This is a genomic window from Acidovorax sp. FG42, from assembly GCF_057809195.1.
Genome location: NZ_JBMDJM010000023.1, coordinates 56,779 through 98,521, shown reverse-complemented (window position 1 = coordinate 98,521; position 41,743 = coordinate 56,779). Strand labels below are relative to the sequence as shown.

Sequence of the window (41,743 nt, the reverse complement as noted above, 5' to 3'; positions counted from 1 at the left end):
CTGACGAAGCCGATGCTTCGCAGTTCGCCACCAAGTTCGAAACCAACCGCACCCGTGCTGAAGTGGCTGCTGAAGCCGCTACCGTGGCACAAACCCGCAGCCAAGAGCCTGCTGGTTCGCGTGTGGTGACCTACAAGTCCACCGCTGACCGCGCTGCTGTGCGTGCCCAGGCTGCTGAAGCCCTGCGCACCGGCCAGATTTCTTCGGGCGAAATCGGCAACGCGATGTAATTGCCACAGGCCCCGTGCGTACGGCATGGGGGCTTTGTGAAAAAGCTGTGCAAATGCAAAAGGCCGGGGCCCTGTGAAGGGCCCCGGCCTTTTTTGTGGCGCCACTACGATAGTGGCCCAACGCTCAGGGGATCAGCGTGACGCCGGTCTTGGCCTGGAGGGCCTCAAAGGTCACGCCCGGAGCCAGCTCCACCACCTTCAGGCCCTGAGGCGTCACGTCCAGGACAGCCAGGTCGGTGATGATGCGGTCGACCACGCCCACGCCCGTGAGGGGCAAGGTGCACTGGGGCAGGATCTTCAGGTCCTCGGTGCCATCCTTCTTCTTGGCCACGTGCTCCATGAGCACGATCACGCGCTTGACGCCCGCCACCAGGTCCATGGCGCCGCCCATGCCCTTGACCATCTTGCCGGGAATCATCCAGTTGGCCAGGTCACCCTTTTCGCTGACCTGCATGGCACCCAGGATGGACAGGTTGATCTTGCCGCCACGGATCATGGCAAACGACTGGTCGCTGCCGAAGATGGACGAGCCCTTGATGGTCGTCACCGTCTGCTTGCCGGCATTGATCAGGTCCGGGTTCACCTGGTCTTCGGTCGGGAAGGGACCGATGCCCAGCATGCCGTTCTCGGACTGCAGCCACACTTCCTTGTCACCGGTGAAGTTGGCCACCAGCGTGGGGATGCCGATGCCCAGGTTCACATAAAAGCCGTCTTCGAGTTCTTGGGCCGCACGGGCGGCCATCTGGTCTTGGGTCCACGGCATGGTCAGGCTCCTGCTTTCTCGGTGATCGTTCGTTTTTCGATGCGCTTTTCGGGGTTGGCATTGAGCACGATGCGGTGCACGTAAATGCCAGGCAGGTGGATGTCGTCGGGGGCCAGTTCGCCCACTTCCACGATCTTTTCCACTTCGACGATGCAGACCTTGCCTGCGGTAGCAGCAGCCGGGTTGAAGTTGCGCGCGGTGAGGTTGAAGCGCAGGTTGCCCGACTTGTCGGCCACGTCGGCCTTGACCAGCGAAACCTCGGGCACCAGGGAGCGCTCCATCACATAGGTTTCGCCATCGAACTCGCGCAGCTCCTTGCCGTCGGCCACGATGGTGCCCACGCCGGTCTTGGTGAAGAAGGCGGGGATGCCCGCGCCGCCAGCGCGCAGCTTCTCGGCCAGCGTGCCCTGGGGGGTGAATTCCAGCTCCAGTTCGCCCGCCAGGTACTGGCGCTCGAACTCCTTGTTCTCGCCCACGTACGACGAGATCATCTTCTTGATCTGACGGGTTTCGAGCAGCTTGCCCAGACCAAAGCCGTCCACGCCCGCGTTGTTGGAGATCACGGTGAGGTTCTTGACGGCCGAATCACGCAGCGCGTCGATCAAGGCTTCAGGAATGCCACACAGCCCGAAACCGCCTACAGCCATGAGTTGGCCGTCTGCAACCACGCCCTTCAGGGCTTCGGCTGCGGAGGGGAATATCTTGTTCACCACGATCTCCTTATGAATGGGATGCGCTACGATACTACGTACTTAAATAAGTAGTTTTCCGTAAAGATTAGCACTATGGAAGTGGATTACCGGCTCGCTTTTGACATGGCTCCCGTGGGGCTGGTGCTGTCGCGCAACCGCACCATGGTCGACTGCAACCGCCATGTGTGCGAGATGTTCGGTGCCTCACGCGAGGTGCTGATCGGCCAGTCGTTCCAGATACTTTATCCGAGCGCTGACGAGTACGAGCGCCTGGGCGCACACATGGAGCCCATCCTGAACGCCAAGGGCCACTATGCGGACAACCGCATCATGAAGCGCGCCAATGGCGAGGTCTTCTGGTGCCACGTGTCGGGCCGCGCACTCAACCGCAATGCCCCGCATGAATCAGGTATCTGGAGCTTTGAGGACCTCAGCTCGCAGCGCACCGTGAAGGCCGAGCTGACGGGCCGTGAGCGGGAGGTGGCCGCACGCCTGCTGGAAGGCCTGACCTCCAAGGAGATCGGCCGGGCGCTCGAGATCAGCCACCGCACCGTAGAGATCTACCGCGCGCGCCTCATGCGCAAGTACAACGCGTCCACCGCAGCCGACCTGGTGCAAAAACTGCTCGCAGGCGGCTGAAGCGGGGCGACCTGTGCGTCGCCCCCACCAGTCGCGGGCCTGCTACTTGGCAGGTCCCACAGGTCCGTCAATGACTTCCGCAGCGGTGCGAAACGCCTCTACCGCCGTCGGCAGGCCGCAATAGACGCTGGCGTGCAGCAGCACCTCCTGCAGTTCCTCGGCCGTGGCGCCATTGTTCAGCGCTCCACGCACATGGCCTTTGAGCTCATGCTGCTTGCCCAACGCGATCAGCATGGAAACCGTGATGAGACTGCGGGTCTTGCGGTCCAGCCCGGGGCGCTGCCAGACATCGCCCCACGCATTGCGCGTGATGTATTCCTGGATGGGCTGCGTGAAAGAAGTGGCGTTGCCCAGCGCACGGTCCACAAAATCATCACCCATGACCTCTCGGCGGGTGGCCAGGCCTTTTTCGTAGTCTTTGGACGGGGTTGCTGTCACGCGCACTCTCCTTGAAAGGTTGAAACATCAAGGCCCGATGGTAGCGAGCAAGCGCAACGCCCCCGTCATGAAAACCACAGAACAAAAAGCCCAGCGCGTGCACTGCACACACCGGGCTCGATCAAGGCATGCTCAGCCCACCCCATGCCATCCTTCAACGGCATGGAGCAGAGGCCCTGGGATTCAGGCGCTGGCGCCGCCTGCGGCCAGATCAAACCGGTCGAGGTTCATCACCTTGGTCCAAGCCTTGACGAAGTCCTGCACAAACACCGCCTGCGCATCACTGCTGGCATAGACCTCGGCCAGCGCACGCAGCACGGAGTTGGAGCCAAACACCAGGTCGGCCACCGTGCCGGTCCATTTTTTGGCACCGGTGCTGCGGTCCACACCGTCCAGCACACCTGCTGCGCCCGCCGACTTCTGCCATTGGGTGCGCATGTCGAGCAGGTTCACAAAGAAATCATTGCTCAAGGTGCCGACGCGCTGCGTGAAGACACCATGGGCCGCCTGGTCCACATTGGCACCCAGCACGCGCAGGCCCCCCACCAGCACCGTCATCTCGGGTGCCGTCAGCGTGAGCTGGTTGGCGCGGTCCACCAGCGCCTCGGCCACGGCGCCTTCCAGGCCAGGGCGCACGTAGTTGCGAAAGCCATCGGCCACAGGCTCCATGACCTCGAAAGAAGGCACATCGGTCTGCTCCTGCGAGGCGTCGGTGCGGCCGGGGGTGAAGGGAACGGTCACGTCCTGCCCTGCCTGCTTTGCGGCTGCCTCCACGGCAGCGCCACCGGCCAGCACGATCAGGTCCGCCAGCGAGATCTTCTTGCCACCCGTCTGCGCCGCATTGAAGTCGCGCTGGATGGCTTCGAGCTGGCCCAGCACCTTGGCCAGTTGCACAGGCTGGTTCACTTCCCAATCCTTCTGAGGAGCCAGACGGATGCGCGCGCCGTTGGCGCCGCCCCGCTTGTCGCCGCCCCGGAACGTGGAGGCAGAGGCCCAGGCCGTGGATACCAGTTCCGAAATCGACAAGCCCGATGCCAACACCTTGGCCTTGAGCGCAGCGATGTCCTGCGCGTTCACCAGCGCATGGTCCACGGCAGGCACAGGGTCTTGCCAGACCAGCACTTCGGCGGGCACCTCCGGCCCCAGATAGCGGGCACGCGGCCCCATGTCGCGGTGCGTGAGCTTGAACCAGGCGCGCGCAAACGCGTCGGCGAACTGGTCAGGGTGCTCCAAGAAGCGGCGCGAGATCTTTTCGTAGGTCGGGTCAAAGCGCAGCGACAGGTCGGTGGTGAGCATGGTGGGCACCAGCTTTTTCGACGGGTCGTGGGCGTGCGGGATCGTCGCTGCCGCCCCCTTGGCCGTCCACTGGTGGGCGCCTGCAGGGCTCTTGGTCAGTTCCCATTCGTAGCCAAACAGGTTCTCAAAATAGTTGTTGCTCCACTGCGTGGGCGTGGTGGTCCAGGTCACTTCCAGGCCACTAGTGATTGTGTCGCCGCCCTTGCCAGAGCCATGGCTGCTCTTCCAGCCCAGACCCTGTTCTTCGATGCCTGCGCCTTCGGGCTCCTTGCCCACCAGCGCGGCATCGCCAGCACCGTGGGTCTTGCCAAAGGTGTGGCCGCCAGCGATGAGCGCCACGGTTTCCTCATCGTCCATGGCCATGCGCGCAAAGGTGTCGCGGATGTCGCGCGCGGCAGCGAGGGGGTCGGGGTTGCCGTTCGGGCCTTCGGGGTTCACATAGATCAGGCCCATCTGCACGGCGGCCAGCGGGTTGGCCAGATCGCGCTCGCCGCTGTAGCGCTTGTCGCTGCCCAGCCAGGTCGATTCAGCGCCCCAGTACACGTTCTCATCGGGTTCCCACACGTCGGGGCGGCCGCCCGCAAAACCAAAGGTCTTGAAGCCCATGGATTCGAGCGCCACGTTACCCGCCAGAATCATCAAATCGGCCCACGAAATCTTGCGGCCATATTTCTGCTTGACCGGCCAGAGCAGGCGGCGCGCCTTGTCCAGATTGGCGTTGTCGGGCCAGCTGTTGAGCGGCGCAAAGCGCTGCTGCCCTGCCCCGGCGCCACCCCGGCCGTCGGCCAGGCGGTAGGTGCCCGCGCTGTGCCACGCCATGCGCACAAACAGCGGCCCATAGTGGCCAAAGTCTGCAGGCCACCAGTCCTGTGAGTCGGTCATCAGCGCCCTCAGGTCGGCCTTCACGGCCGCCAGGTCCAGGCTCTTGAATTCCTCGGCGTAGTTGAAGCCGTCACCCATCGGGTCGGTGAGCGGCGAGTTCTGGTTCAGGGGGCGGAGATTGAGCTGGTTGGGCCACCAGTCGGCATTGCGGGGGCCCGTGGGCGCGGCCTTGGTGTGGTCAAAGGGGCACTTGGCTTCTGTCGTCATGGGTCATCTCCTGTGAAAGCGCGTCGGCAAAACGTATCGACAGGACAGATGGTAGGAAGCAAACCATGACAGGTAAATTGAATCGATTGAATCTCATCAATAGCCAATTTCAATAAAACACCTGCGCTCCATTGATTTCACTGCACCCCATGGATTCATCAATCAAACAGGAGATCGCTCTAACGCAAGCGAGCCAACGGCAGTCCAGGTGCCCCCATGTCAGCGCGCAGGATGCGACCATGGGTGGAGTCCGTGACATACACGGTAGTGCGCCCTGCCCCGCCAAACGCCAGATTGGTGGTGGAGCTGCCCGGCGCACCGCGCAGCACCTGCACCGGCTCGGCCCGGTGGTTCAGCACCCACACATAGCCCAGGCCGGGGTTGGCCACCAGCAGGTGGCCTTCGGCATCCACGGCCAGGCCGTCGGGGCCGCTGGGGCCGTACGAGGTGAAGAACTGGCTGACCTTGGCCACGCTGCCATCGGGCAGCAGCGGCACGCGCCACACGCAGTTGCCGCGCGTCACCGCCAGGTACAGCACGCGGCCATCGGGCGACAGGGCCACACCGTTGGGGCTGGGCACGTTGTGCAGCAGCAAGTCGAGCTGGCCGTTGGGTCGCAGGCGGTACAGGCGGCCACTCGGGTCGTGCAGACCACTCTGGCCTTGGTCGGTGAAGTAGAGGTTGCCTTCGGCGTCAAAGATCAGGTCGTTCACACCCTTAAAGCGCTCGCTGTTGCGGCGCTGCAGGTACGGTGTGACCGCACCCGTGGCCACGTCCAGCTGCATCAGGCCGTTTTTGTAGTCGGTGATGAGCAGCGTGCCGGGCTTCAAAAACTTCAGTCCGTTGGGCTCGCCGTCGTACTCGGCCACCAGCGCCCATTCGCCTTGCGGGTTGATGCGAAAGACCCGGCCCCAGGGGATGTCGCTGACGTAAAGGTTGCCCGCATCATCAAACACCGGGCCTTCCAGAAACGAATCGGTGATGGTGCCGCCCCGGTTGGCATCGGCCCAGTCGCTGCGCTCGCGGCGGCGAAAGTGCTCGGGCATGGTGGTGAACAGGTCGAGATCGCGGACCTCAGGGGCTTGCAGCAAAAACATGGCGGGTCTTTCCAATTCGTTCAGATGACTCGTTCAAGCGGGGGCGGCGGTATCGAAACCATACAGCCGCGCCGGGTTGTCGACCAGGATGCGGTCCATGGCGGCATCGCTGGCGGTCCAGGCCTGCAGCAAATCCACCAGATCGGCATCGTTCACGGTGCCAGGCGTCTCGGTGGTGTGCGGCCAGTCGCTGCCCCACACCAGGCGCTCGGGCGCAGCCTGCACCAGGGCCCGGCCCAGCGGCAGCGTGTCGGCGTAGCTGGGGCCATGCACGGTCGAGCGCATGTAGGCACCCGAGAGCTTGACCCAGGTGTTACCGCCATCGAGCAGGCCGCGCACCACGCCATAGGCCTGCGCAGCAGGGCCTTGGGCCGGGTCGATGCGGCCCAGGTGGTCGATGACCAAAGGCACAGGCAAGGTGTGCAACTGCGGCGCGAGTTCGATGAGTTGCTCAGGGTGCACAAAAATCTGGATATGCCAGTCCGCGCAGTCCGGATGATCAGCCACCTTGCGCGCCAGCGTGGCCAGCATGTCGGGTGTGGTGGTGCCCCACGATTGGGGCGAGACAAAGTTGACCCGCAGCCCGCGCACACGGCGTGCGGCCAGGTGGGCCAGTTCATCCGCGCTGACCTCTTCGCCCACCACGGCGACACCGCGCGCAGCGTCGCCCAGTTGGTCCAGCGCATCCAGCGTGCACGCGTTGTCGGTGCCGTAGGTGGATGGCGTGACCACCACCGCGCGCGCGGTGCCCAGCCGCTCTTGAAGCTGCCGATACGCCGCCACGGGCGCCACCGGCGGCGTGCGCGGCCAGTGGCTTGACGGCGCAAAGCGCGGATCAAAGATGTGCATGTGGCTGTCGCAAGCGCCGGGCGGCAACGGGCGCTGTGGGCGGTTCAGGCCCACGGAGTGCGGCACGGGCGTGGTCAGCGCTGGCAGGGGCATAGGTCAGTCCAGCTTGATATTGCCCTTCTTCACCACCTCGCCCCACTTTGCGTCTTCCTTCTTCAGGAAGGCGGCAAATTCTGCAGGCGTGGAGCCCACGGGCTGTGCGCCCAGTTCGGCCAGGCGCTGCTTCACTTCGTCTTCCTTCAGCACGTCTTGCAGGGCCTGCTGCAGCTTGGTGGCGATGGGGGCGGGCACGCCTGCGGGCAGGAACACGCCGTTCCACTCATAGGCCTCGTAGCCGGGGATGGCAGCTTCGGCCACGGTGGGCACATCAGGCAAGCGCTTGGATCGTTCAGGCGCCGACACAGCCAGTGCGCGCAGTTTGCCGCCTGCCACATGCGGGTAGGTGGCGGCCACGGTGCCGAACATGAAGTCCACCTGGCCTGCCATCACATCGGTGATGGCGGGGCCGCCGCTCTTGTAGGGCACATGCACCATATCGAGGCCCAGCTTCTGCGCCATCAGCTCTGCCGCGAGGCGCTGCACCGTGCCGCTGCCGCCCGAGGCAAAGTTGATCTTGCCCGGCTGTGCCTTGGCCTTGGCAATCAGCTCGCCCACGTTCTTGTAGGGCGCATCGGCCTTCACGATGAGCACGTTGGGCGCCAGCAGCACCAGCGACAGCGGCTGCAGTGCGTTGGCGGCGTACGGCATCTTGGGGAACAGGTGCGGGTTGATGGAGTACGGCGTGGCGTCGTACAGCATGGTGTAGCCATCTGCCGGGGCCTTGGCCACAAAGCTGGCGCCAATGGTGCCGCTGGCACCGGCCTTGTTGTCCACGATCACACTGCCGCCCAGCTTGGCCCCCAGGCGGGTAGCCACCACACGGGCCACGGCATCGGCCGCACCGCCGGGGGCGTAGGGCACGACGATGGTGATGGGCCGGTCAGGAAAGGCGTGGGCCACGCCAGCAGCCAGGGCGCAGGCGGCGATCAGGGGTTTGAGGAAGCGAAGCATCGGTGTCTCCAATCAGTTCTGGGTTCTACAACAGGGCCGCTCAATCTGCTTTGAGGTCGAGCGCTTTTGCAATCTGGCTATAGGTGGTCACTTCGCGGGCCACGCGGGTGGCAAAGGCGTTGCCGCAGACCGATTCAGCCTCCATGCCCATACCGCGCAGCTTCTCGGCAGCCGACGGACTCTTGGCAAAGTCGGCCGCCGTGCGCTCCAGCGCCTGAGCGATGGACTCGGGCAGTCCCGCCGGGGCCAGCACGCCGTACCACACGTCAGCCGCGTAGTTGCCACCGCCCGCCTCGGCAAACGTGGGCACATCGGGCACCAGGGCCGAGCGCTGGGGCGCGCCCACGGCCAAGGCGCGCAGCTTGCCACTCTGGATCTGCGGCAGCACCGAGCCCACGGTGGCGAACGAGCTGTCGAGCTGGCCGCCCATCAGGTCCGTCACCACCGGCGCGGCGCCCTTGTAGGGCACGTGGTTGAGCTGCAGGCCCTGAGCGCGTGCAAACACCTCGGTGGCGAAGTGGCCTGAGCTGCCCACCCCCGCCGTGCCTGCCGTCACGCGTCCGGGCTCTGCACGGGCCTTGGCCTGGTAGTCGGCCAGCGTCTTCACCGGCAGGCCGGGCGCCACCACTAGCACCGTGGGGCTGCCCGCCACAGTGCACAGCGGGCGGAAGGACTTCACTGCATCAAACTTGACGCGGCCCTGGTACAGCGCCGGAATCATGGTGTGGTTGGTGGCACCAAACAGCAGCGTGTAGCCATCGGCCGGGGCGCTGGCCACGGCCTGCGCGGCAATGACGGTGCCCGCACCGGGCTTGTTGTCGATGATGAAGGGCTGGCCCAGCGCCTTGCTCGCGTGGTCGGCAAATGCGCGCGCCACCACATCGGTGGGGCCGCCTGCGGCAAAGCCCACCACCAGCTTCACGGGCTTGGTGGGGTAGGCTGCTGCGCCCGTTTGCGCGCCGGCGGAGCCAGACGCTACCCAAACGATAGCTGCCAGCGCATGATTGACTAGCGCAAGAGGCCTATTTTTCTTGAAATTGCGTGCCATGGTCTGTTGTCTCCTGTGGGGCCGGGCACCCTGCCCGGCCATGTTTTGGGGGCAAGCCTGCGCTCAGGCGACGGCTACTGCGTGCGGCGCACGGGCCAGCACAGCCAGCAGGTTCTTGGCTGCGCCCACACCCATGTTCACGTAGGCGTCGCTCGTCACGCCGCCGATGTGGGGGCTGAGGATGAAGTTCTTCTCGCCCTGGAAGGGATGGCCTGCCGTCATGGGCTCTACCGCAAAGCTGTCGAGCCCCGCCGCCATGACCTGGCCCGAGCGCACCGCGGCCAGTAACGCGGCCTCGTCGATCAGGCCGCCGCGTGCGGTGTTCACCACAATCACGCCGCGCTTGCATTGCGCCAGCGTGGTGGCGTTGAGCATGCCCCGGTTGTCGTCGGTCAGCGGGCAGTGCAGCGAGATCGCATCCGATTCGCGCCAGATCGTTTCCAGGTCCACCGCTTGCACGTACGCGGGCAGGTTTTTGGCATACGGGTCAAACCCAATCACCCGCATGCCCAGTGCGTCGGCCATCTTGGCAAAACGCAGGCCAATGGCGCCCAGGCCCACCAGGCCTACGGTGCGGCCACCCAGTTCCAGGCTCTTGTGGGTGGCCTTGTCCCAGTGACCGGCGTGCATGCGCGCATCGAGTTGCACCACCGATTTGGCACAGGCCATCAGCAGCGCCAGTGCCTGCTCGGCCACGGCGGCGGCGTTGGCGCCCACGGCGGCCACCACTTCAATGCCACGGGCTTTGGCGGCGACCTTGTCGATGGTGTCAGTGCCACTGCCGTGCTTGGAGATGACCTTGAGCACGGGGGCTGCGTCCATCACGGCCGCGCCCACCTTGCCGTAGCGCACGATCATGGCTACGGGGTTGTGCGTGCGGCACAAGGCCACCAGGTCTTCTTCCGTGGGTGTCTTGCCTGCGTAGACGATTGCGTAGTCCGTGAGCAGGTCGAGGGCTTGTTGCGCCAAGTCGGCGCCAGTCACGATGATGGTGGGCTGGCTCACAGGGTTTCTCCTTCTTTCAGCACGCCCGCGGCGCGCAGGGCGGCGGGCAGCCACTTCGAGGCGGTATCGCCCCGGGCAATGGCTTCGATGCGGGCGGCTTCATCGGCCACCTTCTTGTCGGCCAGGGCCAGCATGGCGGGGGCTTTTTCGCGCTCGATGACGACCACACCATCGGCATCGCCCACCACCAGATCACCGGGGTTCACGGTGGCACCACCGGCGCTGATGGGATGGTTGATGCGGCCGGGCACAAATTTGGTGGGGCCTGCGGGGTTGACGCCCGCGCTGAACACGGGGAAGTCCAGCTCCAGAATTTCCAGCTTGTCGCGGATGGCAGCGTCCACAATCACGCCCGCCAGGCCACGCTTCTTGCAGGCGCTAAGCATCAGCGTGCCCATCAGCGCGGCGGTCTGGTCGCCCTTGCCGTCAATCACCAACACATCACCTGGCTGGGCGAGCGCGATGGCGGCGTGGATCATGAGGTTGTCGCCGGGGCGCACCTCCACAGTGAAGGCGGGGCCCGCCACCTTCATGTTCTGGTGCACAGGTGCCACGCGTCCATGCATGGTGCCGCGGCGGCCTGCCACATCGGCCAGGATGGCGGCTTGGAAGGTGGCGGCTTTGGCCACGACGCCGGCGCCCACACGCTCGATGGTGCGGATGATTTCAGGGAGTTGGTTCATGGGAATAGTCCGGTTGAGGGAATGAAAACGAGGAAGCAGCGGTATGTTTTTGACAGGTGGTGGATCGCAGGTATCAGTCGGCCTTGATGCCGCCGTCTTTGATCACCTTGGCCCACTTGGCAGAGTCGGCCTTTTGCAGGTCGCCCAGCTGCTGGGGCGTGCCGCCCACCAGCGTCACGCCCAACTTGTCGGCCAGGGCAATGAGGGCGGGGTCTTTCAGCGTGGCGGCAATCTCGCGGTTCAGGCGCTGCACGATGGCGGTGGGCGTCTTGGCGGGGGCGAACACGGCCTGCCACTGTTCCACCACAAAGTCCTTGATGCCCGCCTCCCCCATGGTGGGCACGGCAGGCAGGGCCTTGAGGCGCTGGGCCGACGTGACGGCCAGGGCGCGCAACTTACCCGACTGCACATGTGGCAGAGCGGCAGCTGCGGGGGCGAACATGAACTGCACCTGCTCGGCCAGCGTGTCCTGCAGCGCCGGGGTGTCGCCCTTGTAGGGCACATGGATGAAGCGCGCGCCGGTCTGCTGCTGCAGCAGCTCGCCCTGCATTTGCAGGATGGTGCCGTTGCCGCCCGAGGCAAAGGCCAGCTTGCCGGGCTCGGCCTTGGCAGCGGCCAGCAGGTCGGCCACCGTCTTGAACGGCTGGTTCGCCCCCACCACCAGGATGTGCGGGATGGTGCCCACGGTGATGACGGGCTCAAACGCCGTGATGTGGTCGTAGGGCAGCTTGGCCATGAGGTGCGGCGCAATCGCCTGCGGGCCGATGGACGTACCCAGCAGCGTGAGCCCGTCGGGCGCCGCCTTGGCCACATAGGCTGCACCGATGGTGCCCGTCGCCCCGGCCTTGTTGTCCACGATGACGTTGGTGGACAGCGCCGCGCCCAGCTTGAGAGCAATGTTGCGGCCCAGCACATCGGTGCTGCCCCCAGCGGGGTACGGCACCACCCAGGTGATGAGCTTGCCCGCAGGCCAGTCGCCCTGCGCCCAGGCGGGCAACCCGGCCCCCACACCGGCGCCCGCAAGGGCCAGGGTGGTCAACAGTTGGCGGCGCTGCACGCCGCGCGGGGAAAGGGGAAACAAAGAGGTCATGGTGCAAGGCCCTCAGACAGGGGTGGGGGATGAAGAAATCGATACCGGCGCAAAGCCGTAAAGCGCGGCGGGGTTGGTGACCAGCACGCGGTGCAGCGCATCGGCACCGGCCTGATCGCACCAGCGCGCCAGGGTGTCGATTTGCAGTGCGTCGTCCGGCACTGAGTGCAGGCCGGCACTTGCTGTGGCATGGGGCCAGTCGCTGCCCCACAGCACGCGCTCAGGCGCCGCACGCAGGTAGCTGGCGGCCAGCGCATCGAGTGCCGGGTCGTCCACCGCGTGGGTGGCGCTGACGATGTAGCCGCCCGAGAGCTTGACCCAGGCCCTGCCCTCGCCCATCAGCTGCAGCAGCAGCGCGTGGGCCGGGTGCTTTCCAGCTTGCTCGGGTGCGATGCGGCCCAGGTGGTCAAACACCAAGGGCACGGGCACACTGCGCAGCACATCGCCCAAGCTAGCCAGCACATCGAGCGCCATCAACAGCTGCAGGTGCCAGCCCCAGGGCGCAATGCGCCGGGCCAGCGGCAGGATGGAGTCCACCGAGCCGGTGACGCCCAGCGACAGATTCAGCCGCACGCCGCGCACCCCGGCGTCGTGCAGGGCCTGCAGTTGCGCATCGCTCTCGCTGCCATCGATCACGGCCACGCCCCGGGCCTGCGCGCCCAACGCGGCCAGGCCCTGCAGCATGCAGCGGTTGTCTGCCCCGTAGGTGGATGGCGTGACCAGCACCGTGCGCTCGGTCCCCAGGCGCTGCTGCAGCGCACGGTAGTCGCTGGCCGACGCATCGGGCGGCAGCAGCTTGGCACCGGGCGCCGTGGGAAAGCGCTGGTCGTACACATGCACATGGCAGTCGCAGGCCCCCGCAGGTAGTGTGGTGCGGGGCGCCGCCGTTCCCAAGGAAAACAGTACGGGCGTGGCAAGGCAATCGCGGGTCATGGCGATAGGCTGTCAGCGGGGATGAGCGTGGCGCGGCGCTATCAGTCCAGGCTGGCGCCCGAGTCCTTCACGATCTTGGACCAGCGGGGCACTTCGGTGCGCAGCAGGGCCGAAAACTGCTCGGACGTGCCACCCAGGATTTCGCCGCCTTCAGAGCGCAGCTTGTCGGCCACGTCCGGCTGCTTGAGGGCCTGGTTGATGGCCTTGTTGAGCTGCGCCACGATGGCTGCGGGCGTGCCCGCCGGGGCCAGCACACCGAACCAGGTCACAGCCTCAAAGCCCTTGAACCCGGACTCGGCCAGCGTGGGCACATCGGGCAGTTGCGCGGAGCGCTGGGCCGAGGTGATGGCAATGACCTTGAGCTTGCCATTGCGCACATGGCCCAGCAGTGTGGGCACGGATGACATGTACAGATCGATCTGCCCGCCCATCAGGTCCGTCATGGCCTGGGCTGCGCCCTTGTACGGGATGTGGCGCAGCTGGATGCCAGCAGCGTTCTCGGCCAGTTCACCGGCCAGATGGGCGACGGTACCGTTGCCCGAGTAGCCCAGCGTCAGCGCCTCGGGCTTGCCCTTGGAGGCAGCCACCACATCGGCAAAGGTCTTGAAGCGCGAGTTGACGGGCACGGCCATCACGATGGGCGAGGACGACACCAACGCCACCGGTGCCAGGTCCTTGAGCGGGTCGTAGGGCAGCTTCTTGTACAGCGTGGGGTTGATGGCGAGGTTGCTGGTCTGCCCCATGACCAGCGTGTAGCCGTCCGGGTCGGCCTTGGCCACAGCGTCCACCCCCAGGTTGCCACCGGCGCCGGGGCGGTTGTCCACGATCACGCTCCACTTGTTCTGGTCGGCCATCTTCTGCGCCACGGCGCGGGCGATCATGTCGGTGCCACCGCCGGGGGGGAACGGAACAATCAGGCGGATGGCCTTGGCGGGGTAAGCCGTCTGAGCCTGCGCAGCGCCGTGGGGCACGGCCACGGCCGCAAGGCCCAGGAAAGCGGCGCACAGGCGCGCACTCAAAGAACGTGAAAGCGATGAAAAAGCGGTCATGGATTTGTCTCCGTTATGGTGGTTTGTCACACCGGACTGCTAAGGCCGGTTCGGGCCGGGCGCCGTGGTGTGCGAATGTACGCACGCGTTTCAGCCCATACAATGCAGTTGCATACAATGAAACGAATTGCACCATGAGCAACCAGCCCTCTTCACCCGCGCGCCCTGCCCCGCGCACGGCCGTCAAGCCGAATACCACCATGGCTGTGACCGAGGACAGCGCAGACGCGCCGACAGATGCCGCGCCCAAGGACACCGGTGGCGTGATCGCCGTGACGCGTGCCCTGCAGGTGCTGGAGGCCTTTGCACTGGGCGAATCCAGCCTGTCCCTGGCAGAGCTGAGCCGCCGCTGCAGCCTTCACAAGACCACCGTACTGCGCCTGGCGCGCACGCTGGCGCAGTCAGGGTTCATGGTGCAGCGCGAAGACGGCGACTGGCGCCTGGGCCCGGCCGCGGGCTGGCTGGGCGCGCGCTACCAAGCCGGCTTTGACGTGCAGAACGTGCTGGAGCCCGCGCTGCGTGAACTGACCGTTGCCACGGGCGAAAGCGCTGCGTTTTACGTGCGTGAAGGCAATGTGCGCACCTGCCTCGTGCGCGTGGAAGGCCCGCAAGCGCTGCGCCACCACGCCCGCATGGGCGAAGGATTGCCGCTGGACAAGGGCTCACCGGGCCGCGTGATCCTGGCGTTTTCGGGCGAGCCGGGCAAAGCCTATGAAGAGATCCGCAAGAAGGGCTACCACTGGTCGATTGGTGAACGGGAACAGGGCGTGGCCACCGTGTCGGCGCCGGTGTTTGGCATGCACTGGCGGCTCATGGGCTCGGTGTGCATCTCAGGTCCGGCCTCGCGTTTGCCCGCCGAAAAGCTCGAAGCGCTGGCGCACACTGTGGTTGCTGCGGCGACGCAGTTGTCCTACGCACTGGCAGGGAGTTCGGCAGCCCAGTCCCATGCCCCCGTGCGAGCGACCCAGTGGCATCCGTGATACTTGCGTTCGTTATCCACCACACACGAAAACCCAGGAGACCGCCGTGAGCCGCTACCCCTTCCCCGACCTGAACACCCTGCCCGAAGACATCCGCGCCCGCATTCTCGAAGTGCAGGAGAAGGCAGGCTTCATCCCCAACGTGTTCCTGGCGTTTGCGCGCCGCCCGGCCGAGTGGCGCGCGTTTTTTGCTTACCACGATGCGCTCATGCTCAAGGAAGAAGGCAGCCTGACCAAGGGCGAGCGCGAGATGATCGTCACCACCACCAGCGCCGCCAATCAGTGCCTGTATTGCGTGGTGGCGCATGGAGCGATCCTGCGCATCTACGAGAAAAAGCCGCTCATCGCCGACCAGGTGGCCGTGAACTACCGCAAGGCGGACATCAGCCCCCGGGAGCGGGCCATGCTCGACTTCGCCATGAAGGTGTGCCAGAACGCCCACAAGATCGACGACGCCGATTTCGAGGCCCTGCACCCGCATGGTTTCGATGACGAGGACATCTGGGACATCGCCGCGATCACGGCGTTCTTTGGCCTGTCCAACCGCATGGCCAGCTTTGCCGGCATGCAGCCCAACCCTGAGTTCTATCTGATGGGGCGTGTGCCCAAGGCCAAGCCTGCGGCCTGATCCCCCCCATGCGCGCCGCAGCAACGATCTCGCTCTGTGTGCTGGCCGCCCCCGCAGTGCAGGCTGCAGGGTTTGGGCCGCCGGAGGGCACGCTGCCCATTCACCCCTTGCCGGTGGCTGTGCCTGCGGGCGCACTGTCGCCGCTGCGGTCCTCCGCCCTCTTCCACGAAGAGTCCAGCACCGGGGCGGCGCCCACGTACTACCTGGGTGCCGGTGTGGCCGGCTCGCGCCTGCAAATCCCTGACTCGCCCGGCGCCACGGCGTGGCAGGTGGTGCCCACAGCGGCTTGCGCGCGCCTGGAGCCCGTGCCCCCTGCGCTGCTGCGAACACCCTCCGTGCAGGCCGTCTTGGTGCAGCAAAACCCTCTGCCCATGGAATGCGCTGCAGCCTTTGAAGGGAGCTGCACCAGCCGCGACGGAAAGCTGCGCATCACCACGGCCTTCGAGGGCCGTCGCCGCGCCGCGCGCGTGGGTGGCGGTTTTTTCGGCACCGAGGGCACTATCGACACCACCTTATACACCGGCGTGCGCACGCTCAGCATCGAACACCTGCCCAGCCGTCTGGCGCTGCGCATGCAGGAGCGCCTGAACAACAGCAACGGCTACAGTGCCCCGCAGACAGCCATCCGCTATCTGCCGGAGCTGCGGCGCCTGCTCTTGCTGGGTGCCTCCGAGGCACAGGGCATGCCCATGGCGCACTGCGTAGCCCTGCCGCCCGGTTGATGGTATCCATGGCCTTCTGGTCGCCACGGGGTGGCGCCCCCCCAACTACCCGTCCTCTAAGCCTCAGGCAGGCAAGCCAACGTCTTCCTGAAGCACCCAGGGCTGCTGCGCCCGCCACTGGTCCAACCAACCCGGCACCTGCTGCGCAGGCATGGGCCGCGCAATACCATACCCCTGGCCCAGCACGCAGCCCATGGCCAGCAGCTTGCGGCCGTGGGCCACGGTCTCTACGCCCTCGGCAATCACCTTGCGATTGAAGGCCTTGGACAGGCCGACCACGCCCTGAACGATCGCCAAATCATCCCGGTCATCGAGCATGTCACGCACAAAACTCTGGTCGATCTTGAGCAGCTCTGCGGGCAGCTTTTTCAGGTAGGTCAGCGACGAGTAGCCCGTCCCGAAATCGTCCAGCGCAAAACGCACGCCCAGCTTGGCACATGCGTGCATCAGGCCTGACACCTGGGCCATGTCTTGCAGCGCGCTGGTCTCCACGATCTCCAGCTCCAGCGCCGACGAAGGCACCGTGGGGTGAGCGGCCAGTGCCTGGCGCAGCTTGTGCACAAAGTCATCCTGCTGCAACTGCCGGGAGAACACATTGACGCTGACCGGCAGGTGCAGCCCCGCCGCCAGCCACTGCGCCATCTGCGACAAGGCCAGGTCCAGCACCCGCTCGCCAATCGCAATGGCCAGGTCATGGTCTTCAATCACCGGCAGGAACTGGCCCGGCGCCAGCAGGCCCCGTTCGGGATGCAGCCAGCGGACCAGCGCCTCCATGCCCACCACCTCGCCCGTCTGCATGTTGACCTGGGGCTGGTAGTACAGCACCAGCTGGTGCTGCGAAATGGCAGCGGCAATCTGGTCCAGGCTTTCGCGCTTGATGCGGATGGCGGCATCGCTGGCCACATCGAACAGGTGGAACCGGTTTTTGCCCGCCTGCTTGGCCAGGTACATGGCTTGGTCAGCATGCCGGATGAGCTGCTCCGAGCTGGAGCCGTCTTGCGGGTAGATGGTGACGCCGATGCTGGCGGAGACTTGCAAGGAATTGCCGCCCACCTGCAACGGCTCTGCGGCCACCTGCAGCAGCCGCAGCAGCAGGGGTTCGCAGTCGTGCTCGGTCGACAGGTCGGACATGACGGCCACAAACTCGTCCCCGCCTATGCGCGCCAGCGTGTCGCCATCGCGCAGTGCCAACCGCAGGCGCTTGGCAATCGCCACCAAAAACTCGTCGCCCGCCGCGTGGCCATAGCGGTCGTTGATGTCCTTGAAGCCATCCAGGTCCAGAAAGGCCACCGCCAGCGACTTTTGCCGCCGCACGCAGTGCGCCATCGCCTGCTGCAGCCGGTCGGCCAGCAGCACGCGGTTGGGCAGGTGCGTCAGCATGTCAAAGTGCGCCACCTCGGCCAGTTGCTCGTTGATGCGGCGCATCTGCGCGTTGGCGGCCTCCAGCTCGGCCTGGCTGCGCAGGCGCTCCGTCATGTCGCGAACGATCATGCTGCTGTATTGGCGGCCCTCGCTGTCTCCGTAGATGCTGGAGCTGATCTCGGCCGTGAATCGGCTGCCATCGCCCCGGACCATGGTCAGCAGGCCGGCCGCCTGCCCTATCTGCTCGCGCCGCCCGAGCAGCTCATGCAGCCGGGGATCGGTGGGGTCGGCCAGCCCCGCGCGCCCCCGGGCAATGATTTGCGCCTCGCTCAAGCCGAAGAGGCGGCACGCCGCCTGGTTCACGGCCAGCACGGTGCCATCGGGCGAGGTGAGCAGCACGGCGTCCATGCTGTTGTCAAACAGCGCCTGGAACTTGAGTTCGCGGTCCTGTAGCTGCGACGTCAGCTTGCGCCGCATGGTGATATCGACAAAGGTCACCACGATCTTGTCGAGCTGTCCATCGGCGGTGAACCACGGGTCGGCCCGGCTGAGCACCCAGCAGATGTCTGCATCCTTGCCACGGACGATGCCTCCCACTATCCCGTTGACGGGTTCACGGGTCGCAAGCACCCGCGAGGCGGGGTAGTCGGACACCGGCATCACAGCCCCTTGCTCGTTCACGAAGGACCAGGCCGGGTCGATCAGCTGCTTGCCGGTCATCTGCTCAAAACTCAGCCCCAGCAGCTTGCTGGCCTCGGCGTTGCAGCGCACCACGGCGCCCGTCGCATCGTGGATGACCAGGCCGGTCATCAGGTTGTCGATGAGGGACCGCTGCTCGGTCTCGCTCTCCCGCAGCACCCGCTCCACAGCCAGCCGCTGCTGCTCGGCCTCTTGCTCACGGCGGGCAAGGCGCCGTGATACGAGCTTGATGAACACCAGCAACAGGGCCGTCAACGCCAGCGGCGTGTCGATGCTGCGGGCCCAGACCTGAAAGAACCGGATCTCGGGCTGCCCCACAAAGACGGTCGCAGGGAGCTTGTCGAGCCGGTGGAACAGGTTGATGAAGTTTTGCCCGTTCAACAGCGCATTGGGCCCCTCGACCCGGCCTTGCACCGGGAACTGGTGCTGCGTGAGATACCGTATCAGCGCCCCGTCCCGGCGTGTGCCGTACACCTCGTCTTTGGTGACCGTGGCGGGCACGGGATAGCGGGACATCAGGTAGCCGTCATCGCGCAGCACCCCCACGGTGATTTGCTGCACCAGCGGTGCGTCCTGCCAGAGCGACTCCAGAAAATCGACCGGAAACACGTCCGTCAGCACCGCCCGGGGCTGCCCTTGCGCGTCCCGCAGCACATGACGCAAGGTGAACACCCAGTCCTGGCCCTGCGCGTCACGCTGGGGTCGTCCCAGGTAGATGTCGTGAAGGTCCTTCGCGTCCCGCGCAAAGTCCTGAAAGCCGGATTGATCCGCCACATCGCGCTGGACGTTCCTGCCCGCCGTATGGGACGAGGCCAGTACCTTGCCGTTCATGTCGGTCAGGGAGATCTGGCGGACTTCGGGGCGGTGCTTACCGTAGTCCGCCAACAGTTGCTGAGCCAGCGCCAGGTTGTCGATGCCACCGGGGGAGACGGCCATCGTTTCTGCCAGGCCGAACATGCCGGCGCGTTTGGAGAGAAGGAAGGTGTCCAGCGTCCGAGTCAGCAGCATCAGGTTGGACTGCATGTGCTGCTCTTCCCGCTCCTTTACCTGGCCCCATTCGTCAAAGGCGTACAGACCCACCATCAAAAGAACCGACGCGATGACCAGATTGGTCACCTTGTGGATGCTGTTGGCAGCTGCGCTTGCTTGGATGGATGGATTCATTCAGAAAGCACAAAACGGCACGTCGGTGCAGGGTGGGGAGTCTCCTTCCCCGGCTCTATTCGTTTTCTTCGGTCGTCCTTCAGGCCATCCTAACAGGTAACAAATTGAACGAGGTTACCCTGCAAGCGCCACTGCAAGCCGCTGGGCCGTAGCGTGCACGCGGTCCAGATGGAGGGGTTGCACGTCGGCCGCAAACCAATCCACGCCAGCCCGAAAACTATGTTTTTGATAGCAACTCAGGCATGTGATACCTGCGCTACCGGCCAAAATGATCCCCAAACGGGTGCAGAAAACCCCCACCGAGGCAGGGGCCCGCCCTGCGGATCAACCAGCCGTCACCAGTGCCCGCATCCAGTCCGGCAGCGGTGCGGCCTTCTGCTGCGGAAAGTCCACCCAGATCGTTGTGGCGCCGCCCGCCGCACAAATCACGCCCGGCTGGTCCACGCGTTCCATCGTGCCCCAGGTCTCGAACGTGGTGCGGCCCGGGTCGCTCACGTAGAGCTTGAGAAGCACATCGGCCGGGTATTCGAGCTGCTTGTAAAAGTTGCAGAACGCATTGACGATGACCGGTCCTTGCCCGCGCGGGTCAGGGTTGCAGCCCACCGACACCATCCACTCGATGCGCGCGGTTTCCAGGTAGCGAAAGTACACGGTGTTGTTGACATGGCCCATTGCATCCATGTCACCCCAGCGCACCGGGAACCGCATCTCAAAGACCAGCTTCTTGACCTCAGGGATTTCGATTTTCATAGCCGCCCGTACCCCGGGGATCAGACCGCGAAGCCGTCGTCGGCAGCGATCACCGCGCCGTTCACAAAATGGCTCTGGTCGCTGGCCAGCATCACCAGCAGCGCATCCAGGTCCTGCGGCTGGCCCACGCGCTTGCGCGGCAGCATGTCCATGAGCTTCTTGCCCTGCTCGGTCTGCCAGTGGTGGTGGTTGATTTCCGTGTCGATATAGCCGGGGCAGATCGCATTCACGTTGATGCCGAACCGGCCCCACTCCAGGGCCATCGCCCGGGTCATCTGCACCACGGCGGCCTTGCTCATGCAATACGCGCCAATTTGCGGCAGCACCTTCAGGCCCGCCATCGACGCGATGTTGATGATGCGCCCGCCGGTGAAGCTGCCCGGCGCTGCGCCGCGCGAGCGGGCCAGCATGCGCTTGCCCACCTCTTGCGCCACAAAGAAGGCGCCCTTCACGTTGGTGTCGAAAATGAAATCGTAGTCCTCGGGCGTCACGTCCTGGATGCGCTGCGTGGTGCTCACGCCCGAGTTGTTCACCAGGATGTCGATCGACCCCATTTCGGTCTCGGCATGGGCCACGGCGGACTTGATGGAGTCGTGGTCGGTCACGTCCAGCTCGATCACATGGGCGTCACCGCCCTCGCCTTCGATGCGGGCACGCAGCTCCTTGAGTTTTTCCACCCGGCGGCTGGCCAGCACCACGCCTGCGCCCGCGCGGGCCAGCGTGCGGGCAAACTGCGCGCCCAGGCCGCTGGAGGCGCCCGTGATGAAGGCCACGCGGCCGGACAAGTCAATGCTGTATGCCATTTAGAGTCTCCCTACTGATCAAAATAGAACGGTCGTTCGATTGTCTATATTCCGTGAATACAATCAGTCGCCAGACAGACAGGGCGCGGTCGGCGCTCTGTAGAAAATAATCCATTATCAAACGCCCGACGAGAAGCCCATGACCAACGAAGAAATCCTCGCCCAATACGGCCCCCGCGAATCCATGGAATACGACGTGGTGGTCGTTGGCGGCGGCCCTGGCGGCCTTGCCACTGCGATCCGCCTGAAGCAACTGGCGGCCGAAAAAGGCCAGGACGTCTCGGTGGTGGTGCTGGAAAAAGGCTCCGAGCCCGGTGCACACATCCTGTCGGGCGCCATCATGGACCCCAAGGCCCTGACCGAGCTGATCCCCGACTGGAAAAAGCGCGGCGCTCCGCTGAACCAGCCCGTCACCGACGACGCCTACATCTTCCTGAGCGAAAAGTCGGGCTTCCGTGTGCCCAACATGTTCCTGCCGCCGTTTGCGCAGAACCATGGCAACTACATCATCAGCCTGGGCAACCTGACCAAGTGGCTGGGCGAACAGGCCGAAGCCCTGGGCGTGGAAATCTTCCCCGGCTTTACGGCCGCTGAAGTGCTCTACAACGACAACGGCTCCGTCAAGGGCGTGGCCACCGGCAACATGGGTATTGGCAAGGACGGCGAGCCCACCGAGAACTTCCAGCTGGGCATGGAACTGCTAGGCAAGTACACCGTGTTTGCCGAAGGCGCACGCGGCCACCTGGGCAAGCAGCTGATCGCCAAGTTCCACCTCGACAAGGACCGCGACCCGCAAAGCTTCGGCATCGGCGTGAAGGAGCTGTGGGAAATCGACCCCAAGAAGCACCAGCCCGGCTTTGTGATGCACACCGCCGGCTGGCCCATGGAGAACGACACCTACGGCGGTGCCTTCCTGTACCACCTGGAGGGCAACAAGGTGGCCCTGGGCTTCGTCACCGGCCTGGGTTATGCCAACCCCTACCTGAGTCCGTTCGAAGAATTCCAGCGCTGGAAGACACACCCCAACGTCCGCTACTACTTCGAAAACGAAAAGGGCGAGATCACCGCCAAGCGCCTGTCCTATGGCGCGCGCGCCATCAACGCCAGCGGCATCAACGCTTTGCCCAAGACGGTGTTCCCGGGCGGCGCACTGGTGGGCTGCAACGCGGGCTACCTGAACGTGGGTCGCATCAAGGGCAGCCACGCCGCCATCAAGACCGGCATGCTGGCCGCCGAAGCCGCTTATGACGCCGTGGTGGCAGGCCGCCAGCACGACGAGCTGACCGCCTACCCCGAAGCCTTCGAAAAGAGCTGGCTGCATACCGAGCTGAACAAGGACCGCAACTTCAAGAACTGGTTCAAGTACGGCCTGACCACCGCCACGCTGATGAACGGCTTTGAGCAGTTTGTGCTGCGCGGCCACATCCCCTGGACGCTGCACCGCGACAAGCCCGACCACGCGTACCTGAAGCCTGCCGCCGAGTGCAAGCCCATCGTCTACCCCAAGCCCGATGGCAAGCTCACGTTCGACCGCCTCTCCAGCGTATTCATCAGCAACACCAACCACGAAGAGAACCAGCCCGCCCACCTCACGCTCAAGGACCCGAGCGTGCCGGTCAACATCAACCTGGCCAAGTACGCCGGCCCCGAGGCACGCTACTGCCCGGCGGGTGTGTACGAGTTTGTGCCCGACACGACCAAGGGCGGCGAGGCCCAGCGCCTGCAGATCAACGCGCAAAACTGCGTGCACTGCAAGACCTGCGACATCAAGGACCCCACGCAGAACATCGTGTGGGTCACGCCGGAAGGCGGCGGTGGCCCGAACTACGCGGGCATGTAAGCACCGTCAAAATTCATAGCACCTTGCGCTTGAAGGGCCTGCACTGCAGGCCCTTTTTCATGAAAATCAGTCCGATCTGCAGCGCAATACCCCTCCTCATGCGGCTGCGCGCGTGAGCTGAAACTGCCCCATCGCACCCGCCAGCCGGTTGGCCTGGTCCTTGAGGCTCTGGGCCGCTGCGGCGCCCTGCTCCACCAGCGCGGCGTTCTGCTGCGTCATGTGGTCGAGCTGGTCCACCGCCTGGCTCACCTGGCCGATCTGCGTGCTCTGCTCGCTGCTGGCCTCGTTGATCTCCGACATCAGCGTGGTCACACGCTCCACGCTTTGCACGATGTCGCCCATCGTGGACCCTGCTGTCACCACCAGCCGGGCGCCGTCACTCACCTTGTCCACGCTGGTGGAGATCAGCGCCTTGATCTCGCGCGCCGCATTGGCGCTGCGCCCGGCCAGGCCCCGCACCTCGCTGGCCACCACGGCAAAGCCGCGCCCCTGCTCGCCCGCACGGGCCGCCTCCACGGCCGCATTGAGCGCGAGGATGTTGGTCTGGAACGCAATACCGTCGATGATGCCCACGATGTCGGCGATCTTCTTGCTGCTGGCATTGATCTCTTCCATGGTCTTGACCACCTGGTTGACCACTTCGCCCCCCTTGCTGGCCACTTCGGTGGCGTTGAGCGCCAGCGCGTTGGCCTGGCGCGTGCTGTCGGCATTGGCGGCCACCATCTGCGCCAGTTGGGCAATGCTGGCCGCCGTCTGCTGCAGGTTGCTCGCCGCGTGCTCGGTGCGCATGCTCAGATCGGTGTTGCCTGCGGCCACTTCGGAGCTGGCCACATGGATGGATTCGCCCGAGTCACGCACCTCGGTCACCACGTAGTGCAGTGACTCGACCATCTTGTCCAGCGCAGTGAGCAGCTGGCCGATCTCGTCGGTGCGCTGGGTTGGCATGCGCACCGTGAGGTCGCCCTGCGCCACCACAGCGGCCGCCTCGGAGGCCTGGCGCAGCGGTAACACGATGGAGCGCCGCAGCAGCCAGCCAAACAGCGCCGACAGCGCCACCACCACCAGCACCGCCACGGCGCTGATCCATTGCGCACGGGATGCGTCGGCAATCATGCTGTCGCCCGCGTTCAGGGAGGACTGCTCCGACGCCGCGAGCAACTGGTCGATGGACCGCAGGTATTGGGTCAACGCGGCGGCGTGCTCCTGCAGCTCCTTCTGGCTGATGATCTTGGCTTCGAGGGCGTTCTGCACCAGCGCGTCCCGCAGCACGGCGTATTTCTGGCGCTCGGCCTGGGCCTGTGCCCACAGGGGCCTCGCGCTCTCACTGGAAGACGCCTTGGTCAGCGCTTCATCAATGCGCTTGCGCATCGCGTCTTCGGCAGCGATTTGGTTGCGCATTTCGGCCACCAAGGGGAACACATCGGACGACAACGTGGCGCGCAACGCAATCTGGCCGATATAGACCGACTGGGTTTTCCAGTCACGCACGGTGCGCTCAATGGGCAGTTGCTCCGTGGTCAGCAACGTGGCCTGGCGGCTTGTGTCCTGCCCTGTGAGCCAGGTGGTGGCCCCCAGCAGCGCCACCGCAAAGCCCAGGATGCCAAAGCTGGCCGCCAGCTTTTGCCCCACGCTCAGAGTCCGGCGGCGCCGGGCAGGTGCTGGGCTCTGAGCGGCAGCGTCTGGCACGGCACGGCTGAACTCCGCGCCTGCTGGTGCGGCGGAGAAGGCGGCGCCGCCAGGCGCCCCGGATGTGGCGGGCAAATTGTTCATGAGCGTTCTCCTGTTTCATATCCCGCACCGTGCGGGGGTGGAAGCCGGTGGTGGCCAGCGCCGTGCACCGTGGGTCCTCGCTGACTCGCAGCACACAGCACTGGTCCCACCGGGTGGGTCAGTAATCCATCACATCAGGACGTGACACATTCGCCAAAGCCGCCACCGCCGGGGGTGGCGATCTCGAACACATCGCCCGGCTCCATCAGCGCCGCGCCAATGTGGCCCAGTTCCTCCACCTGGCCGTTGGCACGCAGCACGCGGTTGGCACCGGGCTTGCCGGGCTGGCCGCCCGCCATGCCAAAGGCGGGGTTCAGTCGCCCGTTGGACAGGATGCTGGCCGTCATCGCTTCCAGGAAGCGCACGCGCCGCACGCCACCGTCCCCGCCCGCCCAACGGCCTGCACCGCCCGAGCCGCGCTGGATCTCGTAGCTGTCGAGCACCACCGGGAAGCGGAACTCCAGCACCTCGGGATCGGTCAGGCGCGAGTTGGTCATGTGGGTCTGGACCACACTGGTGCCGTCAAAGCCGCGCACCGCACGGCCCGAGGCGTCCAGCACCGCACCCGCACCGCTGCCACCGGCAATGGTTTCGTAGTACTGGTACTGCGCGTTGCCGAAGGTGAAGTTGTTCATGGTGGGCTGGCTGCCCGCCATCACGCCCAGGGCGCCAAACAGCGCGTTGGTGATGCAGGTGGAGGTCTCCACATTGCCCGCCACCACCGAGGCCGGCGGGTTGGGGTTGAGCATGGAGCCTTGCGGAATGATGACCTGCAGGGGCTTGAGGCAGCCGGCGTTGAGCGGGATGTCGTCGTCCACCAGCGTGCGGAACACATACAGCACGGCCGCCATGCACACCGCACGCGGGGCGTTGAAGTTGTTCATCTGCTGCGGGCTGGTGCCTGCAAAGTCGATGACCGCGCTGCGCTCAGCCACATTGACCTTGACCGACACGCTGATCTGCGCGCCGTTGTCCAGCGGCAGGGTGAAGTTACCGTCCTTGAGCTGCGTGATCACACGGCGCACGGACTCTTCGGCGTTGTCCTGCACATGGCGCATGTAGGCCTGCACAACATCCAGGCCAAACTGGTCCACCATCTTCGACAGCTCCTGCACGCCCTTTTCGTTCGCAGCGATCTGTGCGCGCAGGTCCGCCAGGTTCTGCTGCGGGTTGCGGCTGGGGTATGGCGTGGTGCCGCCGCCCGTGGCCAGCAGGGTGCGCACTTCCTCTTCCAGAAAGATGCCCCGGTCCACCAGCTTCACGTTGTTGATCTGTACGCCTTCTTCATCGATGCGTGTGGAGAACGGGGGCATGGAGCCCGGTGTGGTGCCGCCAATATCCGCGTGGTGGCCCCGGCTACCCACATAAAACGTGGGCTCGTTGCCCTCGGCCACGTACACCGGGGTGATCACCGTCACATCCGGCAGGTGGGTGCCCCCGTGGTACGGGTCGTTGAGCATGTACACGTCGCCCGGGTGCATCTTGCCCGCGTTCTCGCGGATCACGGTCTTGATGCTCTCGCCCATGGACCCCAGGTGCACGGGCATGTGGGGCGCGTTGGCGATCAGGTTGCCTGCCGCGTCAAACAGCGCACAGCTGAAGTCCAGACGCTCCTTGATGTTGACCGAGTACGCCGTGTTCTGCAGTTGCAACCCCATCTGCTCGGCAATGTTCATGAACAGGTTGTTGAACACCTCCAGCAGCACCGGGTCCACCGTGGTGCCTGCGGCGTACTGCACCTTGCGGGCAGTGACGCGGTCCAGCACTAGGTGGTCCAGATCGGTCAGGCGCGCAGACCAGCCAGGCTCCACCACGGTGGTGGTGTTCTTCTCGGCAATGATGGCCGGGCCGGGGATCACGTCGCCGGGGTGCAGGTCCTCGCGCACCACCAGGGCCGCGTCGTGCCAGGCGCCGCCCGAGTACATCTGGACCACCTCGCGCTGCGGGTGCTTGCGGTGCGGGTGCACGGGCAGGCGCGGCTCGGCAGGGGCGTCACCGGCAATCATGGCTTCGACCGACACCGCCTCCACCACCAGGCCCTTGCCCGCCATGAGGAAGGCAAAACGCTGGCGGTAGGCGGCCTCAAAGGCTGCCTGGATGCAGGCCATGTCGCCAAACGGCACGACCAGGGCCGAGTCCGTGCCCTCGTAGCGCACATGCACGTTGTGGCGCACCTGCACGGGGTTGGTGCTGACCTGCTGGCGCTCCAGCTCGGCCTGCGCGGCAGCGCCCAGCGTATCCAGGCGCTCGGCGATCAAGGGCAGAGATTCAGCCGCCAGCGGCATCTCCACCGCCTGCTCGCGGATCACCGTTTGGTCAGCCAGGCCCATGCCGTAGGCGCTGAGCACACCAGCCAAGGGGTGCACGAACACGCGCGACATACCCAGGGCATCGGCCACCAGGCAAGCGTGCTGGCCGCCTGCACCACCAAAGCACTGCAGGGTGTAGCGCGTCACGTCATAGCCGCGCGCCACGCTGATCTTCTTGATGGCGTTGGCCATCTGCTGCACGGCAATCTGGATGAAGCCTTCGGCCACTTCTTCGGGCTTGCGCTGGGTCTGCGTCGCAATCTCTTCAAAGCGGGCGCGCACCGCGTCAGCGTCCAGCGTTTCGTTGGCTGCGGGGCCGAACACGCTGGGGAAATAACGGGGCTGCACCTTGCCCACCATCACGTTCGCATCGGTCACGGCCAGGGGGCCGCCCCGGCGGTAGCTCACAGGGCCGGGGTTGGCACCGGCGCTCTCGGGGCCCACGCGGAAACGGGCGCCATCGTAGGCCAGCACCGAGCCACCGCCCGCCGCCACAGTGTGGATACTCATCATGGGAGCGCGCATGCGAACGCCCGCCACGTGGGTCTCGAACTCGCGCTCAAAGGCACCCGCGTAGTGGCTCACGTCGGTGCTGGTGCCGCCCATGTCAAAGCCGATGACCTTTTCGTGCTCGGCCAGGCCCGCTGTGCGCGCCATGCCGACGATGCCGCCTGCAGGGCCGGACAGGATCGCGTCCTTGCCCTGAAACGTGCCCGCATCGGTGAGCCCGCCCGAGGACTGCATGAAGAACAGCTTAACGCCCGGCATCTCGCTGGCCACCTGCTCCACGTAGCGGCGCAGGATGGGCGACAGGTAGGCATCGACCACCGTGGTATCGCCCCGGCTCACGAACTTCATCATGGGGCTGGTTTCGTGCGAGGTGCTGATCTGAGTGAAGCCCACTTCTTGGGCGATGCGCTTGGCCGCCTGCTCGTGCTGCGTGTAGCGGTAGCCGTGCATGAACACAATGGCCACGCTGCGCAGCCCGCGACCATAGGCGGCCAGCAGGTCACCGCGCAAAGTGGCTTCGTCCAGGTTCTGCAGCACGCCACCATGGGCGCCCATGCGTTCGCGGGCCTCGATGACTTCGGTGTAGAGCAGCTCGGGCAGCTGGATGTGGCGGTCAAACAGGCGCGGGCGGTTCTGGTAAGCGATGCGCAGTGCATCGCGAAAGCCGCGTGTGGTGACCAGCAGCGTGGGCTCGCCCTTGCGCTCCAGCAGTGCGTTGGTGGCTACCGTGGTGCCCATCTTCACGCACTCCACCAGCGCGGGCGTGACGGGCTCGCCAGGCTTCAGGCCCAGCAGGTGGCGGATGCCCGCCACGGCGGCATCCTTGTACTGCTCGGGGTTCTCGGACAATAACTTGTGGGTGGTCAGGGAGCCATCGGGCCGCTTGGCCACGATGTCGGTGAAAGTGCCGCCCCGGTCGATCCAGAACTGCCAGCGTGGGGTGTGCGTTTGGGGTGTCATGGTGGTCATGTGTAGTGGCTCCGAGATAAAAAAATGGAAAGAGGTGGTGGCTGTGTGGCTAGGCGATGGCAAGGTGGGCGGGGGCCAGCCTTTGCATGACCTGCCACACGGCAGGAATGGGGGGTGCGGTGGCCAGAGCCCGCTCCACAGGGCACCAGGGGCTTGCCAGCGAAGCGGCCCAGGCCATCACGGGCAAGATGTCGGCGGGCGGCAGGGTCTGCATGGTGTCGATCACGATGCGAAGCTCCTGCGCCAGGCGGTTGCCGGGGGCAAATCGCCAGTGGTATTGGCCGCCCGCCACACACACGGCGCGGTTGTCCTTGGCCGTCATGGCCGACAGCCACAGGCAGTGAAAGTCGGCGCAGGCCGGGGCTGGAGGCTCGGTCAGGCAGAAGGTGTAGGCGTTTTCGTAAGCGCGGCCAAAGTTGCGCACCAGGGTCTCGGCAATGGCCTCGCGGCCCAGGGTGCATGCTGGGGCCTGCTCGTCGCCCTGGCGCATTTCCATCTGCAGCAGCGCACCACCGGCAAAGGCTTGCGCAATGAGGTGCGGGCGATTGAGATCCTTGGCGCGCAGGTACATCTCGATGGTGTCCGAGGGTGTGTGCATGGTGCTTCTCCTGAAAGGCGTGCAGGAAAGGTCAGCGCTGCGTGTAGTACGGGATGAAGATCTGGTTGGCCTCGCTGCCCACAGAGCGCACCCACTCGCGCGAGAACCGTTCGCCCAGGCGCTTGAGTTCGGCATCAAAATCTGCTGGCGCACGATCCACCTTGATGCCCTTGCGCTGCAGCTCGGCCACCGACTCTTCGGCCACCGCAGCGCTCATGGCCCAGCCGCGCGTTTCTGCCTCGGCGGCAGCCTTGGTCACCGCCTGGCGTGTGGGTGCAGGCAGCGCGTCAAAAGCCTGCTGGTTCACAAAAACGATGTTCTTGGGAAACCAGGCGTTGATGCCGTAGTACTGCTTGATCTGGCCCCAGACCTGGTTCTCGACCCCCGTGAGGGCCGAAGTGATCATGGAATCGAGCTTGCCCGCCGACAGAGCCTGGTTGACTTCCACCATCGGCACATCCACGGGCGTAGCGCCCAGCAGCTCGGCAATGCGCACGGTGCCGGGGTTGTAGGTGCGCATGCGCGTGCCCTTGAAGTCGGCGGATGAGCGCACGGGGTTGATCGAGAACAGCCCCTGCGGCGGCCAGGGCACGGCGTACAGCGCCTTGAGCCCCTTGCTGGCCATGTGCGACTCGATCAACGGGCGCTGCACGTCCCACATGCGCCGCGCGTCGGCATAGCTGCGCACCACAAAGGGCACGGCATCCGCCCCCGCAATGGGGATGTCCCGCACCAGGGTGGTCATGATGGTCTCTCCCGCCTGGGCCTTACCCTCCTGCACGGCCTGGGGGATCTCGTTCAGCTTGAACAAGGCGTTGTTGGCATGGACCTCGATGCGCAGAGCGCCTGCAGAGGCACGCTCCACATCCTGCGCAAACTGCACGAGATTGCGGGTATGAAACGTGTCCGCGCGGTAGCCCGTGGCCAGCTTCCACTGGGTCTGGGCGTGCAGCACCGGGGCCACGGCGAACGCGGCCAACAACACCAAGGTCTTCATGGGGAACTCCTGTGCGGACGTTTCAGGCGTGGGTGCGGGGGGTCAGCCCTGCATCTGGCGTGGCAGCCAGAGCACGACATCGGGCACGAAGTACGTCATCACGACGGCCACAATCATCAGAGCGAACAGAGGCAAGGCCGTGCGTGCAATCCAGGTCACTTCGCGCCGCGTCATGCCCTGCAACACGAAGAGGTTGAAGCCCACGGGCGGCGTGATCTGCGCCATCTCGACCACCAGCACGATGAAGATGCCGAACCACACCAGGTCAAAGCCTGCAGCCTCCACCGTGGGCAGCAGCACCGCAATGGTCAGCACCACCATGGAGATGCCGTCCAGGAAGCAGCCCAGCACAATGAAGAACACGATGAGCAGCAGCATCAGCGCAAAGGGCGACAGGTGCAGCGCCCCGATGAACTCGGCCAGGTGCCGTGGCAGGCCAATGAAGCCCATGGCCAGCGTCAGGAACGCGGCACCAGCCAGGATGAGGCCGATCATGCAGTACACGCGACAGGCGGCGACCAGCCCTTCCTTGAAGCGCTCCCAGTTCAGCGAACCCTCGATCTTGGCCAGGATCAACGACCCGGCCACACCCAGCGCCGCAGCTTCGGTAGCGGTGGCAATGCCGCTGTAGATGGCGCCCAGCACCACGACAATGAGCGACACGACGGGAATCAGGTGGCGGGAGGCATACAGCTTTTGCACAAAGCTGAGGCGGGCGTCAGGCGCAGGCACCTTGTCTCTGTTGAACAAGGCCCACACGATGATGTAGCCCATGAACAGCGCAGCCAGCATCAGCCCCGGAATCACCCCCGCAAGGAACAGCTTGGAAATCGATACGTTCGCCGCCACGCCGTAGACGATCATGATGATCGAAGGCGGAATGAGCAGGCCGAGAGTGCCGGCACCGGCCAGCGTGCCCACGGAGATGTCATCGGGATAGCCGCGCTGCTTGAGTTCAGGCAGCGTGATCTTGCCGATGGTGGCGCAAGTGGCGGCCGATGATCCCGAGATGGCGGCGAAGATGGTGCAGCCCACCACGTTGACGTGCAGCAGGCGGCCGGGCAAACGCTCCAGCCAGGGCGCCAGGCCCTTGAACATGCTGCTCGACAGCTTGCTGCGGAACAGGATCTCGCCCATCCACAAGAACAGCGGTAAAGCCGTCAGCGTCCAGCTGGAGGTCGACCCCCAGATGGTCAGCATCATGCTGTCGCCCACCGGCCGGTTGGTAAAAAGCTCCATGCCGACCAGAGCCACTGCCAGCAGTGACAGGCCGATCCACAGGCCCGACCCGAGCACAGCGAACAGCACAACGATCAGACCCAAAGCGATGATGACGTCCATGATGAGGTCTCCTGGATCGGGTTATTCGGAACGTGCGGCTTCGGACACAGCCATGAAGGCCGTCCCCTGGAAGCGCAACACCAGCGCATGGGCAAACGCCAGCGCAAAACCAATGCAGCCCATGGCCATGCTGATCTGCGGAATCCACAGCGGAGACGCGTCGGCCGCTGGCGAAATGTCGTGGGTGATGTAAGAGATCCACACCGAACGCACGGCATAGCAGGCGATGTACACGGACAGCACCAGCGCGCTGACCAGGCAGAACCACTCGAAGGCACTGCGCCAGCGGGCGGGCAGCCTGTCCAGGATGAGCGTCACGCGGATGTGATCGCCGTTTTGCAGCGTGCTGGGCAGCGCAAAGAACAAAGCGGCGGCAATGGCGTAACCCGCGTAGGCATCGAGCCCGTCGATGTTGAGGTGGATGACTTCGCGGGCAAAAACGCCCAGCGTGACTGCGCCGAACGCGGCCAGCATCGACAGGCCGGACAGCAGCATCAGCAGCCTGTAAAAATTTCGGACGAGCTTGTCCATGGCGTACTCCTGTAACGCTTGAAAAGAGGGGGAGCGGTAACGAGATTGAGGGGGTAGCGCGCGGTGCGCTACCCGGCCCCGTGGGGGCCTTCTGACATGTCCAGACGCGACTACTTCTTGCGGTAGGCGTCGATGATGGCCTGCCCCTCGGCCCCGGCCGATTTCACCCAGTCGGCGGTCATGGATTCGCCAATGCTCGCCAGCTCCTTCTTGATGCTGTCGCTGGGCTCGGCCACCGACATGCCTTTGGCCGACAGTTCCTTGATGAACTCCTTGTCCACACGTTCACTGGTGGCCCAGCCGCGTTCTTCGGCGGCAGCTGCGGCTTTGAGCACCGCGTCCTGCAGAGGCTTGTCGAGGGCGTCAAAGGCCTTCTGGTTCACCACAGTGGCATTGCGCGGCAGCCACGCGCTGACAGGGTAGAAGTACTTGACCTGCTCATACAGCTTGGACTCCACGCCGCTGGCGCTCGACGTCAGAAAGTTCTGCACCGTGTTGGTCGCCAGGGCCTGGCCCAGCTCCGACAGCTGGATCGTCACAGGCTGCGCCTTGAGCAGCTGGGCAATGCGCGTGGTGGCAGGGTTGTAAGCGCGCATCTTGGTGCCCGCAAAGTCTGCAGGCGTGCTCACCGGCTTGAGCGAATACAGCGACTGGCCGGGCCATGGCACCGAGAACAGCACCTTCACGCCCTGGGCGGCCAGCAGCTTCTCTTGTGCGGGCTTGGCGGCCAGGTACAGGCGTTTGGACTCTGCATAGGTGGTCGCCAGGAAGGGGATGGAGTCCACGCCAAACAGCGGGTTCTCGTTGGTAGCGCCCGACAGGATGAACTCGGCCGAAGGCACCTGCCCGGTCTGCACCGCGCGCTTGATTTCGTTGGCCTTGTACAGCGAACCACCGGGGTGCAGGGTGATCTTGAGCTTGCCGCCGGTGAGCTTGTCCACTTCATCGGCAAACTGCTGCACGTTCTGCGTCTGGAAGCTATTGGCGCCGTAGCCGGTGGGCAGGTCCCACTTGACCTGGGCCTGGGCCGCACACACGCTGAGGGCAGCCGTCATACACAGTGCAAATTTTTTCATGGGGAGACTCCTGGGGTAAGCCGCTTAGAAGCTGGCGAGTTGGTGGTTGAGAAGATCGGTGATCAGCATGCAACCCGGGGCATGGGTGATGCAGAAGGCCGGTTGGGCGCTGAGGATGGCGGACTGGGGTGTGACACCGCAGGCCCAGAAAACAGGGATCTCACCGGGCATCAGCGCTACGGCATCGCCATAGTCGGGCCGGGACAGATCGGCGATGCCGATGAGAGCCGGGTCACCAATGTGCACCGGTGCGCCGTGCACATTGGGAAACCGCGAGGTGACCTGCACCGCCCGAATCACATCTGCTGCAGGCATGGGACGCATGGTCACCACCATGGGGCCACCGAAGGGGCCCGCCGGCTCGGTTTGCACATTGGTGCGGAACATGGCTACGTTCTTGCCTTCCTCGACGTGGCGCAGGCGGATGCCTGCCTCGATCAATGCGAACTCGAACGAGAACGAGCAACCGAGAACGAAGGTGACCAAGTCAGAGCGCCAGAGGCTGGCGATGTCCGCCACCTCTTCCGACATTTCACCGTGACGCCAGATGCGATAGAGCGGCACATCGCTGCGAATGTCGATGCCCTTGCCCAGTGAAGGCAAGGTGAACTGTCCGGGCTCACTGACCGCCAGCACAGGGCAAGGCTTGGGGTTGCGTTGACAGAACCGCAGGAAGTCACTGGCGAGCACCTCGGGCAGGATGACGACGTTGCCCTGAACATGGCCATCTGCAAGGCCACTGGTGTGCGATGTCCACAGGCCCTTGCGGATGGTGTCACGGACATGGATCGGGTTGCTGGCACCTTCAGGGCCAAACACCGCGAGCGAATTTTCTTGAACGAAGTCCACCGTTTTTCCTTGCATTGAGAAATGTCAATTGCATGACGTTGGGCAGATTGTGTTGGGGTGTGAACGACCCTGGCAAATTCAAAAAATTTCTATCACGTCATCGATTTTTTCCATGCACTCCATTGGGGAGATGCGAACCATCTTGGTGCCAAGGGAAAACCCCGAGAGAAAATTTACGGGTAAACCCTGACGCCACCGGACCATTGGAATGCCGGAGAAAAAAACGTATGCCGAGCGCACCCGCCAGGGTGCGTCGAGATGTTTTGACAGAAGGCTCAGCCCTTGCGAGGGCGGCGGGCTGGCGCGGGCTGTTGCTGCTCAATGAAGTCCAGCGCCGAACGCACCACGGCCTCCATGGCGGGCGATGAAGGGTCTTCGCGGTAGCTCACGTGAATGGGCAGTGGCCGCAATGCCGTATCGCACGCCAGGGCTCGCAAGTCAGGGAACGCCAGCAGGCGCTGCACTGCCAGACGTGGCAGCGTGGCCACGCCAAAGCCGCCTTGCACCAACTGCACCATGGCAGAAATCGACGAGATGGTGTGCACGCAACGCGGCTCTACCTGGGCCTGGCGCAACGTGTCGAGCAGGGACACGTGCGGCTGCGAGCCGCGCTGGAAAGTCAGGATGTCAGCGCCTGCAAAATCTTCCAGCGCATAGCGACGCTTGCGGTGCGTTTTGCTGTTGCCCACAAACACCATCTCCATGGGCGTCACCGCCTGGCTACGGATGCCATCCGCCGCCGCCGGCAGGGCCGCGAACACGGCATCCAGCGTGCCGCGGCGGACCTGGTCGAGCAACACCGGGGTGGTCTCCACCGTCAGCTCCAGCTCCAGCAACGGGTTGTCCTTGCGCAGCTGTTCCACCCACGGAATGAGCCATGAGTGCAAGACCGATTCGATGGCCCCCAGGCGGATCGACACCTCCAACGGTCCGCCCGATCCCATCTCGGATTTGAGCTGGCGCTGCAGCTCCAGCATGCGCTTGGCATACACCAGGAACCGGGCACCGGCCACCGTGAGTTTGAAATGCTTGTCGCGCCGGTCCAGCAATAGCACGCCCAGCTCTTCTTCGAGCGCGGAGATGCGGCTGGACATGGCGGACTGGGTCAGAAACAGCTTCTCGGCAGCGCGTGTCACGCTCTTGAGAGAGGCCACCCAGTAGAAGGCTTCGACAAAACGCAGGTTCATGGTGTTCTTCGGAAGGGCTGGGTGTGCTTTTACTCAAACAGCTCTGCGCACTGCCCAGACGGGCGCACTGCGATGGTGCGCGGTGTGGAAATCCAGCCGCCTTTTTCCGGCAGACACCGCGCTGTAAAAGCGATTGTGCCGTCGCATTTCAAGGTCACAACGCAGAACTGCTCGCAGTTGGGGCGCTGGCCAAAAGTGCGTTGCCAGTTATCTGCAAGAAATCTCCGGCGTCTTGCCACGCCACATGAACGGCCTACCCGGTGAACAAGGGCAGGTCTGCCTTCTTCAAGGTCCGCAGCACAAAGCTGGAGCGGCTGTGCCGTATGCCTTTAATCTTGTAGAGCTTCTCGCGCAGCAGGCGCTCGTAATCGCGGGTGTCCTTGACGACGATGCGCAGCAGGTAGTCGTAGTCACCGGAGACCAGGTGCGCCTCGATCACTTCGGGAATGCTGGCCAGTGTCTCGCCAAACTTTTCGAGTGTGTTGTCCGAATGGCTGTCGAGGGTGACCTGCACCAGTACCGTGTCGGCCAGGTCAAGGGACTGAGGATTGATGCGCACCGTGTAGCCCTGGATGACACCCGCCTCTTCCATCTTTTTGATGCGCCCCCAGCAGGGCGACGGGCTCAGGCCCACGGTCTGCCCTATTTCTTGCAGGCTGGCGCGAGCGTTGGCCTGCAAGACAGCGAGAATTTTTCTATCCAGTCGATCCATCGGCCTGATTATTCAGCAAATCATTCAGATGCAGAAAATTATTCTGCATGTTCAACAGAATGCGCCAAATTCAGCAAATTCATCTGCAGCACCCGGCGCATACTTCTTCCATCAAGGCGCTCTTACCGGAGCGCACAAATTGACAAGGCCCCGGCTGGTTACCGCCAGCACGGGGCCCTTGGCATTCCAGATGCCTCCACACACTGAATAGTGAATAGCCGCTTGCATCCGTCGGTGGCGTGCGGACTACGTACGGGCCTCAACCGCTCCGCTCCAAGGAGGTGTCGCCAATGCAACTGCAAACGCCGGGTGACCCAGTTGATAAGCACGCTTACCAGCACAAACCCGGATGCCTGCGGCCATGCTGCACCGCCATAATTTGACCAAGGCCAGGGGCGGCTCTGCCAGGAGCCCAAGTGCCCCAATCCCGTGCCCCAACATCAACAGGAGACACCATGCAATTGACCAAACTCGTCGTTGGACTGAGCCTCGCGCTCGGCTTTGTGGCCACCGCTGCTGCGCAGACCACCATGCGCATCAGCATCTCGACGGCCCAGAACTCCCACCAGGGTGTAGCCATCGACACGTTTGCCAAAGAGGTCGAAAAACGCACGGGGGGCCGCTACAAGATCCAGACGTTCTACAACGGCGCCTTGGGAGGCGAGCGCGAATCGATCGAAGCCGTGCAACTGGGCACCCAGGAACTGGCCTTCAGCTCCACAGGCCCTGTGCCCAACTTTGTGCCCGAGACCAAGATCCTGGATGTCCCCTTCCTGTTCCGCGACAAAGCCCATGCACGTGCGGTGCTGGACGGTCCTATCGGCCAGGACCTGCTGTCAAAGTTCGACGCCAAGGGTTTCAAGGCACTGGCCTGGGCCGAGAACGGCTTCCGCCACATGACCAACAGCAAGCGCGACGTGAAGGAGCCCGGTGACCTGAAGGGCCTGAAGATGCGCACCATGGAAAACCCCGTGCACATTGCCGCGTACAAGGGCTTTGGCATCATCACCACGCCCATGGCCTTCCCTGAAGTGTTCACGGCGCTGCAACAGGGCACGGTGGACGGCCAGGAGAACCCGCTGTCCGTCATCATCTCGGCCAAATTCGACCAAGTGCAAAAGCACCTCACCCTCACCGGCCATGTGTATTCGCCCTGCATCTTCGTGATGAACAAGGCAGCTTTCGACAAGCTTTCGGCAGCCGACAAGCAGGCCTTCATTGACGCAGCCAAGGAAGGCACCAAGGCCAACCGTGCACGTGTGGACGAAGACGACGCCAAGGGCGTGGCTGACCTGCGCGCCAAGGGCATGACCGTGATCGACAATGTGGACAAGGCCAAGTTTGTGGCGGCTCTGGCCCCTGTGAACGCCGAGTTTGAAAAGCAGTTCGGCAAGGCTGCCATCGACAAGATCCGCGACGTCAAGTAATTTGGGTCTTTGCTATTACCTTTGTAGCTAATAACGCCCGTAGCCATTGCGCTATCGGGCGTTTTTATTCTTGAGCCATCGCTGGTTCTGATCACCTCCTACCTGCCCATGGTCGGCATCGCCCCATGAAAAACGCTTTTCTTACCTTTGAGCGATGGACCACCTTCATCGCCATGCTGGGCGCTTGCGCCATGTTGACCCTGGCCTCGGCCCTGGGCATGTTCCAGATCGTGACGCGCTTTGTGCTGGAGCAGCCCGCCGAATGGACCGAAGTGCTCATCCGCTTCAGCCTGATCTGGATGGTGTTCCTGGCCATCCCGGCCGCGTTTCGCCAGGGCGCGATGGTGAGCGTGGACGTGCTGTACCGCTGGAGCCCGCCACGCATCAAACGGGTGCTGGACTGGGTGGTCGCACTGGCGGCCCTGGCCCTCATCGGCATCATCATCTGGTACGGCTGGGACTACGCGCAGCGCGGTGGGGTGCAGAGCATGGCCGGGCTGGAGTCCGTGTCCATGTTCTGGGCCTACCTCGCCATGCCGGTGGGGGGGCTTTTTTGCATCGTCGGCATCATTGGCAACCTCATTGATCCCCTGCGTATGGAACTGGAGACTGCTCAATGAACGCCGCGCCGAGCCGCCTCAAGCCAGTGAACGGCCCCCTTGGGGGGCAGCAAGGACATGCAATGCCGAGCGTGGGGGTCCAACTATGAGTTTGGTCATGATTTCAACGATGGTGCTGTGCTTTGCACTCACCGTCTCGGTGGCTGTGTCCATCGGTTTGGCGTCCATCCTGGGCATCCAGGCCTCCAACGCGAACATGCTCATCTCCGTCAAGGAGATGTTCGGGGCCATCAACAAGTTTCCGCTCGCAGCCATCCCCTTCTTCATCCTCGCGGGCAACCTGATGGAGACCGGAGGCATCTCGCGCCGTTTGGTGGAGTTTGCCAAGAGCATAGTCGGCGGCGTGCAGGGTGGCCTGCCCATGACCTGTGTGCTGACCTGCATGATCTTTGCGGCCGTGTCCGGCTCGTCGGTCGCCACCACGTTTGCGATTGGCGCCATCCTGATTCCCGCACTCATCAAGCATGGCTACCCCACCAGCTACGCTGCCGCGCTGCAGGCTACCAGTGCCGAGTTGGGCGTGATCATCCCGCCCTCCATTCCGATGATCCTGTACGGCGTGAGCGCCGAGGTGTCGATTGGTGAGCTGTTCATCGCCGGCTTCGGCCCCGGGCTGCTGATCAGCGCCGCATTGATGCTGTTTGTCTGGCTGTACTGCAAGTACAAGGGCTGGGGCAAAAACGACGGCGATGGGCGCATGCCCTTTGGCAAGGCCGCGCTGCAGGCGGGCTGGGCGCTGCTGATGCCGGTGATCATCCTGGGCGGCATCTATGGCGGCGTGTTCACCCCCACAGAGGCATCAGCCGTCGCCGTGTTTTACGCGTTGGTGGTGGGCATCGTCATCTACCGCGAGATCAAGCTCAAGGACCTGTTCGCCATCCTGCGCAAATCGGCCATCTCGTCGGCGGTGATCATGTTCATCATTGCCAACGCCGGCTTGTTTGCATTCCTCATTACGCGCGCGGGCGTGCCCGATGCCATCGGCCGCTGGCTGGAGGCGGTTCTGCAGTCCCCAGCCCTCTTCCTGCTGGGCGTGAACGCGGCACTGTTTGTGATCGGCATGTTCATCGAGACCAGCGCGGCGATCATCGTGCTGGCCCCCATCCTCGCGCCTGTGGCCATGCACTTCGGTGTGGACCCCGTGCACTTCGGCCTCATCATGGTGGTGAACCTGGCGCTGGGCATGATCACGCCCCCGTTCGGAGTGAACCTGTTTGCTGCCTGTACGGTGGCCAGAATCTCCTTGGACCGGATCATCAAGCACCTGCTGCCGTTCGTCGGCGTGATTCTGGTGTGCCTTTTGATCATCACCTACGTGCCATCGATCTCGTTGGCACTTCGGGATCTGATCTACGCAAAGTAGTTAGAATCGCCCGGTCAGGAGAGAGTGCTCCGTCTTGTCCCCAGGACGCGCAGCACCGCCGAAGGCGCAGGCACCCGCCGAACGCTCAGGCAAAAGGACTGGCAACCGCCCGCAGCGATGCGGGCGTTCCCTTGCTGGAGAGAGATGGCCCCACAGTAAAAATCTGTGTGCAGGCCATCCACCGAAGGAGCAAACCGTATGGCCAGCCAGGGCGCTGCGGTGAATCTCTCAGGTAAAGCGGACAGCAGGGCAAATCCCGTGGCCACCATTTGGCTGCGGCCCCCATTTGCCCCGGAGTTCCGCCATGTCAGCCACTGCCCCCCTGCTCACCACGCCTCTGAACGCCCTGCACATCGAGCTGGGCGCCCGCATGGTGCCTTTTGCAGGCTATTCCATGCCCGTGCAGTACCCCTCAGGCCTGATGGCCGAGCATGTGCACACCCGCACTGCCGCCGGCCTGTTTGACGTGTCGCACATGGGCCAGCTCAAACTCATTGGCGCCGATGCTGCCGCAGCGTTTGAAACCCTGATGCCCGTGGATGTGATCGACCTGCCCGTGGGCAAGCAGCGCTACGGTCTGCTGCTGACCGACGAAGGCACGATCATTGACGATCTGATGTTCTTCAACCAGGGCGTGGTGGATGGCGAGCCCACCTTGTTCGTCATTGTCAACGGCGCCTGCAAGGTGGGCGACATTGCCCATATCCAGGCCCACATCGGCCAGCGCTGCAAGGTGGTGCCCATGCCCGACCACGCCCTGCTCGCTCTGCAGGGCCCACAGGCCGTCACCGCCCTCGCCCGCCTCGCGCCCGGAGTGGAAAAGCTGGTGTTCATGACCGGTGGAGCATTCAACATTGCTGGCTGCGACTGCTTTGTGACCCGCAGCGGCTACACCGGCGAAGACGGCTTTGAAATCTCGGTGCCCGCTGCGCAGGCCGAGACGCTCGCCCGCGCCCTGCTGGCCCAACCCGAAGTGAAACCCATCGGCCTGGGCGCGCGCAACTCGCTGCGCCTCGAAGCAGGGCTGTGCCTGTATGGCAACGACATCGACACCACCACCACGCCCCCCGAAGCCGCGCTGAACTGGGCCATCCAGAAGGTGCGCCGCACCGGTGGCGCGCGTGCAGGCGGCTTCCCCGGTGCCGACAAGGTGCTTGCACAGATCGACAACCCCGCCACCCTGGCGCGCAAGCGTGTGGGTCTGGTCGCGCTGGAACGTGTGCCGGTGCGCGAGCATACCGAACTGCAGAGCACGGACGGCCAGAAGATCGGCGAAGTCACCAGTGGCCTGCTGGGCCCCACGGTGAACGAACCTGTGGCCATGGGCTACGTCACGCCAGCTTTTGCCGCCATCGGCACCCGTGTCAACGCCATCGTGCGCGGCAAGGTGGTGCCCATGGAAGTGCGCGCCATGCCGTTTGTGCCGGCCAATTACTACCGCGGCTGATTTCATCAGCGAAGCGCAGAAGCTGCGCCCGCTTACATTGCAGATTCCTTTACTTTTTTCCTTTGCTTGAGGAGCTTCCCATGACGATCAAATTCTCCAAAGACCACGAATGGATCAATGCCGCTGACGCTAACGCTTCGGTGGTGGGCATCACCGTCCACGCGCAGGACGCTCTGGGCGACGTGGTGTTTGTAGACCTGCCCGAAGTGGGCAAGAGCTTTGCCCAGGGCGAAGTGGCAGGTGTGGTCGAGTCCGTGAAGGCCGCCGCCGATGTGTACATGCCCGTCTCTGGCGAAGTGGTCGAAGTGAACGAAGCCCTGCGTGCCGACCCATCCCTTGCCAACAGCGACCCGCTGGGCGCTGGCTGGTTCTTCAAGGTCAAGCTGGCCGACGCGAGCCAACTCGACGCCCTGCTGGACGAAGCTACCTACACCGAGTTCGCCAAGAACGCCTGATCCCTGCTGACTCAGAGGGCATGGCGCCGGGCCATGCCCGGCCCGCCGCCCTGTCGCGTGCGCGCTCTATTCCCGGCACCGCCCCCAACCCGCTGCGACCTACGAGACTGCCCCATGCTGATGCAATCCGCCACCCCCCTTGGCGCGCTTGAAAACGCCACCGAATTCCTGCCCCGCCACATCGGCATCGACGCGGCCGACGAAGCGCACATGCTGTCGGTGATCGGCGAGGCCTCGCGCCGTGCGCTCATCGAATCCATCGTGCCGCGCTCCATTGCACGCAGCCGGGGCATGGACCTGCCTGCGCCGCTCACCGAAGCGGCCGCATTGGCAGAACTCAAGGCCATCGCGGGCAAGAACCAGCTGCTCAAGAGCTTCATCGGCCAGGGCTACTACGGCACGCACACGCCCGGCGTCATCCTGCGCAACATTCTGGAGAACCCCGCCTGGTACACCGCCTACACGCCCTACCAGGCCGAAATCTCCCAAGGCCGCATGGAGGCCCTGGTCAACTTCCAGACCATGGTGTGCGACCTGACGGGCATGCCGATTGCCAACGCATCCATGCTGGACGAAGCCACCGCCGCCGCCGAGGCCATGACGCTGGCGAAGCGCTCGGTCAAGAGCAAGAGCAACGTGTTTGTGGTGGCGGGCGACGCCCACCCGCAGACCATTGAAGTCAT

Annotated in this window: 38 protein-coding genes and 2 riboswitches (1 of these 40 cut by a window edge); of the genes, 12 read left to right on the top strand and 26 right to left on the bottom strand. The window is 64.4% G+C overall.

The window, feature by feature from the left end; all coding sequences use genetic code 11:
* A partial coding sequence (locus tag ACODSM_RS20605) for a DUF4148 domain-containing protein (RefSeq protein WP_488806721.1) occupies positions 1-230 on the top strand: 230 nt, incomplete at its 5' end.
* A 124-nt stretch (positions 231-354) separates the two neighbouring features.
* Here the strand turns inward: ACODSM_RS20605 and ACODSM_RS20600 are convergent.
* Together ACODSM_RS20600 and ACODSM_RS20595 are read right to left on the bottom strand one after the other, a co-directional pair.
* Positions 355-993: a 3-oxoacid CoA-transferase subunit B gene (locus ACODSM_RS20600; protein ID WP_015014314.1), complete on the bottom strand. Its 639-nt coding sequence runs from the start codon at positions 991-993 to the stop codon at positions 355-357.
* A gap of 2 nt (positions 994-995) precedes the next feature.
* On the bottom strand, positions 996-1,703 hold the full coding sequence (locus tag ACODSM_RS20595) for a CoA transferase subunit A (protein ID WP_309823868.1): 708 nt from the start codon (positions 1,701-1,703) through the stop codon (positions 996-998).
* 75 nt (positions 1,704-1,778) lie between these two features.
* Here ACODSM_RS20595 and ACODSM_RS20590 point away from each other — a divergent pair, with 75 nt between their 5' ends.
* Positions 1,779-2,324 (top strand): LuxR C-terminal-related transcriptional regulator, encoded by a 546-nt coding sequence (locus tag ACODSM_RS20590; protein WP_015014316.1) that lies wholly within the window; start codon positions 1,779-1,781, stop codon positions 2,322-2,324.
* A gap of 42 nt (positions 2,325-2,366) precedes the next feature.
* Here ACODSM_RS20590 and pcaC read toward each other — a convergent pair whose 3' ends face one another.
* The 11 genes from pcaC to ACODSM_RS20535 all read right to left on the bottom strand — a co-directional run bounded on the left by pcaC (position 2,367) and on the right by ACODSM_RS20535 (position 13,951).
* Positions 2,367-2,762, bottom strand: coding sequence for a 4-carboxymuconolactone decarboxylase (gene pcaC, locus ACODSM_RS20585; RefSeq protein ID WP_488806720.1), 396 nt, complete (start codon positions 2,760-2,762; stop codon positions 2,367-2,369).
* A gap of 183 nt (positions 2,763-2,945) precedes the next feature.
* Entirely contained in the window at positions 2,946-5,147 is a 2,202-nt protein-coding gene (katG, locus tag ACODSM_RS20580) for a catalase/peroxidase HPI (RefSeq protein WP_488806719.1), read from the bottom strand.
* Positions 5,148-5,326: 179 nt separating this feature from the next.
* Complete coding sequence (locus tag ACODSM_RS20575) at positions 5,327-6,244, bottom strand: SMP-30/gluconolactonase/LRE family protein (protein WP_488806718.1); 918 nt, start codon at positions 6,242-6,244, stop codon at positions 5,327-5,329.
* 33 nt (positions 6,245-6,277) lie between these two features.
* Positions 6,278-7,186 (bottom strand): amidohydrolase family protein, encoded by a 909-nt coding sequence (locus ACODSM_RS20570; RefSeq protein ID WP_488806717.1) that lies wholly within the window; start codon positions 7,184-7,186, stop codon positions 6,278-6,280.
* 3 nt (positions 7,187-7,189) lie between these two features.
* On the bottom strand, positions 7,190-8,143 hold the full coding sequence (locus tag ACODSM_RS20565; RefSeq protein WP_488806716.1) for a tripartite tricarboxylate transporter substrate binding protein: 954 nt from the start codon (positions 8,141-8,143) through the stop codon (positions 7,190-7,192).
* A 40-nt stretch (positions 8,144-8,183) separates the two neighbouring features.
* Positions 8,184-9,191 (bottom strand): Bug family tripartite tricarboxylate transporter substrate binding protein, encoded by a 1,008-nt coding sequence (locus ACODSM_RS20560; protein WP_488806715.1) that lies wholly within the window; start codon positions 9,189-9,191, stop codon positions 8,184-8,186.
* Positions 9,192-9,254: 63 nt separating this feature from the next.
* Complete coding sequence (locus ACODSM_RS20555; protein WP_488806714.1) at positions 9,255-10,196, bottom strand: NAD(P)-dependent oxidoreductase; 942 nt, start codon at positions 10,194-10,196, stop codon at positions 9,255-9,257.
* A complete protein-coding gene (locus tag ACODSM_RS20550) occupies positions 10,193-10,879 on the bottom strand; it encodes an RraA family protein (RefSeq protein ID WP_488806713.1) in 687 nt (228 codons plus the stop codon). Before ACODSM_RS20550 ends, ACODSM_RS20555 begins: the two co-directional genes overlap by 4 nt.
* A gap of 73 nt (positions 10,880-10,952) precedes the next feature.
* A complete protein-coding gene (locus ACODSM_RS20545; RefSeq protein WP_488806712.1) occupies positions 10,953-11,969 on the bottom strand; it encodes a Bug family tripartite tricarboxylate transporter substrate binding protein in 1,017 nt (338 codons plus the stop codon).
* A gap of 12 nt (positions 11,970-11,981) precedes the next feature.
* Entirely contained in the window at positions 11,982-12,902 is a 921-nt protein-coding gene (locus tag ACODSM_RS20540) for an amidohydrolase family protein (RefSeq protein ID WP_488806711.1), read from the bottom strand.
* A gap of 41 nt (positions 12,903-12,943) precedes the next feature.
* Positions 12,944-13,951, bottom strand: coding sequence for a Bug family tripartite tricarboxylate transporter substrate binding protein (locus ACODSM_RS20535; protein WP_209819804.1), 1,008 nt, complete (start codon positions 13,949-13,951; stop codon positions 12,944-12,946).
* 134 nt (positions 13,952-14,085) lie between these two features.
* Here ACODSM_RS20535 and ACODSM_RS20530 point away from each other — a divergent pair, with 134 nt between their 5' ends.
* Genes ACODSM_RS20530 through ACODSM_RS20520 form a run of 3 tightly spaced genes read left to right on the top strand, consistent with a single transcriptional unit; the run spans position 14,086 to position 16,281 of the window.
* On the top strand, positions 14,086-14,931 hold the full coding sequence (locus ACODSM_RS20530; RefSeq protein ID WP_488806710.1) for an IclR family transcriptional regulator: 846 nt from the start codon (positions 14,086-14,088) through the stop codon (positions 14,929-14,931).
* Positions 14,932-14,977: 46 nt separating this feature from the next.
* Positions 14,978-15,559 carry a peroxidase-related enzyme gene (locus tag ACODSM_RS20525; RefSeq protein ID WP_488806709.1) on the top strand — a complete coding sequence of 194 codons (582 nt, stop codon included), beginning with the start codon at positions 14,978-14,980 and terminating at the stop codon, positions 15,557-15,559.
* 8 nt (positions 15,560-15,567) lie between these two features.
* Positions 15,568-16,281, top strand: coding sequence for a hypothetical protein (locus ACODSM_RS20520; RefSeq protein WP_488806708.1), 714 nt, complete (start codon positions 15,568-15,570; stop codon positions 16,279-16,281).
* A 63-nt stretch (positions 16,282-16,344) separates the two neighbouring features.
* Here ACODSM_RS20520 and ACODSM_RS20515 read toward each other — a convergent pair whose 3' ends face one another.
* From ACODSM_RS20515 to ACODSM_RS20505, 3 genes are all read right to left on the bottom strand, one after another.
* Entirely contained in the window at positions 16,345-19,506 is a 3,162-nt protein-coding gene (locus ACODSM_RS20515) for an EAL domain-containing protein (RefSeq protein ID WP_488806707.1), read from the bottom strand.
* Between the two features lie 324 nt (positions 19,507-19,830).
* Positions 19,831-20,256 carry an acyl-CoA thioesterase gene (locus ACODSM_RS20510; protein WP_110958852.1) on the bottom strand — a complete coding sequence of 142 codons (426 nt, stop codon included), beginning with the start codon at positions 20,254-20,256 and terminating at the stop codon, positions 19,831-19,833.
* A 20-nt stretch (positions 20,257-20,276) separates the two neighbouring features.
* Positions 20,277-21,059 carry an SDR family oxidoreductase gene (locus tag ACODSM_RS20505; RefSeq protein ID WP_015014335.1) on the bottom strand — a complete coding sequence of 261 codons (783 nt, stop codon included), beginning with the start codon at positions 21,057-21,059 and terminating at the stop codon, positions 20,277-20,279.
* A gap of 139 nt (positions 21,060-21,198) precedes the next feature.
* Here ACODSM_RS20505 and ACODSM_RS20500 point away from each other — a divergent pair, with 139 nt between their 5' ends.
* Positions 21,199-22,899: an electron transfer flavoprotein-ubiquinone oxidoreductase gene (locus ACODSM_RS20500; RefSeq protein WP_488806706.1), complete on the top strand. Its 1,701-nt coding sequence runs from the start codon at positions 21,199-21,201 to the stop codon at positions 22,897-22,899.
* Positions 22,900-22,995: 96 nt separating this feature from the next.
* Here ACODSM_RS20500 and ACODSM_RS20495 read toward each other — a convergent pair whose 3' ends face one another.
* The 10 genes from ACODSM_RS20495 to ACODSM_RS20450 form a co-directional block, all read right to left on the bottom strand.
* Positions 22,996-24,669 carry a methyl-accepting chemotaxis protein gene (locus ACODSM_RS20495; RefSeq protein ID WP_488806705.1) on the bottom strand — a complete coding sequence of 558 codons (1,674 nt, stop codon included), beginning with the start codon at positions 24,667-24,669 and terminating at the stop codon, positions 22,996-22,998.
* A 134-nt stretch (positions 24,670-24,803) separates the two neighbouring features.
* Entirely contained in the window at positions 24,804-28,457 is a 3,654-nt protein-coding gene (locus ACODSM_RS20490; RefSeq protein ID WP_488806704.1) for a hydantoinase B/oxoprolinase family protein, read from the bottom strand.
* Between the two features lie 49 nt (positions 28,458-28,506).
* On the bottom strand, positions 28,507-29,055 hold the full coding sequence (locus ACODSM_RS20485) for a hypothetical protein (protein ID WP_488806703.1): 549 nt from the start codon (positions 29,053-29,055) through the stop codon (positions 28,507-28,509).
* A 31-nt stretch (positions 29,056-29,086) separates the two neighbouring features.
* On the bottom strand, positions 29,087-30,052 hold the full coding sequence (locus ACODSM_RS20480; RefSeq protein WP_488806702.1) for a TRAP transporter substrate-binding protein: 966 nt from the start codon (positions 30,050-30,052) through the stop codon (positions 29,087-29,089).
* 42 nt (positions 30,053-30,094) lie between these two features.
* A complete protein-coding gene (locus tag ACODSM_RS20475; protein WP_488806701.1) occupies positions 30,095-31,393 on the bottom strand; it encodes a TRAP transporter large permease in 1,299 nt (432 codons plus the stop codon).
* Between the two features lie 21 nt (positions 31,394-31,414).
* Entirely contained in the window at positions 31,415-31,924 is a 510-nt protein-coding gene (locus tag ACODSM_RS20470; RefSeq protein ID WP_056640579.1) for a TRAP transporter small permease, read from the bottom strand.
* Positions 31,925-32,034: 110 nt separating this feature from the next.
* Positions 32,035-33,000 carry a TRAP transporter substrate-binding protein gene (locus ACODSM_RS20465; RefSeq protein WP_488806700.1) on the bottom strand — a complete coding sequence of 322 codons (966 nt, stop codon included), beginning with the start codon at positions 32,998-33,000 and terminating at the stop codon, positions 32,035-32,037.
* Positions 33,001-33,024: 24 nt separating this feature from the next.
* Positions 33,025-33,819 (bottom strand): putative hydro-lyase, encoded by a 795-nt coding sequence (locus ACODSM_RS20460; protein ID WP_488806722.1) that lies wholly within the window; start codon positions 33,817-33,819, stop codon positions 33,025-33,027.
* A 305-nt stretch (positions 33,820-34,124) separates the two neighbouring features.
* On the bottom strand, positions 34,125-35,036 hold the full coding sequence (locus ACODSM_RS20455; protein ID WP_488806699.1) for a LysR family transcriptional regulator: 912 nt from the start codon (positions 35,034-35,036) through the stop codon (positions 34,125-34,127).
* Between the two features lie 253 nt (positions 35,037-35,289).
* A complete protein-coding gene (locus ACODSM_RS20450) occupies positions 35,290-35,748 on the bottom strand; it encodes an Lrp/AsnC family transcriptional regulator (RefSeq protein ID WP_488806698.1) in 459 nt (152 codons plus the stop codon).
* A gap of 455 nt (positions 35,749-36,203) precedes the next feature.
* Here ACODSM_RS20450 and ACODSM_RS20445 point away from each other — a divergent pair, with 455 nt between their 5' ends.
* The 6 genes from ACODSM_RS20445 to gcvP form a co-directional block, all read left to right on the top strand.
* On the top strand, positions 36,204-37,175 hold the full coding sequence (locus ACODSM_RS20445; protein WP_060986836.1) for a TRAP transporter substrate-binding protein: 972 nt from the start codon (positions 36,204-36,206) through the stop codon (positions 37,173-37,175).
* A 125-nt stretch (positions 37,176-37,300) separates the two neighbouring features.
* Positions 37,301-37,795 carry a TRAP transporter small permease gene (locus ACODSM_RS20440; protein ID WP_060986835.1) on the top strand — a complete coding sequence of 165 codons (495 nt, stop codon included), beginning with the start codon at positions 37,301-37,303 and terminating at the stop codon, positions 37,793-37,795.
* A gap of 85 nt (positions 37,796-37,880) precedes the next feature.
* A complete protein-coding gene (locus tag ACODSM_RS20435) occupies positions 37,881-39,158 on the top strand; it encodes a TRAP transporter large permease (RefSeq protein ID WP_488806697.1) in 1,278 nt (425 codons plus the stop codon).
* Between the two features lie 5 nt (positions 39,159-39,163).
* Positions 39,164-39,269: riboswitch (glycine riboswitch) on the top strand.
* Between the two features lie 13 nt (positions 39,270-39,282).
* Positions 39,283-39,413, top strand: a riboswitch (glycine riboswitch).
* A 49-nt stretch (positions 39,414-39,462) separates the two neighbouring features.
* Positions 39,463-40,605, top strand: coding sequence for a glycine cleavage system aminomethyltransferase GcvT (gene gcvT / locus ACODSM_RS20430; protein ID WP_488806696.1), 1,143 nt, complete (start codon positions 39,463-39,465; stop codon positions 40,603-40,605).
* A gap of 80 nt (positions 40,606-40,685) precedes the next feature.
* Positions 40,686-41,060: a glycine cleavage system protein GcvH gene (gcvH, locus tag ACODSM_RS20425; RefSeq protein ID WP_108625643.1), complete on the top strand. Its 375-nt coding sequence runs from the start codon at positions 40,686-40,688 to the stop codon at positions 41,058-41,060.
* 114 nt (positions 41,061-41,174) lie between these two features.
* Positions 41,175-41,743: the start of an aminomethyl-transferring glycine dehydrogenase gene (gcvP, locus tag ACODSM_RS20420; protein WP_488806695.1), read on the top strand. 2,320 nt of this gene lie beyond the right edge of the window; 569 of the gene's 2,889 nt are visible here — the first part of the coding sequence; the start codon lies at positions 41,175-41,177; its stop codon lies beyond the right edge, outside the window.

Excerpts from the sequence above, each read along its gene's own strand:
- katG (WP_488806719.1), bottom strand. The coding sequence starts at position 5,147 with ATGACGACAGAAGCCAAGTGCCCCTTTGACCACACCAAGGCCGCGCCC.
- ACODSM_RS20435 (WP_488806697.1), top strand. The coding sequence starts at position 37,881 with ATGAGTTTGGTCATGATTTCAACGATGGTGCTGTGCTTTGCACTCACC.
- ACODSM_RS20450 (WP_488806698.1), bottom strand. The coding sequence starts at position 35,748 with ATGGATCGACTGGATAGAAAAATTCTCGCTGTCTTGCAGGCCAACGCT.
- ACODSM_RS20540 (WP_488806711.1), bottom strand. The coding sequence starts at position 12,902 with ATGACCCGCGATTGCCTTGCCACGCCCGTACTGTTTTCCTTGGGAACG.
- ACODSM_RS20480 (WP_488806702.1), bottom strand. The coding sequence starts at position 30,052 with ATGAAGACCTTGGTGTTGTTGGCCGCGTTCGCCGTGGCCCCGGTGCTG.
- gcvH (WP_108625643.1), top strand. The coding sequence starts at position 40,686 with ATGACGATCAAATTCTCCAAAGACCACGAATGGATCAATGCCGCTGAC.
- ACODSM_RS20545 (WP_488806712.1), bottom strand. The coding sequence starts at position 11,969 with ATGACCTCTTTGTTTCCCCTTTCCCCGCGCGGCGTGCAGCGCCGCCAA.
- ACODSM_RS20445 (WP_060986836.1), top strand. The coding sequence starts at position 36,204 with ATGCAATTGACCAAACTCGTCGTTGGACTGAGCCTCGCGCTCGGCTTT.
- ACODSM_RS20440 (WP_060986835.1), top strand. The coding sequence starts at position 37,301 with ATGAAAAACGCTTTTCTTACCTTTGAGCGATGGACCACCTTCATCGCC.
- ACODSM_RS20455 (WP_488806699.1), bottom strand. The coding sequence starts at position 35,036 with ATGAACCTGCGTTTTGTCGAAGCCTTCTACTGGGTGGCCTCTCTCAAG.
- ACODSM_RS20510 (WP_110958852.1), bottom strand. The coding sequence starts at position 20,256 with ATGAAAATCGAAATCCCTGAGGTCAAGAAGCTGGTCTTTGAGATGCGG.
- ACODSM_RS20530 (WP_488806710.1), top strand. The coding sequence starts at position 14,086 with ATGAGCAACCAGCCCTCTTCACCCGCGCGCCCTGCCCCGCGCACGGCC.
- ACODSM_RS20535 (WP_209819804.1), bottom strand. The coding sequence starts at position 13,951 with ATGACCGCTTTTTCATCGCTTTCACGTTCTTTGAGTGCGCGCCTGTGC.
- ACODSM_RS20565 (WP_488806716.1), bottom strand. The coding sequence starts at position 8,143 with ATGCTTCGCTTCCTCAAACCCCTGATCGCCGCCTGCGCCCTGGCTGCT.
- ACODSM_RS20505 (WP_015014335.1), bottom strand. The coding sequence starts at position 21,059 with ATGGCATACAGCATTGACTTGTCCGGCCGCGTGGCCTTCATCACGGGC.
- gcvT (WP_488806696.1), top strand. The coding sequence starts at position 39,463 with ATGTCAGCCACTGCCCCCCTGCTCACCACGCCTCTGAACGCCCTGCAC.
- ACODSM_RS20495 (WP_488806705.1), bottom strand. The coding sequence starts at position 24,669 with ATGAACAATTTGCCCGCCACATCCGGGGCGCCTGGCGGCGCCGCCTTC.
- ACODSM_RS20475 (WP_488806701.1), bottom strand. The coding sequence starts at position 31,393 with ATGGACGTCATCATCGCTTTGGGTCTGATCGTTGTGCTGTTCGCTGTG.
- ACODSM_RS20560 (WP_488806715.1), bottom strand. The coding sequence starts at position 9,191 with ATGGCACGCAATTTCAAGAAAAATAGGCCTCTTGCGCTAGTCAATCAT.
- ACODSM_RS20520 (WP_488806708.1), top strand. The coding sequence starts at position 15,568 with ATGCGCGCCGCAGCAACGATCTCGCTCTGTGTGCTGGCCGCCCCCGCA.
- ACODSM_RS20470 (WP_056640579.1), bottom strand. The coding sequence starts at position 31,924 with ATGGACAAGCTCGTCCGAAATTTTTACAGGCTGCTGATGCTGCTGTCC.
- ACODSM_RS20575 (WP_488806718.1), bottom strand. The coding sequence starts at position 6,244 with ATGTTTTTGCTGCAAGCCCCTGAGGTCCGCGATCTCGACCTGTTCACC.
- ACODSM_RS20465 (WP_488806700.1), bottom strand. The coding sequence starts at position 33,000 with ATGAAAAAATTTGCACTGTGTATGACGGCTGCCCTCAGCGTGTGTGCG.
- ACODSM_RS20590 (WP_015014316.1), top strand. The coding sequence starts at position 1,779 with ATGGAAGTGGATTACCGGCTCGCTTTTGACATGGCTCCCGTGGGGCTG.
- ACODSM_RS20500 (WP_488806706.1), top strand. The coding sequence starts at position 21,199 with ATGACCAACGAAGAAATCCTCGCCCAATACGGCCCCCGCGAATCCATG.
- ACODSM_RS20515 (WP_488806707.1), bottom strand. The coding sequence starts at position 19,506 with ATGAATCCATCCATCCAAGCAAGCGCAGCTGCCAACAGCATCCACAAG.
- ACODSM_RS20570 (WP_488806717.1), bottom strand. The coding sequence starts at position 7,186 with ATGCCCCTGCCAGCGCTGACCACGCCCGTGCCGCACTCCGTGGGCCTG.
- ACODSM_RS20485 (WP_488806703.1), bottom strand. The coding sequence starts at position 29,055 with ATGCACACACCCTCGGACACCATCGAGATGTACCTGCGCGCCAAGGAT.
- ACODSM_RS20550 (WP_488806713.1), bottom strand. The coding sequence starts at position 10,879 with ATGAACCAACTCCCTGAAATCATCCGCACCATCGAGCGTGTGGGCGCC.
- ACODSM_RS20600 (WP_015014314.1), bottom strand. The coding sequence starts at position 993 with ATGCCGTGGACCCAAGACCAGATGGCCGCCCGTGCGGCCCAAGAACTC.
- ACODSM_RS20490 (WP_488806704.1), bottom strand. The coding sequence starts at position 28,457 with ATGACCACCATGACACCCCAAACGCACACCCCACGCTGGCAGTTCTGG.